The sequence below is a fragment of the Thalassospira sp. CH_XMU1420-2 genome (genome assembly GCF_037029325.1).
GTDB classification, from domain to species: domain Bacteria; phylum Pseudomonadota; class Alphaproteobacteria; order Rhodospirillales; family Thalassospiraceae; genus Thalassospira; species Thalassospira povalilytica.
The window spans coordinates 1-57,671 of record NZ_JAYMEG010000008.1 but is presented as its reverse complement, the minus strand read 5'-3'; the positions used below and the strand labels follow the sequence as shown (position 1 = coordinate 57,671).

Sequence of the window (57,671 nt, the reverse complement as noted above, 5' to 3'; positions counted from 1 at the left end):
CGCTGTATCACGCAGCACGTCCCCTGCATTTGACTGGACCAAACCGGAAAGCTGGGATGACGCCTTGCGCAATGTTGATGCCGTTTACATCACATTCCAGCCTGATCTGGCGGTTCCGGGATCGGCCGAAACCATTGCCCGTTTTGCGCAAGCCGCCCTCAAGCATGGTGCGAAACGTCTTGTGATGCTGTCAGGACGCGGCGAAGAAGCCGCCCACCGTGCTGAACAGGTACTGCTTCAATCCGGTGCAGAGGCCACCATTCTGCGCGCCAACTGGTTCTTTCAGAATTTCAGCGAAGATCTTTTCCTGCCCTATATCCAGGCCGGCACCCTTGCCCTGCCTGCGGGTGATATTCCCGAACCGTTTGTTGATGCCAATGACATTGCCGATTGCGCGGTAACCTGCCTGCTTGATCCGCAACATATCGGCAAGACATATGAACTGTCCGGTCCCGAAGCCCTGACCTTTGAAGACGTCACATCGATCATTGGCAACAGTGCCAACCGCAAGATCGATTTCGTGCCTATCACGATTGACCAGCTTGATGCCGGACTGGCAAGCGACGGTGTTCCGCAGGACTTCCGCAGTCTGATTTCCTATTTGTTTTCCGAAGTTCTTGACGGACGCAACAGCGCACCAACCGGGGATATCGAACATATTCTTGGTCACATGCCGACATCGCTTGCCGATTATGCCCGACAGACCGCGCAGACCGGGATCTGGAAACTTGCCAAACGCGCATAAAAAAATGGTGCGTAGCGGTCTTCTGCTACGCACCAGTTCAGCAACACCCCACCATCGGGGTTCGGAAAACGCGGTATCAGGAAAACAGCGACCTGTTTTCTTCGATGATCAGGGGCAAACGTTCCATCGTGCCAGACAGATGCTGGCGCATTTCGGCAACGGCCGTGGCGGCATCGCCTGACTGGATGGCGTCAATGACGGCTTTGTGGCCTTCAAGGACAGACACCATTTTGCCCGCACGCGGCAGATCAAGGGTGCGCACCCGCGCCAGATGACCGCTGCGCGCCGTGATTTGCAGATGCAGGTTGGACTGGTTCACTCCGTTAAACAAAGCGGCATGGAAGCTGTCATCAAGCTGCTTGAACAGATCAATCTGTTCGATGTCTCCAACCAGGGCTTCCTGCATCTTAAGAATACCCTTGGCCTTGGTGACCGCGGCGGATTCCTTGATATCGGCAAGCTGGCGTACCACTTCGCATTCGGCGGCAACCCGCAGAAAATGTTCTTCGCGGATGCGGGCCTCGTCAATTTTGGTGACCACGGTGCGCGACTGCGGATAGGACACGACCAGCCCGTCCTGCTCAAGACGCATGATCGCTTCGCGCACCGGTGACTGGCTGACCTTGAAACTGTCGGCCAGTTCAGCACGCACCAGTGTCGTTTCGGGCAACAGCGCCAGTGAAATGATCCGGTTGCGGATATCTTCATACACCAGTGCCGAGGCCGGGACATGGGCATTGCCCTTGATCCCGCCATCATGGATCCCAATCAGTCCGTTCGTAGATGTGTTCATTTTCATCTATCTCCCTGGCAATTCTTTGAATGCCTAAATCCTTGAGATCACTGATTACATTAATGCATTGGGCAACAACAACGTCAAACTCGGGATCGCTGCCATCAGGATGAAAAAGATCACCATGGCAATGAAGAACGGGATTGATGCCCGGCTATAAGCCCCGGTTTTGACGTCAAGAATGCCGCAGACCGTAAACATGATGACCCCGACCGGCGGTGTCAGACCGCCGAAATTGATCAGGGTGACAATCAGGATGCCCATGTGAACCGGATCGTACCCGGCATTGACCAGAACCGGCATGACAATCGGTGTCACCAGAAGGATATTGGCCGCCCCTTCAAGGAACATGCCGCTGATCACCAGAACCGCCACAACAAGTACAAGGATCATCGCCCGGTTTTCGGTCAGGGTCGTGACGAATTCGGTAATCTGTTGCGGGGCACGTTCAATGGTCATCGCATAGCCCAGAACCGCCGCCATAATGATCAGCAACATCACCATGCCAAGATCGGAAACCGAACTTGTCACGGCCTCCTTGAACTTGGTGAAATCAAGTTCGCGATAGGCAAATATCCCGACCGCCAGCGCATAGAAAACAAGAAACGCCCCCGCCTCGGTCGCGGTAAACAGGCCAAAGCGGAACCCGACAATCAGGATCACCGGAAAGGCCAGTGCCCAGATGCTTTCCGAGAAACTTTTCAACAATTCGCGACGGCCCGGCATTTCCGGAAGATCCGGCTGATAGCCGTTTTTGCGCGCCACAAACCACGATGTCGCCATCAGAACAAGGGTCAGGCAAATACCCGGCACAATTCCGGCAAGGAACAGGCGCCCGATTGATACTTCATTGACAAAACCAAACAGGATCAACCCGATGCTGGGCGGGATGGTTGCGGTAATGACCGACCCGAATGCCAGAACAGCTGCCGTGGCGGCCTTGGAATAGCCCTGTTTGATCATGCTCGGACCAAGAAGGCGCGCCTCCATCGAGGCATCGGCAACAGCGGACCCGGAAATACCGCCCATCATGAAGCTGAGCACAATTGAAACCTGTGCCAGACCACCGGCCATCCAGCCGGTCAGAAGCCGGGCAAATTTCACCAGGCGATAGGTAATCCCCGTCACATTCATAAGGTTCCCGGCCAGAATAAAGAACGGCACAGCCAGCAACGGGAAACTTTGGGTCGCGGTCACCATTTTCTGAATGACCACGGTTGGCGGCATGGCGCCACTGACGACAAAGACCGGAATGGATGCCAGACCCAGCGCAAACGCCACCGGCATACCGATAATCAGGAAAACCGCAAAAAGAACAGCAATCAATATCAACATCAGATGGTCCCCCGTGTCCGAATGCGCCGAACAAGCTGGAACACCATGGTTCGCATCATAAGAAGGATACCGACCACCATCGACGCATGGATGTAGGAGGCATTAATCTGGGCCGCCCCAACAAGGCGCGGATGCATCAGGATCATATTGCCCCACGCGTAATAGAGCAGAAATCCAAGGAAACCGATGACCACGAGAATGTTGAAAATCTCGATCAGGCCAACTGTGCGCGCCGAAAAGATTTCCTGCAAAACCTGAAGGCCGAAATGGCGGTCTTCCTGCATGGCGATATCGGCTGCCAGCATGCAAAGCCAGGCAAAGATCAATTGCGCCATTTCCACCGACCAGATGATCGGCGATCCCATGGCGCGCGCAACCGACGCAATGGCCACAAGGACAACAACAGCAACAAGAAGCCCCCCGGCACAGGCAAACTCAATTCGCTTGAGCATGTATTCAATTCCATCCTGATGTTTGGTGTGCGTTGCCCCGAAAACCGCAAGGCAACGCACCTAGGCAAGGCAGATTGGTCAGGCCGTGTGACTTAGCGGCCCAGAACCTTTTTGACGGTCGCGGCTTCTGCTTCGAGATCAAGCATCTTGTAAACCGGTGCGACCGCATCCTTGAACGGGGCCAGATCGACGTCGCTGACGGTCACACCGCTTGCAGCAACATCGGCCAGTGCCTTTTCACCCAATTCGATGGTCAACTGGGATGCGTAGCGGCCATCTTCGACGGCAAGATCACGCACGATTTTCTGGTTTTCCGGGGAAATTTCATCCCACGCCTGCGCCCCGACAACAAGGGCGGTAACCAGCTGAATGTGACCGGTCTTGGTGACGTTCTTGATCACTTCATAAAGCTTGGCATTCCAGATGGCGGTCGGCTGGGCTTCGGCAGCATCGATCGAGCCAAGCTGCAAGGCGGTGTAAACTTCGCCCCATGCGATCGGGGTCGGTTCTGCCCCCATGGCACGAATGGTTTCGATCCAGACCGGCGCACCGATGGTCCGCATACGAACACCGGAAAGATCAGCCGGGCTTGAAATCGGTTTCTGGGTCAGTGCATGGCGTGCGCCCTGATACCAGTTCGATGCAATCATCACGAGACCGGATTTTTCGCGCAACTCGTCACCCCAGGCGACGTATTCCGGCGACAGGGCAAATTTGTCGGCCTGTTCATAGGTATCAAACAGGAACGGTGCCGACATGATGGCAAGTGACGGCACGAAGCTTGAAAGACGGGCCACATCCGTCACGGTGCCGACCGCCGCACCCGCGCGGGCCTGATCGATCATTTCGGTGGTATCGCCAAGCTGCGAGTTGTGGAACACCTCGATGATCACATCACCGTTGGTCGCCTTTTCCACATCGGCCTTGAATTTTTCAAGCCCCTGGCCCATCGGATCATTCGGCGACAAAACCGTTCCGATCCGAAGCGTGGTGGCCGCAGTTGCCGGCACCGCCAGCGCCAGCGCACCGGCCAGCACGGCACAGAGTCCGAGTGTTTTCACAGTCACTTTCATTTGGATATCCTCCCGTTGGATTGGCATTTTGCCTAAATTGATATTTTAGTTGTTGTAAAATCCTAATTACGATTCAGCGATCTTGTCAACGGATTTCTCAACTTGTAAAAATCGTTTAACTTCAATTATTTATTTTGATTATGCGTTTTGTGGTCGGCGCGCTTGTAATCAACCAACACGCAAATAGTGGTCAGGATGCACTGCCGTTCGGTCCGAAAACCGGTGTTATTTCGGGATATGTCGCGCGGTAAAAAGGTGCGTGCTGATGGCCAAATTGCCATCCGCTTCATGTGCGTTTCGAGCAGGCTGGATCAGGCGGTGCGAAACAGCCCAACAAACAACTGAACGACCGAACACCCAAGCACCCAGGCACCCAGGCACCCAGACAGGTGGCATTGATCCGGGAACACGGGAACACCCCGCCGGTTGCCGGTCATGCAACACAGTGATTTTGGATCAAATACCGACAGGCAGAAGGGATTTGATACGCAGACCTTGATGCCCGCCGTCAGCGGGCAATATTGCGGTATTTCGCCGGGGTCAGACCGGTAAAGTGGCTGAACCGTGTGGTCAGATGCGCCTGGCTTGAAAACCCGGTGGCCAGTGCAATTTCGGCAACAGATGCCCGGTCATCGCGCAACATTTCCATGGCGCGTTCGATACGCTGGCGCAAAACAAATTTGTGGGGTGCCTCGCCCACGGTTTTGCGGAACATGCGCGCAAAGTGATAGGCCGACAAATCGGCAACGTCTGCCAGATCTTCGATGGTTAGTGGCTGGTCAAGATGGGCTTCGACAAAGTCGAAAACCCGCCGTTTGACAACCGGGGACAATCCGCCGCGCACCGCAAAGCCAAGATCGCGCCGCGTCGAATAACTGCGCAGCATGTGCCCCATCAACAATTGCCCGGCATTGGACATGGCCATCCGGTCGGCCGGCACATTCCAGTCAAGCGGCAGCATGGCCTGACGCACGGTCTGTTCGATCAGAGGATCAAGGAAAAAGGTTTTCTCGGGCACCTCGACCGCATTGGGTTCGATGTCGAAGGCCTCGACCACCGCACGTTCCCAGGCGGCATGGGGGATATAAAGGTGGAACAACTCCACCTCACCCTGAACCAGCCAGTCCGACGTCATGAAAGCCGGCATCAGGCAACAGCGCCCCGGCCCGCCACCGGTTACCGGATCGGGACCAAGTTGGCGCTGGATACCTGTTCCGCCATTGATATACAGGCTGATCGTGTGATGATCCGGGTCGGTATATCTGGTGGTGACATGGGCCTTGCGCCGCCAATGGGCCGCCGAAATGCCGTCACCGAAATCCCCGGCGCGCAGCAGATTGGCATCCCCGATCAACTGATTGAAGACTTCAAACTTCTGATAGCGGCCGTTGGGCTGAAAACCCGATCCGGCACATTCTGTGGCAAGCGGCTCTGACATCAAGGCATCCTGAAATTCCAGAATGCGATCATCGCACCGGCCATGCCGGTTGCAAAGCCCGTTCCACGCATCCCTGCCCTGAATTGCGCAAGAATATATAAAAGCCGCAAAAAAGAATGGCGATGAGCCAAGGCCCATCGCCGCACACTGCATGACGCAGAAGGAAGTTTGTTGTCCGGTAGAAATTTACAAGTTCATTTGATCAGTCGCAGCGCGCCGTCATGCCGCCATCAACAACGATTTCGGTCCCGGTGATAAAGCGGGCCTCGTCCGATGCCAGAAACAGCGCCGCATTGGCGGTGTCGCGACCATCCCCCATGAACCCAAGCGGAATGCGCGCAAGACGTTGCGCCAGCAACGCATCGACATCGCCACCAGCCCGTTGCCCGGCAAGGCGGGCTTCGACCATCGGGGTGTGCAACTGCCCGGGCACAACGGTATTTACCCGAACACCCTTGGCGGCATATTCCACCGCGACCACCTTGGAAAACTGGATGACGGCAGCCTTGGTTGCCGCATAGGCCGACTGTGCCGCCCCGGTCCAGCGCATGCCAGAGGTCGAGGACGTATTCACAATCGCCCCGCTTTGCTGTTTTTCCATGATCGGCAAAACATTGCGGCAGGTCAGATAGACACTTTTCAGATTGAAATCGACCTGCTTGTCCCAGACATCCTCGGTCATGTCAGCCGGTCCGCCCTTGGCCGAGCCGCCGACATTATTGACCAGAATATCGACCCGCCCGAAATGATCGACACAGGCGCGAACCATCGCGGCAACCGCATCACCATCGGTGATGTCACAGATATGACCGACGATTTCACCGCCGACATTCCGGGTCCGTTCGATGGTTTCTTCAAGCGCGTCCGGGTTCAGATCAACAGCAAAGATCTTTGCCCCTTCCTCAGCGAAACGGACTGCGGTTGCCCGCCCGTTGCCCCAGCCCGGCCCGACACATCCGGCACCGGTTACAATTGCAATACGTCCTTCAAGGCGTCTTGTCATACCGGCCCCCTTATTTGTCAAAACGGTAAAAACGATGCGGGTTATCGACCAGAAGTGCCTGTTGCAATTCGGCAGTCGGGGCGATTTCCGGGATCAGATCGACCAGAACGCCATCATCAGGCGCATCGGCCCGGAAATTCGGATGTGGCCAGTCTGTTCCCCACAAAACACGGTCCGGGAACCGTTCGACCAGGGTACGGGCAAACGGAACCGCATCGCCATATGGCGCGTCCTGACGCGATGCACGTTCACAGCCCGACACCTTGACCAGAAGATGATCGTTTTCCATCAGGCGCAATAATGCATTGAACGGTGCCTGATCCAGACCAAGCGACGCATCCACGCGCCCCATATGGTCAATCACCACCGGCACGCTTGATTTGGCAAGACCATCTGCCATGCCTTCGATCAGGCTGCTTTCCATATGGATTTGCAGGTGCCAGTCAAATCTGACCAGACGGTCGGCCAGACGCAAAAGTTCGTCAACCGATGCCCCGGGTACAAGATGGGCCATATAGTTAAACCGGATGCCGCGAACACCCAGATCATCCAGAAGGCGGATTTCGTCGTCTTCGACCGTTACCGGCAACAGCGCAACACCAAGGTAATCACCCTTGCGGGCATTCATGGCATCAAGCATGGCGCGGTTATCAAACCCGTGCACACCCGACTGCACAATCACGCATTTTTCAATGCCGATCATGTCATGCAGGGCAAACAGCGTTTCCTTGGGCGCATCGCCCGGCTGAAGTTTGCTTTGCGGTGAATAGGGAAATACAGCAGCAGGACCGAAAACATGACAATGGGTGTCGCAAGCGCCTTTGGGCATGGTGAATTTCGGCTGCGTTGGCGCAGGTTTATAGGTGATGGGCGCAGTATTCATGGCCATCCTCGTTGGTATTGATGTCAAAAACAGTGTGGTCCCGAAACCCTATTCCAGTTCGGGTACAGCCCCGTCGGGCGGCGGCAGTTCAAACACATTGATCGTCATGGAGATCAGCGTGTAATAGCCAAGGATACCGGTCAGATCGACGACCGCCTCCTGGCCAAGAACCTTGACCGCGCGGGCATAAAGCTCGTCGCCAATATGGCGTTCGGTATGAAGGGTAATCGCATAGTCATAGACCACCGCTTCGTCTTCGTTTTCAAAGAAAGGTTGCCGGTTGGTGCGGATCGCCTCGACAATGTCGGGGCTGATACCGGCTTTAAGGGCGATGACCTTGTGCGCGGCCCATTCGAATTCGGACTTCCAGACACGTGCCGTTGCCAGAATGGCAAGTTCCGACAGACGCGGTTCAAGCAAGGAATCATAGCGGCAATACCGGCCAAGTGCCTGTGCCCGATCAGCAAGATCCGGACGATTGAGCCACACGGCAAGCGGCCCGCGCACCCGGCCACGCGGACCGGATGCAATGGCGTCATACACTTCTTTCTGGCGCGGGGTCAGGTTTTCGGGTTGCAAGGGTGCAATACGGGTCATGCCGGGATCTCCGCGGGGCGTTCGGTTCGTCCAAAGGCCGCCTCGGCAGCCGCAAATTCGTCAAGCCAGTCAACAATCACCGGATAGGTTTGCCGCCATTCAACCGGCTGGCGCCAATCAAGATATCCCAGCGCACAGGCCAGACTGATCGACACCACATCGGTTTTGCGCGGATCGGGCAAAGCGGTTTGCATCGCATCGAGCGCCCGGCTGATTTTACCGCGCTGATGATCAAGCCAGATTTCCGAAATCTGCGACGGATCGCGAAAACGTCCTTCATAGACCATCAACAAGGCAGCATCGGCGATCCCGTCGGCAAGGGTCGCACGGGTCAAGATACGGGCCCGTTCATCCACCGCCTCGGGGATCAGTCTGTTTTGTCCCGACCAGCGATCAAGAAATTCAATGATCACCCGGCTGTCATAAAGAATGCTGCCATCTTCAAGGATCAGACACGGAATTTTGCCAAGCGGGTTCTGCTGACGCAGGGTGTCGCTTTGATCGCGGGTGTCGGCGGGCTGAACGTCAATCCGCCCGGACAATCCCAGAACATCCATTGCAATGCGGACCTTGCGCCCGAACGGGGATGTCAGGGTTGATCGCAACAGTTTCGGTCCGGGCAGTTTGCCGTCAAACGGGAAAAGGTTTTGTGCTGAATTCATCCTGCGATCCTCAATTCATCGATTCTGGCAGGAACAGCGCCATTTGCGGGAACAGGCACAGCAACAGCAACATCACAAAACCGGCCGCGATATAGGGCAACAACCCGCGGAACACATCTTCGAGACGCACACGCCCGTCAGAGGCCGCCTGCACGACAAAGCAGTTGATCCCGACCGGTGGTGTGACAGCACCGATTTCCACCAGCAACACCACAAACACCCCGAACCAGATCGGATCAAATCCAAGATTCATCATCACCGGATGGGTGATCGGAAGCGTGATGGCCAGCAATGCCGGCGCATCCATCATCATGCCAAGCAGCAAATAGATGCCGACAATGATCAGAACGACGATCCAGCGATTGACCTCAAGCCCGATCAGGAAACCGCCAATCGCATTGGCCACACCGCTGAGAGCCAGGAATTTCGAAAAGACCAGCGCGCAGATGATGATCGCGAAAATCATGCCCGACGTCTTGATGGTATCCATCAAGGTTTTGCTCAGTTCCAGTTTGCGGATACTGCGCTGACGCATGATTGCCAGAACAAAGGTCAGTCCCGCACCAATGCCGCCGGCCTCGGTCGGGGTGAAAACCCCAAGGTAAAGCCCGGAAATGATGCAAATGATGACAAACAGCAGCGGCCCGGCCAGACGAAGGGAATAAAGCTTTTCCTTCATCGGGACATTGGTCGCGGTAACCGGCGCCAGATCAGGATTGCGCATCACGGTCAAATAGGTCGCAATACACAGAAGAACCGCAAAGACACCGCCGGGAATGACACCGGCAACCAGCAAACCGCCGATGCTTGAATCCGTCAGGATGCCATAGACCACCACAAGCGCACTGGGCGGGATCATCACTGCGAGCGTCCCGGCAATGGCAATCGATGCCGATGCCAGACGTTTGTCATAGCCACGTGCGAGCATTTCCGGCAGGGCAAGCTTGGTAAAGACCGTGGCAGTCCCGACACTTGATCCGGACGCCGCACCGAACGCCGCCGCCCCCATCGTGGTCGAAATCGCAAGCCCGCCCTTTAAATTGCCAAGCCATTTGGTGGCGGCTTCGAACATGTCTTCGCCAAGACCCGCGCGCATCGCAAAAAAGCCCATCAGCAAAAACAGCGGAATAACACTGAAATGGAAGCTGTGCGTGGTGTCAAAAAACACCGTCGACAGCATGGCGGTCGCCCCCTTGGTCCCGACCAGGGCCGCAAGACCGGCCGCCCCGACAACGCCAAGCGCAACCATCACATTCGCGCCAAACAGGATGGCGGCAAACAGGGCCACAATGCCCAAAGATCCGATTTCAAGCCCCGTCATTGGCCCACGGCCTCCTTGTTTGGCGCAGACCCGATCAGTTCACGCATGAAATCGAGTGCAAACTGAATGGCAAGCATCGTCAGTCCGAAGAAAATCACAAATTTGACCGGATAAAGCGGATAGCGAACCGAACCCCATTGCTGTTCATTGATCGCAAAGGACCGCATCGCAAATTCCCAGCCCGCCTGTGCACACCAGGCAAAGAACACGCAGCCCAGTGCGAGAACAAACAAACGCAACGGTTTCTGCATAAAGACCGGCATGTGCTGAAGAACGACCGTGACCTTGATATGGCCACCTTCATACTGGGTCAGTGCAAGCGACAGGAACACCAGAACCGTCAACATGGTTTCGGTGATTTCAAGGGCGCCCTGCACCGGGGAATTGAATAAGAAGCGCGACACTGCATTGGCCACAACCAGCATCATCATGGCAAAGGTTGTGTAGCCTGCGACAAATCCGCAGCCGCGCAGGAACCGGCCATAGGACTGGCAGATCCGTTCGAACAACGACATTGATGGAAACTCCACTTAATCCGCGTCACCATATTTCATGGTGCCAAACCCGCCCCGGAAAACGGGCATTCCCGGGGCGGTGAATGTCGGCAACTCTTAGAATTCGAGTTCCGAAACAATTTCCTGGGCTGGAAGGCCCGCGGCTTCGGCGCGCGCGATCCATTCCTGACGGACAGCCTGGATGCGTTCGTCCTTGATCACGGAGACCAGTTCTTCTTTCGGGAACTGAATGACTTCAACCCCCTTGGCCGGCCAGCCGGCACGGACGTCCTTGATGGTTTTTTCCAGCTCGTCATTATAGGCATCAGCATATTCCTGACCGAGCTTGTCGACCACCGCACGGGTGGCATCATCCATGGCGTTGTAGGTATCAAGGTTCATCGCGATCAGGTGACCGAACGACGCGCCAAGCGGAATTTCGATATAGTATTTGGCAACCTCGTCATATTTCCAGCCATAGGCCAGCGCCGGACCAATCGGCGTGCAATCAAGGATGCTGGTTTCAAGTGCTTCGTAAGCTTCCGACGTTGCAATCGAAACCGGGGTTGCGCCAAGTGCCTCGACCAGTGCCGGATAGGCAAAGCCATAGGTACGGATACGCTTGCCCTTGAGATCGGCCAGCGAACGGATCGGTGACGTGCACAGCAGGCCATAGCTTTCAAGCGGACGGAACCCGACGGCCTTAAGGTTGTAATTGGCCAGTTCCTGGCTGAATTGCGGATATTTGGCGTGCCATTTTTCCATCAGATGCGCGATTTCGATCGTCGAATTCGGCTGCGGAATGAAGAAACCAACGGCGTTATTAAGCGGGAATTTATCGGCAAAATACGGTGTGACAATATCGCCGAATTCACCAACGCCGGCACTGAGCGCATCGGGAATTTCACGGGTCTTGGCAACCGAACCGCCCCAGAAAACTTCGATTTCATGTTCGCCATTGGTGCGTTTTTTGAATTCATCAACGAACCACTGGGTCGAAATCGCCTGTGCGTCGCCGGCACCCTGCGGCTTGAAGGTCAGCCATTTATAGGTTTCTGCCGATGCATTATTTGCAAAAGAAGTGGTCGCAACCCCAAGCGCAACCATGGCCATTGCAGCGGATGCAATCATCCCGCCTTTACCAAAACGTTTCATCATTCCTCCCTGGGCCGCGTGGGCCTGGTTACCAATCTTCTTGTTTGCGACAGATGCCCATCTGCCGGTCCTCATTGATTAGTCGCGCCACGACCTATAATTCAAATACTATGTAATTATGCTTCCCATACCTTTGCGGCATGGCTATTTCCAGATACCGGCCGCAACCAGATCATCAACGATCTCGTGGATCATCTGTTCGACAACACTCAGGGTGCGTTTGCGTCCCTGATCCATGCGCATGGCCACGCAAAGCCGCCATGTGATTGCCGGATCGACAATCGGCATGGCTTCGAGTACCCCGCTTTGCACATCGGAAATGATCGCCCCATAGGTCAGGATCGTGAACCCGTGGCCATAGCGCACCAGCGACTTGGTATGGCCGATCCCGTCCGATCGGGTTTCGATATTAAGTGACACGTCATGCTTTTCGGCATAACTGTCGACCAGAATGCGCAGGAAATTCGGTCGACTCGGCATGATCAGCGGAAAGCTTGCGGCCTCTTTGAGGCTGTAGGACGGCTTTGAAAGCGTGCCCGACCGCCCGACCAGACAAAGATGTTCGACCAGAAGTTCGGTGATCTGGATATCATCGCGCGGGGTCGGGTCATGCATGACCGCAACCCCGATTTCGTTGTTGGCCATCTTCTGTTCAAGATCGGCACTGAAGCCTTCGACAAAGCGCAATTCGATATCTGGATACAGCGCCTTGCTGCGTTCAAGCAGACGCGGCGCGATGAATTCCCCCGGTGTCGGCGGCATCCCCACCGACACCACCCCGCCCAGATGGGTTGAATGAATGGTGATGTCATGATGGGTTTGCTGCAACTGATTGAACATCAGATAGGCACGGCGCAAAAGGATCTCGCCCGCCTCGGTCAGGTCCGCCCCGCGTACCGTGCGGGTAAACAGCTGCACCTTGAGATCTTCTTCAAGCCGCTTGATCTGTCGGCTCAATGCAGGTTGCGCGATGCGCAGGCGGTTTGCCGCCCGGGTGAAACTTTTTTCTTCGGCGACACTGACAAAGTATCGCAAGGCCCGCAGTTCCGGTTGCCATTCCCCGTTCATCCGGCTCCCCTTCCCGGTAATTCATGATCATGCTTTTTCTTGCTGATGGTCCGGCCCCTATAACCGGACGGCATAATCAAGGCCAAGCCCCCACAAAATTGCAATAGCCGATAACCCTGAGATTTTCGTCAACCGACCCCAAAACACCGCAAGAACGTGAAAGAACAAAATCCCGGCTTATGGCTTAATCGGGCATGACGGTTATGCCCCACATGACCGTTGCACAACCAAGCCCTTCTTGCGTCACCACGCTTCCCCTTATGTGCCGTTACGGCGCCACGCTGTTTGAAAGCCCCGAAATGACTGCCCTTTTATTTGCCATTGTTACATTCTGCTGGGGCTTTACCTGGTATGCGATCAAGCTTCAGATCGGTCCGATCCCGGTTGAAATGTCGATCGTCTATCGCTTTGCCCTTGCCGCGGCCGTGCTGTGCGGCTTTTTGGTGCTGTCACGCAAATGGCGCCCGGTGCCATGGCGCGCCCATCCGTGGATCGTGCTTCTGGGGTGCGGGCTTTTTGGCATCAACTTTATCCTGATGTATTCGGCTACTGCCTATATCGCATCGGGCATTGTGGCGGTGATTTTCACCACTTCGACCATTTTCAATGCGCTGGGCAACTGGGCGTTTTATGGCAATCGTCCGGGTGTGCGCTTTGTCTTTGGCGCGGCATTCGGGCTTGGCGGGATTGCCTGCCTGTTTGCCAATCAGATTTACGCTTTGTCGCATAATCCTCATGCGATTACCGGCATGTTGCTGGCCCTGTGCGGGACGGCTGTGTTCAGCTGCGGCAACATGGTATCGGTCAAGCTGCATTCCATGGGCATTCCCAATCGCGATGCGGTTGCGCGCGGCATGGTTTATGGCACGGTGTTGCTGTTTATCTTTGCCACCTTGCGCGACCAGACACCGGTGATGCCGACCGACCCGATCTATATCGGCGGGTTGCTGTATCTTGCCATTCCGGGATCAGTAGTGGCGTTTATCGCCTATCTCGCGCTGGTCAACCGGGTTGGTGCGGGGCGTGCGGCCTATGTCACTGTCCTGTTCCCGGTTGTCGCCCTTACGGTATCGACCTTCCTTGAAGGCTATGTCTGGCCCCCGATTGGCGCGACCGGCCTTGCCATGGTGTTGCTGGGCAATATCACGATCTTTGCCAAACTGCCGAAATTCATCCGCCTTCCGGGAAATACCGCGCCGGTCAAATAACCCTCAATACCGGTCATCAGGCTTCAGGTCCGAAAATGGCGAGCAGCAAGATTGTTGCTCGCCTATTTTTTTGCGCATCACCGGGTCGTCCCCCGGCAAGCACCAGCCCCGACAAGCACCAGCCCCGACAAGCACCAGCAAAGAACGGACAAAATCATGCTCCCCACCGAAATCACGCCCAAACGCTTTGCGCTTGAAGAAAATCATCAATCAGGCAAACCTGTTTATCCGCAAGATGACAGCAACCGCCTTGCCACCACTGCCACCTCGCCCAAGGCCACGACCACCCGTCAGGGACATTTGCGCAAACAGGAAACCCGCCCCATGCCGACACAGCCACAACGCATGCCCGATCTCAGGATGGATGGAACAAGCTGGGCGATGTTGCTCATTCTTTCGGTTCTTTGGGGCGGATCGTTTTTCTTTACCGAAATCGCGCTTGTCGATCTTCCGCCCTTTACGCTTGTGCTGTGCCGGGTGACGATTGCGTCGCTGATCCTGTGGTGGGTGGTGTTGCTTCGTCACATCCCGATCCCGCGCGATCCGAAATTCTGGGGCGCGATTGTCATTATGGGGGCGTTTAACAATCTTGTGCCCTTTTCGCTGATTGTTTGGGGACAGACCCACATCGCAAGCGGCCTTGCCGCCATCCTCAATGCGACCACCCCGCTTTTCACCATCGTCATCGCCCATATCGCCACCGACAATGAAAAGCTCAATCTGCGCAAGGCGCTGGGTGTGCTGATCGGCTTTACCGGGGTGGTGGTGATCATCGGCCTGCCGGGTGGCGAAACCATTGCTGCCAAGGGCGAAAACGCCTTTAAACCGGCTTCTGCACTGGCACCGCTTGCCCCCTTTGCCATCCTGCTTGCGACATTCTGTTATGGCTGTACCGGGGTGTTTGGCAAACGGTTTGGCGGCATGAACCCGATCCTGACCGCAGCCGGCATGACCAGCGCCTCAAGCATCCTGCTGATCCCGCTTGCCGCGATCATCGACCGCCCCTGGACCCTGCCCGTGCCCTCCCCCGAAACCCTGATGGCAGTCTTTGGCATCGCCGCCCTTTCGACATCGCTTGCCTATATCCTCTATTTCGCGATCCTCAAGCGCGCCGGGGCATCCAACCTTCTGCTCGTCACCTTCCTGATCCCGGTCAGCGCGATATTGTTGGGCGTTGGTTTCCTTGGTGAAACGCTTCTGTCCCAGCACATCATCGGGATGGGCGTAATCGGGGTTGGATTGGCGGTGATTGATGGGCGGTTGGTGCGGCACCTTGGTAATAAAGATAACTAATGCGCATTATGCGCATTAACATTGACTTACTCTCTAGCTATACGCATAATGCGCATAACGAAAAGAAAGGAGGCCATGGATAGCAGGGAAATACTCAAACGGCTGAAAGATGACGGCTGGGAAATCGTTCGCACAAAAGGCAGTCATCACCAGCTTGCGCACCCGACAAAACCGGGCCGCGTGACAGTGCCTCATCCCAAACGGGATATCCCAAGGGGCACCGTCAAAAGCATTGAAAGGCAATCGGGTATTAAACTGCTGTAAAGGCTTCCCGGTTCCTTACGGGAAATGGGAAACAGGATGACAACAGAATGAAACAGACCTATTGGGGTTTGGTCCACACTGACGATGACGGCGGATTCGGGATTTCCTTTCCGGATTTCCCGGGTTGCGTCAGCGCAGCAGACACAATGACGGAATTGGTGGAGTTGGGTACAGAGGCCCTTAACTTCCACATTGAGGGCATGCATGAAGACGGCGAAGATATCCCCGCCCCCTCGCCGGTCGTCGAGCTTGATGATGGTGCGGTCGGCATTGTTGCGATTACCGCGACCATTCCGGGAAAAAAGCGCCGGATCAACTTGACGCTTGATGCCAACCTAATTGATTTAATCGAGGCAAAATACGGAAAGCGGGCAGTTTCAAGTTTCCTTGAGGAAGCTGGGCGGAAGGCGCTTTAGTGGTTGCAACGAAAAAGGGGGCACCCTTTTTCAAACAAGATGGACCTTGCCGACACCGAGCGAAAAAGGGGACTGTCCCCTTTTTCTAAATCAACCTACCGCACACGGAATCGGAGGAGACGATTTAACGATATCCTCCAAATCATCCCCAAGATTTGCGATATTCTCTTCTTTATATACTTTAGCCAAATCACCACAATTAGATAGCAAGTGCATCGCATCATTAAATGCTGAATTGAGGCTTGGGTCACTAGGTTTCGCTACAAGAAAGTAAACCTTAAACCTTTCATCAGCTTCTCTGACAGCAGATAATTGCCCCAGCCAACGATAAGCTTTTGAACTAATGTGCCCTTCATCAGACAGGTCAAATGAAACAGGCTCGAAACAATGCCAAATACCATTCTTGAACGCTTTTTTCACTGACAATTCGGCATATGGAGCTAGAATAGTTTTAGGTTGGAAAAAATTTAATATCTGCCGTGCTTCAAGATCCAAGTTGAACTTTTGCAATAAATCTTTCTCTGTTGTTTTGCTGCTCGCATTCTGATCATCAAACTTACCAACAAAACGATAAAATAACTTTTCCAACTCTCCAGAACTGCTTCTCGTCAAGCCACCGCGATCCTCGGCCCATTGGAAAGCACTAGCATCAGCTGGCAAAACTTTTTTTGCCAGTTGCACAGCAGTCTGCTCGCTTTCATATGGAAAGCCGTCAGCTAATTCGGCTTTTCGCTGAGAAAAACATCTATCAAGTACTTTAAGATATTTTCGAAAGGCGGCCTGATCCATATCTGGAAATATCTTACTGACACGCCCCACCGATTGACGGAATTTTGCCGAAAAAAATCGTTCCCCGGGGCAATGAACAACAACGCCTACATTGACGGCCTCACCGGATACTATGTCTGGAGTATATCTCAAAAGCGTATAAGTGTATCTATGCATACTAGGCTCCTTTAAGAACACGGGAAACCTCATTGATACAGCCGTCAATATTATCTCTAATCTGTTTCATCGCTAAAACTATATCATATGCCGTTTGATTATGCGATTGCCATGCAGGTGGTATAGCCGACAGATATGCATTTAGCCGTCCATCATTCAAGCTTTTCCATCTCTGAATATAATCGGAAAAATCTAAATGATTATTACCTTTGAGATTTCCGAAAAAGAGATGAGCAGATTCCCCATTCGCAAAGGAGGATAAGCCCCCCAATTTCCAAGGGACGATTCTCGTGAATAAGATCAAACCGCAAGCCACCGAGAACGCAAGTTCATGATCAATTATAGTCAATTTATCATTTGAAATTAAGCAATTAGGCTTATCATTTCGGCGATCTGGATTCTCTATTCCACCATCAAAAGCAAAAATGTTTGCGGCTTCCACAAGTTGTTGCTTATTCAACTTTGTAAAAGGCAATAAAACCGAACAATTCTCAATGCGTTTCGACCCAAATGCAATTTGAGAACTTTTCGCGCCAATGGCTCGAGCGGAAGAATCAGTTACTGAAGCAAGGAATTGTGGCGATAAAGAAACCAAAAATGGCTCCGGTACAGGTAGCCCCAAATCAGCAGCTAGAGCAGCAGATAGAGCTTCTACAATCAGAGCCTTAACTCCTGAATCACAAGATCCAGAAACCTTCATTACGACTTCTACTTCGTCACCGCCTTTGACGTTCTGTCCACATACAAGCCATGGCTCCGTCTTACCGTGTTCGGGCCTTATTCTTCCATCAAACCTAACAGCCTCAAGCAGATCCAACATTCAATAAAGGCTCTCTACTTTAGGTAAAAATAAAGTTCAAAAAAGGAGAAAATCACACAAACTTTCAACTGTAAATATCATTTACAATCTTGTGCAACCCATGAAAATCAATTAAGCGCCCAAACAGCAAGTAGGAGGGAATTGTAAAAATCAGCCTTTGAGCTGCTTTTTATCCTTGGGCTTTGCCCGGCGGACCGTTGCGCGGTTTGCGCAACGTCTCTCGAAAGCTGCCTGCGTCGCTTTCTCGTGAACCCACAGGGGTTAAGTCCTCTCCCCGCGTTAACCACATAACAGAAAAGCCCGATCCATCGGATCGGGCTTTTCTGTTATTGGTAGCGGAGGAGGGACTTGAACCCCCGACACGCGGATTATGATTCCGCTGCTCTAACCAGCTGAGCTACTCCGCCACAAGTATTTTGTGGTGTTCCGTATCGTTCGGAACGAGGCGGTTTTTAAGTCAGGGAGCCGTCCCCGTCAAGCGCCTTTTTGACGTTTTTGTCAAAAAAGATTTCACCTCAATCAACAGATGAAGTTTATCTGCCCTAGCCCGCCTTTCCGTATGAAAAGGTGGGCATTGGTAGCGCTGGAACGACTTGAACCCCCGACACGCGGATTATGATTCCGCTGCTCGCCTTGCGACCATGCCGCCTTATGCCGCCGTCGCGGTATTGCCGATCAGCTCCTCGCGGGTGATCCAGCCGCCGCCAAGGACGCGCTCGCCCTGATAGAACACACCGGCCTGCCCCGGGGCGATGCCGAACTGGGCATCATGGAGTTCGATGCGGGCTTCGCCGCGGGCTTCGGGGAAGACGGTTGCCGTGGTCGGCTGCATGGCCGAACGCAGTTTGACTTCGACCTCGACCCCGTTTTCATCGATCTGATCGCCATCAAGCCAGTTGAGCTCTTTGACATAGACCATTTTCTTGGCAAGGGCGGCCTTGGGACCGACCACGACCTGACGTTTTTCAGGGACCAGCTTGACGACATAAAGCGGTTCTGCCGTGCCCCCGATATTAAGACCGCGACGCTGCCCGACCGTGTAATGGATCAGGCCACGGTGATCACCCATGACATTGCCATCAAGGTCAACGATCTGACCCGGCTCGCCCGCTTCGGGACGGAGGCGTTCGACCAGACGGGCATATTTGCCATCCGGGACAAAGCAGATGTCCTGACTGTCGGGTTTGTCGGCAACTTCAAGACCAAACTTGGCGGCAAGGGCACGGGTTTCGGCCTTGCTCATCAGATGGCCAAGCGGGAAGCGCAGGAAATCAAGCTGTTCCTGGGTTGTGGTGAACAGGAAATAGCTTTGATCGCGGTTCGGATCAGCGGCACGGTGCAGCTGTGCCCGCCCATCAGCACCGAGTTTACGCTGCACATAATGGCCCGTCGCCATGCAGTCCGCGCCAAGGTCATAGGACGTTTCAAGCAGATCACGGAATTTGACGGTCTGATTGCATTTCACGCACGGGATCGGGGTTTCGCCGCGCATATAGCTGTCGGCAAAATCATCAATCACTTCTTCGCGGAAGCGTGATTCGTAATCGAGCACGTAATAGGGAATGTCGATATCCTCGGCCACTTTGCGCGCATCGTAAATATCGCGCCCGGCACAGCAGGATTTCGCACGGGTCGGTGCATTGGCACCCATATCATAAAGCTGAAGCGTGATGCCGACCACGTCATAGCCTTCCGATTTCAGAAGGGCCGCAACCGCGGAGCTGTCCACACCACCCGACATGGCCACAACCACGCGCGTGTCTTCAGGGGCCTTATCAAAGCCAAGAGAGTTCATTTTTCCCACCCATCTGCGGGTCAAGGCCGCAGCGACAAGAAGTTAATCCAAAAAGGCAACGGGCGGCATTTCCGCCACCCGCACGCAATATTTCGAGCTTATATAAGCGATGTTCGCCTATTTTGCCAGATCAAGTCCCATCTGCCAGAAATCGGCTTCAAGGCGGCTTGCCATGGCAAAGGTATCGACCAGACCATCGATGCGATCATGACCGCCGCGCTTGGCGACGGTATGTTCCAGCAAATCAATTTCTGCCTTAGCCACGTCCTGGAATTCGGCGGACGCATACATTTCAATCCATGCCCGGTACGGATTGCCATCCAGCCTTGTATCAGAACTTGCCATCAGCCGGTTTGCGATTTCGGCATAGCCAACCATACAGGGCATCAGGGCAACCTGAAGATCAACCACATCGCCCTGAACGCCGCGATCAAGCACATAGCGGGTATAGGTCACGCACGCACGTGCTTCGGGTTCGGCAATGATATCGGCCTCGGACAGGCCCCAGCCTTGGCAAAATTCAAGATGCAGGCTCATTTCCATATCAAGGATTGCATGCACGGTACCCGAAAACTGGCGCATGGCGGTCAAATCTTCGGCCTTGTAGACCGCAAGCGCATAGGCGCGCGAAAACTGGATCAGAAACAGGTAATCCTGGATAAGATAATGCTTGAAGGCCGCTTCGGGCAATGTGCCGGCACCAAGCTGTTTGACGAAGTCATGGCAGACATAGCTTTCCCAGGCGTCGGTTGCGCGCGCACGCAATTTTCCAAACAGGCTGTCGCCCGGAATGATATCGGTAAAGGTGGCGGTCTGGCTCATGGATGTTTCGTCCCGTTTTGCGGTATCGGCCATCATGGCGATGATGGCGGTCATTCAAACAAAAACAGACCAGCCCGCGCAAAGCAGGCTGGTCTAATATTTCGTGGTCAGGGTGCAGGCCGAAAGGCGCACGTCTCAACCCTTTCGAAATCAGTCTTCGCGTTCGTCGATCCAGGCCATCTGGATGGCTTCGAGAATCTTTTCGTTTGATTTCTCGGGATCGTCTTCGAAACCTTCAAGCTCGCAGACCCATTTATGCAGGTCGGTAAAGCGAAGGTTGAGGTTATCCTTGTCAGGATGGGCTTCCTCAAGCTCGATCGCGATGTCCTGAATATCTGTCCAACGCATATCCGTCTCCTTTGGTGCCCGGGGCGCAAAACACACCGGTCAAAAGAAGGTCAAACTTACTTGTCGACCATCATGTTGCGGGTCGCAGCCGGCAGCTTGACGCGCAGGCCGTCGAGTTCGTCGCTCATGATGATCTGGCAGCCGAGACGCGACGTCTCGGTCAGGCCGAAAGCAAGATCAAGCATGTCTTCTTCGTCTTCGGACGGCTCGTCAAGTTTGTCGAACCATTCTTCGTCCAGAACAACGTGGCAGGTCGAGCAAGCCAGCGAACCTTCGCATGCACCTTCAAGGTCAATGCCGTTCTTATGGGCAGCTTCCAGAACGGACAGGCCGTCGGCAACTTCGAATTCCTTTTCGGTGCCATCGGTCTCAACAAAAACGATCTTAGGCATCTGTGCCTTTCTCCTCGGTAATACTTTTCGTTCGATCTCTGTTTGCTGCGCTGCTTGTCACAACGCAATTGTCCGGCCCTGACCTTGGCGGTTGTTCGGGACAATCGCCGTACTTGACCGGTTTGTCAATTCCACCGGTGCCGATTAATTCACTTCATCGACATTTTGACCGGCAAGCGCCTGTCTGATCCGGCTATCCATTCGGGTTTCGGCAAAGGGTCGCGACGCATTTTCAAGGGCCTCGGCGGCCTCGTTAATCGCATCGCGATCGTCGCCGGCCATCGCCGTTTCAAGGGCGGAGATGGCGTTGTTGATACTGGTTTCGTCCTCGGCACTCAGAAGTGCACGGTCGGCTGCCATGGCTGCCCGGACCGCAAGGATATTGCGCCGTGCCTCGACCCGTGCTTCGGTCAGGACGCGCATTTCCATATCTTCGCGGGCATGGACCATACTGTCGCGCAGCATGTTGGCCATATCGGTTTCATTGATGCCATAGGTCGGCTTGACCGCAACTTCCTGTTCGGTGCCGGTGGTTTCTTCCCGTGCCGACACGGTCAAAAGGCCGTCGGCATCAACATTGAACTGCACGCGGATCCGTGCAGCACCGGCCGCCATTGACGGAATTCCGGTCAAAACGAACCGGGCCAGTGACCTGCACTGATCGACCATTTCGCGTTCGCCCTGCACCACATGGATCATCATGGCCGACTGGCCATCCTGATAGGTGGTGAATTCCTGGGCCTTGGCGACCGGGATCGGGGTGTTGCGGTCGATGACCTTTTCAACAATCCCGCCCATGGTTTCAAGACCAAGCGACAGCGGCGTGACATCAAGAAGAAGGTTGTCAGAGCCCCCCGTCAGCGCCTCGGCCTGAAGGGCGGCGCCAAGGGCCACGACCTCGTCCGGGTCAATATCAGACAGCGGTTCCTGTTCAAACAGATCGGCCACCGCCTTGCGCACCGCAGGCACACGGGTTGACCCGCCGACCAGTACCACGCCCTTGACATCTTCGGGCAGGATATCGGCATCATCAAGCACCTGCTCGGTGATCGCGATGGTACGCGATACCAGCTTGGCGATCATTGCTTCGAACGCGGTGCGGGTTACGGTATGGCTGGTCACCGCCCCGTTCAGATCGACAGATACTTCGACCGCATCCTGATCGGTCAGGCCTTCCTTGACCTTGCGTGCGGTTTTCAAAAGCCGTTTGGCGTCCGACGCATCCAGGGAATCGGCTGCACCGCCGTCCTTGCGCTCAGCCAGAAGATGTTCGGCAATGGCATGATCGAAATCATCCCCGCCAAGGGCGGCGTCACCGCCGGTCGCCTTGACCTGGAAAACGCCCTTTTGCATTTTCAGAAGCGAGATATCAAACGTTCCGCCGCCAAGATCGTAAACGGCGTAAAGCCCCTCTGCCCCGTTATCAAGGCCATAGGCAAGGGCGGCTGCGGTCGGTTCATTGACCAGACGCAGAACTTCGATCCCGGCAAGCTTCGCCGCATCCTTGGTCGCGGTACGTGCCCCGTCATCGAAATAGGCCGGAACCGTGATCACCGCCTTCTCGACCGGTTTATCAAGACCTTCTTCGGCGCGTGCGCGCAGGGCACGCAGAATATCGGCCGACACTTCAACCGGGGTCAGAACCCGCCCGCCAACATTGAGGCGCACCATCATCGGTTCACCCGCACCATCGTCGCTGCCTTCGGGAACTTCGACGTCATAGGGCAACGTACCGGCAACGGATTTGACATCCTCAAGCCCGCGCCCCATCAGGCGCTTGACCGAGGACACCACACGATTGGCATCGGTATTGATATGTTCGCGGGCGTCTTCGCCAACCACCGGTGCGTCATCGCCATAATAGACAACAGACGGCACAATCGCATTGCCACCGGATTTGTCGCGCAGGACTTCGGGTTTTTCGCCGCGTGAAATCGCAACGACCGAGTTGGTGGTACCCAGATCGATACCAACAGCGATCTGGCGCTCGTCCTCGTGGGGGAGCGGCGTTTCGCCCGGTTCGTGGATTTTAAGCAGAGCCATGAATTCTATCCGTATCGGTTATTTGAAATGATCAGGCAGCGGCAAGGCGCGATTTCTTCGCGCGCGCTTCCTCGGTCATTTTCATCAGGTATCTCAGGCGGGTGGTCAGTTTTTTGGCAACGTCATATGACTGTTGATCAAGTGCCTGGCCAAGGTCCTTTTCACAGGCGCGCGCCTGTTTGCGGGTATCCTTGATCATCGCATCGATGGTGATCCTGTCATCGGCATCATCAAGTGCCTCGCGCATTTCCATCGCTTCCATCAGAAGTTCCGGATCATTGACAGTATGGCCTTCGCCGCCTTCGGGTTCGATCCCGGCCAGACGCAACATGTAATGGGCGCGCGACACCGGGTTTTTAAGAGTCTCGAAAGCCTCGTTCAGGCTGGCAGCCTGCTGGGAAGACAGAGCCTGCTCGCGACCGGATTTCGATGCAAAACGGTCGGGATGCAATTGCTGCTGCTGTTTGAGGTAGGTTGCCTCCATCGCGTCGATATCAACGTCAAAGGACCGTTCCAGACCGAACCGTTTGAAATGGTCGAGCTGACCCGGGGCCTGAATGGCGTTGCAGGTATCACAAAACAGTGCGCTGACTTCGACCGGCCCCTTGCAGGACCAGCAAGCTTTGTGTGCCGGATGTTCTGTATTGCTCACGCGATGCACTTCCGAGGATTAAAACAATAACAAATCAGTCAAAAGGCAGCCGGGACTATGGATCAGGCCGCCCTTTTCAGCCGATGGCCCCGGCGATGAAACCGGGGCCATGACCAAACAGAAAGCAGGGAAAGCCCGGCCGATCAGACGTGGAAGGATTCCCCGCACCCGCAACGACCTTTTTCGTTGGGGTTACGGAAGACGAAACCTTCTTCCATCTTGTTGACCTCGTAATCCATCTCCGTGCCGAGCACGAACATGATGGCTTTCGGGTCGATCAGGATTTTCACGCCGTCTTCCAGCTCGACAACTTCTTCGAAGCCGCTGGCATCGTCAGCATATTCAAGCGTGTAAGACAGGCCCGAACACCCTTTGCTGCGCACACCAAGCCGAATGCCGTGCGACGGTTTGCCGCGGCTATCAAGCAACGCCTTGATGTGATCAAGGGCAACTGGCGTGACAGAAATCGGTGACGGTAAAGCCATGGTATTCTCCCAAATTCCGGAAAACGTGGCGGTTGGGACGCTGCTTATTCAGCAGCGTCAGCCGCACCGTTTTTGGATTTGTAGTCGCTGATGGCTGCCTTGATGGCATCTTCAGCGAGGATCGAGCAGTGAACCTTGACCGGCGGAAGCGCCAGTTCTTCAGCAATCTGCGAGTTTTTGATCGAACCGGCTTCATCAAGCGACTTGCCCTTGACCCATTCGGTGATCAGCGAGCTCGACGCAATCGCCGAACCGCAACCAAAGGTCTTGAACTTTGCGTCTTCGATGATGCCTTCCGGGGTGACCTTGATCTGCAGCTTCATGACGTCGCCGCAAGCCGGTGCACCAACAAGGCCGGTACCAACAGACAGTTCGTTCTTGTCCATGGAACCAACGTTGCGCGGGTTTTCGTAATGGTCGATCAGCTTTTCACTATAAGCCATGATTTCTCTCCAATCTTCTTGTGGTCTCTCGCGAGACAATGACGTTTATTCAGGCGCTTCTTAGTGCTCAGCCCATTCGATCGACTTGAGGTCGATACCTTCCTGGGCCATTTCCCAAAGCGGGCTCATCTCGCGGAGACGCTCGACCGCAGTGCAGATCGCATCGACAGCGGTATCGAGTTCTTCCTTGGTGGTGTAACGGCCGATGCCGATACGAAGCGAGGTATGTGCAAGTTCTTCGTCAACGCCAAGCGCACGCAGAACATAGGACGGCTCAAGCGATGCAGAGGTACATGCCGAACCCGACGAAACCGCAATGTTCTTGATGTCCATCAGAAGGCTTTCGCCTTCGACATAGGCAAAGGAAACATTAAGGTTGCCACAAACGCGTTCTTTTTCGTCGCCATTCAGATAAATGTCGGCAAGACGATCACGGAAACGCTGCAAGGTGTAATCACGCAGTTCAGCGATACGGGCGTTTTCTTCGGCCATTTCGTTGGACAGAATGTCACATGCCTTGCCAAGACCCACGATCAGCGGGGTCGGAAGCGTACCCGAACGCATGCCGCGTTCCTGACCACCACCGGTGATCTGGGCAATAACGCGAACGCGCGGACGACGGCGGACGAACAGCGCGCCGATGCCTTTCGGACCATAGATCTTGTGACCGGAAATCGACATCAGATCGATATTCATGTCTTCGACATCAAGATCGATCTTGCCAACGGCCTGTGCGCAATCGGTGTGGAAGAACACTTTGCGTTCACGGCAGATGGTACCGATTTCTTTCAGCGGCTGAATAACACCGATTTCGTTGTTCACGCCCATGACGGAAACAAGTGCGGTTTCATCGGTGATCGCAGCCTTGAGTTCTTCAAGGTCGATCAGGCCGTTTTCCTTAACGCCAAGATAGGTCACTTTGTAACCTTCCTGCTCAAGGTGACGGGCACTGTCGAGCACGCATTTATGCTCGGTCACGACCGTGATCAGATGCGGCTTTTTCTTGCCATAGAACTTCATCACACCTTTGAGTGCGAGGTTGTTCGATTCAGTCGCACCAGAGGTAAAGATGATTTCCTTGGCCGATGCGCCAATGATCTTGGCAACCTGGGCACGGGCGACTTCAACGGCATCTTCGGCTTCCCAGCCAAAGCTGTGGTTGCGGGAATGCGGGTTACCGAACTTCTCGGTGAAATACGGCAGCATCGCTTCGACGACACGCGGGTCGGTCGGCGTCGTGGCCTGGTAGTCCAGATAGATCGGCTTTGCTTTAAGCTCGTTCATATTTAAGGCTTCCTCACTCACTCTCTTGTCAGGCAGCGTGACGCGCTTTCTTACGCGCTGCATTGCCCCTCATCCGGCTCCAAACACGGATAAATGTATCAATATCTTCGTCGGTGGTTTCCAGTCCCAGACTGACCCTGATGGCCGATCCGGCATCGGAAACCCCCATTTCCTTAAGCACGTGGCTTTCACGTACCTTGCCTGACGAGCAGGCTGATCCCGAACTGATGGCCACACCTGCCAGATCCAGCGCCATAACCTGGGTTTCCCCCGGCATTCCTGGCAAGATCAGGCAACTTGTATTCACCAGTCGCTCCGTTCCCTTACCAGCGATCAGAAGCTCAGGCGCCTCTGATGCCAATTCCGTTTCAAGGCGGTCGCGCAAGGCCGCGACATTCGCCATGTTCGCCAACTGGGCCCCTGCCCGTTCGGCCGCGGCGCCAAAGCCCGCAATGCCCAGAACGTTTTCGGTGCCGCCACGGCGGTATTTTTCCTGTCCACCGCCCCGGATCTGCGGCACCAGCATTACGCCGGGCGCGATCGCCAAAGCGCCAATTCCTTTGGGTCCGCCGATCTTATGGGCCGAAACCGACACTATATCAACCAGCAAGCGCCCCATATCCACCGGCAGACGGCCCAATGCCTGAATGGCATCACAATGGACCTTTGCCCCGTATTCACGCGCCAGCAGCGCCACTTTGGCCACCGGCTGGATCACGCCGGTTTCATTATTGGCCAGCATGACCGATACCAGAACCTTCTGCCCGGCAGCCGATGCTTCTTTCAGCATCGCCTCCAGCGCATCAAGGTCAACCACACCATTGCCATCAACCGGAATGCGTTTTGCATCCACGCGCCCCTCTATGACAGAGGGATGTTCGATGGCACTGGTAAAGACAGTAACGTCTTCAAGTCCGTTCAGCGCCAGGTTGTTGGCCTCGGTCCCGCCGCTGGTGAAAATGATCCGTTCGGAATCACCGCCCACCAGATCCGCGATGGTGCGCCGGGCATGATCGACGATCTTGCGCGCGGCACGTCCGCTGGCATGAACCGATGACGGATTACCTGCAACATCCATCGCAGCGATCATGGCCTGCCGTGCCTCGGGGCACAGCGGCGCGCTTGCGTTGTAGTCGAGATAAACCTGGTCGGCCATCAGTTTGTAATCATCCTTATTCGCATCTGCTCTCGATATAGAGGAGCATTTACTGTGCCGCAACCTGTGACGGCTCTTCTATTTGAGTTGTTTTGCCCGGGAAGACCCGAAGCGATCCGCTGACATTGCGATCCACAACATCTGCAAGGCTAACCGATGCAAGATACAGATAAATCTGGTTGCCCAGTTCTTCCCACAATTCATGGGTCTGACAGCGGCCCTTGTTGGCCTTGCAGCCCTTGGGCGATCCGGACTTGCAACGGGTTGCGCGGATCGGTTCGTCAACAGCCAGAATGACATCGGCCACGCGGGTTTCATCGGCCGTTCGGGCCAAAAGATAACCACCACCCGGGCCGCGCACGGAACGGACAAGCCCGCCTTTGCGCAATTTGCCAAACAGCTGTTCAAGATAGGACAGCGAAATTTCCTGACGGTCCGCAATATCGGCAAGTGCGACCGGTCGGTCCTTGCTGCTTTCAGCGAGATCGACCATCGCCATAACGGCATAGCGGCCTTTGGTACTCAGCTTCACGGTGCGTCCTCCTGCCTTGTTGCCTGAGTTCGGGTTTACCCGGACCTGGCAGCGGGCTTTTCATTCGACTTTGCGCGATAGGCGCCAATTATTCCGACGATGCGACGATGCGCGGTTTTTCCGGCGTCACATCACCACCCGGTGTTCCCGCTGCGCCGGTTTTTTCGGCTTCGAGTGCCGTTACCTGATTGCGCAGCGACTGTACCTCGCGGCCAAGCTCTTCAAGGGCGCGCGCCACCGGATCGGGCAGATCACCAAGCGGCGTACCATAGGCACAGAAACGATCATCGGCCTCGCGGCGAACGATCTTGGCGGGGATACCCACCACAGTTGCCCCTTCGGGCACTTCGGAAAGCACAACAGCATTGCCGCCGACACGGGCATTCTTGCGCACGGTGAACGGACCAAGGATCTGTGCCCCGGACCCGACAATCACACCATCTTCAAGTGTCGGATGGCGTTTCAGGCCGCGCTGCCCGTCGCTATTCACACTGGGCGACGTCCCGCCAAGGGTTACCCCCTGATACAGGGTTACGTCATCCCCGATCTCGGCGGTTTCGCCAATCACAACACCCATGCCGTGATCAATGAAGAACCGCTTGCCGATGGTCGCACCTGGATGGATTTCAATCCCGGTCAGCCAGCGCATGATCTGCGAAAGAAAACGCGCCGTGATGCGGAAACCGCGCTGCCAAAGCCAGTGTGTGCCACGATATCCCATGATCGCATGAAACGCCGGATAACAGAGCGCGATCTCCCAGCGGGAGCGTGCCGCGGGGTCGCGGGCAATCATCGCGTCAATTTCCTGACGAATTAGCTTGAACATGGGGCGGTCCACTGTGTAATTAGTACCTTCGATTCCCGGCAGCCACGCCTACGCCCGGCCTCGCGACACTCGCAAGATCGGGTTTTGTCGGCACCATCGGGTTAGCCGGAATATAGGATAACCGAGTAACTTGGTCAAGTATTTGCCCAAAGCAATTTATGCGCAAAGACGAAAAAACTTACAAAAAGACTCGGATATTTTTGTTACACACTTCATTCCATTCGTGGACAGGAGCAGTCTGATCCATGCCTGAGGTCATTTTTAACGGCCCCGAAGGTCGCCTTGAAGGTCGCTATCACCATAACGGCGCTGACGATTCGCCCATCGCACTTATCCTGCATCCGAACCCCCAGCAGGGTGGCACAATGAATAACAAATTGTGCTTTAACATGTTCAACATGTTCAAGGATCGCGGATATTCCGTCATGCGGTTCAACTTCCGCGGCGTCGGACGTTCGCAGGGCGTTTACGATCAGGGCATCGGTGAACTCTCGGATGCGGCATCTGCACTTGACTGGATGCAGACCTATAATGCCAATGCGCGCGCAACCTGGGTTGCCGGCTATTCGTTCGGTTCGTGGATCGGCATGCAGCTTTTGATGCGCCGCCCGGAAATTGACGGCTTTATTTCGGTTGCAGCCCCGGCAAGTGAATATGACTTCACCTTCCTGGCCCCCTGCCCGTCATCAGGCATCCTGATCCACGGATCACAGGATACCAACATCCCGGTTGCCTCGGTCAACAAGCTTGCCGACAAGCTCAATGCCCAGAAAGGCATCGAAGTCGACATGTGCACGATTGACGGTGCCGATCACTATTTTGCCAAACAGCAAGATGACGTGATCAAGCATTCGATCGCCTATCTCGACAAGCGCGGCGCATAACTGCCCGCCAGCATGTCTGACGATCTCGAAATCAAGGCCGCCTGATCAGGCGGCCTTTTTCGTTGGATAAAGCTTCCCGCCACAGCACGGCGCAGGCACCCCGGTCGTCCCCGGAAAACTGAGCGGCAAGCCGCGCAAGTGGCGCACGGCAAGATAACCAAAGCATTCCGCCTCGACCGCATCACCATCCCAGTCAAGGTCATCAACCGGACGCACCGGCACGCCAAGACGACTTGCAAGCGTTTCCATCACATATTGATTATGCCGCCCGCCCCCACAGACAAACCAGCTTTTGGGCGCGACTGGCAAATGGTTCACCCCCGCGACGATGGCGGCAACCGTACAATTGGCAAGCGTTGCCGCACCGTCAGAAACATTCAGCCTTGCCTCGGCCACCAGACCGTCAATCCGCGCAGCCATGTCTTCGCGGTCCAGTGATTTTGGCGGCACACGGTCGAAATAGGGGTCTTCAAGGAACTTGATTTCGACCATCGGGTCCGCCGTTCCGGACGCCGCCGTCGCACCATTCAGATCAACCGGATTGCCGGTATGGCGCAACATCCAGTCATCAAGACGTGCATTGCCCGGCCCGCAATCAAAGGCCAAAAGATCCGCCCCATCCGCACCATCGCCAATCCAGGTAACATTGGACACGCCACCGATATTAAGTACCGCCACCGGCGTTTCGACCCCGGCACTTTTCATCAGAGCGGCATGATAGATCGGGGCAAGGGGCGCGCCTTCGCCCCCCGCAGCAACATCGGCCAGACGGAAATCGGCGACCACCGGAATGCCGGTTTTTTCCGCCAGCATATGCGGCGTTCCGATCTGACGGGTCAGCCCCGATGCCGGTTCATGAAACACGGTCTGCCCGTGAAAGCCGATAATCCCGATATCGCCGGGCAACATACCCGCCTTGGCCAACAACATGTTAACGGCATCAACATGAACCTGCGTCAAATCATCCGCCACGACATGTTCGGAATTGGTGGCACTGCGATTGCCGAAACATTCGCGCATCCGTTCGCGCAGTTCCGGCGCATAGGGCACAAAAACAGACTGATCAAGACGACGCACATCAATGCCATCGGTTTCGATCAGAGCCGCATCGACACCATCAAGTGACGTGCCGCTCATCATTCCGATTGCCGTGATCCAGTCTTGTGTCATGTCGTGCCTCGTAATTCGATAAGACCGGCAGCTTATCGTTGAACATCAAAACGCGACAAGGATGAATTCGCAGGTGGATCATTGTGCGTTACGTCAAACTTGACTCCCGCCAACCTACCTGTTAGTAGGTTGGCATGGACACGAAAACAGCACTTCTTGATTCAGCAGAGACAATCGCACGTCAGCGCGGTTTTGATGGTTTCAGCTATGCGGATTTGTCAGCAGCCGTTGGCATCCGCAAAGCCAGTATTCATCATCACTTCCCAACCAAGGCTATCCTTGGTCAGGCGATGATGGAACGCTATCGGATTTCATTTGATGATGCCCTGTCTGAAGTCAAACGCGGTACGAACAGTGCCGCAGACCGACTTCGTGGTTACGTCGGGCTGTATCAAGACGCACTTCAGGGCGGGAAAACAATCTGCCTTTGCGTGGCGCTGAGTTCGGATCGAAACAGTCTTGATGACGCAACATTGAACGAGATTTCACGCTTTCATGCCATGAGCCTCGCCTGGCTTGAAACCCTGTTTGATGATGCGAAGTCAGATGGGTCGATCAAAAATGTGACGGATAGCAAATTGGAAGCTGCACAATGCCTTGCACTTGTCGAAGGCGCACAGCTAATGGCCCACGCCCAACAGGATGTTGATGTTTTCATATCGGCAACTGCACTTTTGCTGGCGCGAGTCAGCGCCTGAGATAATCGACGAACCAAACACTCGAAATGACGACAGCCCAAGAGACCCGTCGTCATTTTTTAACCCCACACAACCTTCCAACTAGTAGGTAGCATCCTATGACCTTTGAAAATAAAACTGCAATCATCACCGGCGCCGGTTCAGGTATCGGCCTTGAAGTTGCCAAACGCCTTCACGATGCAGGTGCAAATATCGTGATGAATGGCCGCAACGCCGAGAAACTTAAGGCGGCGTCAGAAACCATTTCGAATGCATCAGATCGCATTAAACTGGTAGCAGCTGACATTGCCCTGCCAGAAACGGCTAACAAGCTGGTTGAAGTCGCCGAGGATGCCTTTGGCGGGGTGGATATCCTGATCAACAATGCCGGTGTGTTTGAGCCCAAACCGTTCCTCGAACTCAGTGAAGCCGACTATGACCGGTTCGTTGATATCATCCTGAAGGGTAAGTTTTTTGCCGCCCAAGCCGCTGCCAAATCCATGATCAAGCAAGGTGGCGGCAACATCGTGCAAACCGGATCGATCTGGGCGCTGCAGGCGATTGGCGCGACACCGTCGGCGGCCTATTCTGCGGCAAATGCCGGTGTTCATCAGATGGTCAAAAACCTCGCGATCGAACTTGCCCAACACAATATCCGTATCAATGCAGTCGCCCCTGCGGTTGTGGAAACGCCTGTTTACAACACGTTTATGACTGATGAGCAGGTCAAGGAAGTCCTGCCGGGCTTTAACAGCTTCCACCCGCTAGGTCGTAACGGGCAACCCGTCGATATCGCCGAGGCCATTCTGTTTTTGGCCTCCAGTCAGGCATCATGGATTACGGGAACGGTTCTGCCGGTTGATGGCGGCGTGATGGCCGGGCGTAATTAATCCGCATTGGCAGCCCAGGTCTTTAAGATCGAATTTGGGCTGCCGTTTTTGTCCCCGCCCCTGATGCAAAAGGGAGAGACGTTATGTTGTTGAATGCTGATTTCACAAAAAGGGTAGTTATTCGGCCTGATGATTATAAATGGCAAAAATCGCCAGCCAATGGCGTAGAGCGCATGATGCTTGATCGCATTGGTGATGAAGTGGCGCGTGCCACCACCATCGTTCGTTTTGCCCCGAATTCCTACTTTGACGCCCATAGTCATGATGGTGGCGAGGAAATCCTTGTCCTTGATGGCGTATTTTCCGACGAAACCGGTGATTATGAAGTCGGTAGTTACCTTCGAAATCCAATTGGCACCCGCCACAAGCCGTTCACCAAGGATGGCTGTACGATCCTTGTGAAATTGCATCAGTTTGATGCGGGTGACAAAGCGCAAATCAAGATCGACACCAAGAATGCGACCTTCCTGCCCGGCATCGCGCAGGGGCTGTCGGTTTTGCCGCTTCATGAATACGGCACAGAACACGCCGCATTGGTGCGCTGGCAACCGGGCACCCAGTTTTCCGCTCATCGTCATTGGGGCGGCGAGGAAATTTATGTGATCGAAGGCACGTTTGCCGATGAACATGGCGCCTATCCGCAGGGAAGTTGGCTGCGCAGCCCGCATCTCAGTTCCCACGCGCCTTACACCGACGAAGGATGCCTGATTTATGTAAAAACCGGGCACCTGCCTGAAGCGGCCTAATGTGGAAAAAACACATCTGAAAACCGAGATGGGCAACTGATGTTGGTTGCATCGTTGCCCATTTTGCTATGAATGTGCTAGATCATCGCCTCCGCACTTTGGGCGGGTCGAATTTTCTATCACAACCAACATAGCGCAAAAAACCATGACTGAACTGAAGTCTGATTTTCTCCGCGTCATGCATGACCGCGGTTACATCCACCAATGTACTGATCTTGAAGGCCTTGATGCCTATGCATCGGAAAATACGGTGGTGTGCTATGTGGGTTATGACTGCACCGCAGACAGCCTTCATGTCGGATCGCTTGTATCGATCATGATGCTGCGCTGGTTGCAGAAAACCGGCCACAAGCCGATCGTTCTGATGGGGGCCGGCACCACGCGTGTTGGCGATCCGACCGGCCGTGATGATGCGCGCCCGGTTCTGACCGACGAAGTCATCGCCACCAACATGGCGGGCATCAAGAAGGTCTTCCAGCAGTTCCTGACGTTCGGCGATGGCCCGACCGATGCGGTCATGGTCAACAATGCCGACTGGCTCGACAAGCTGAACTATATCGAATTCCTGCGTGATTTCGGTCGCCATTTCTCGGTCAACCGGATGCTGAGCTTTGACTCGGTCAAGCTGCGTCTGGAACGCGAACAGTCGCTGAGCTTCCTTGAATTCAACTATATGATCCTTCAGGCCTATGACTTTGTCGAACTGAACCGCAACTATGGCTGCATGTTGCAGATGGGCGGATCGGATCAGTGGGGCAATATCGTCAATGGTGTTGAACTGGGTCGTCGCGTTGACGAGAAATCGCTGTTTGGTCTGACGACCCCGCTGATGACCACCGCATCCGGTGCAAAGATGGGCAAAACCGCGGCGGGTGCCGTGTGGCTGAACGAAGAACGCCTGTCGTCCTATGACTATTACCAGTTCTGGCGGAACACCGAAGATGCCGACGTCATCAAGTTCATGCGCCTGTTCACCGAGATGTCGCTTGAACAGATCGACGAATACGCAAAACTTGAAGGCTCGGAAATCAACGAAGCCAAGAAAGTTCTGGCATTCGAGGCCGTCAAACTTTGCCGCGGCGAAGAAGCAGCCCTTGCCGCTGCTGAAACCGCACGCAAAACCTTTGAAGAAGGCGTTCTGGCCGACGATCTTCCGACCGTGGAAGTCGCCAAGGCCGATCTTGATGCCGGCATCCCGGCCTTCGATCTGTTCCGTCGTGCCGATCTTGCCAAATCCGGTGGTGATGCACGCCGTCTGATCAAGGGCGGCGGTGCAAAGATCAATGACGAAAAAGTCAGTGACGAAAATGCCAACATCACCGCAGATGCAGTGAATGCCGATGGCGTGATCAAGGTGTCTGCTGGCAAGAAACGCCATGTCCTGATCAAGCCGGTCTGATCACATATATCCGGTCAAAATTTTAAAAAGCCCCGTGCAATTTGCGCGGGGCTTTTTCCGTTTGTTAGCGCTGACATCGTCCCGTTTCCGGACCGATCAACTTGATTGGTCCGGCCTTACCCCGCCTGGACCTTAGCCCGGCTCGGCACCGGTGATCAGGTTGCGAAGCACGCCGGGCACAAATGTCGAAAGCGGATTGACCGTCACATCAGGTTCGCCAAGGTCGCCTTCGATGGTGTAGGTCGGCGCAAAGATGCCCCCGCCTTCTTCCCCCACCAGAAGATCGCCAAGGATCGGGATCACGCCAAGGGCCGAATTGATGGCATAGATCGGCACAATCGACCCGGCCAGACGGATTTCGGATTTTGCCAGATCAATCGATCCGTTCGCGGTAACACCAACCGCGGTGCCGTTGGCAGCGACCTTTGACAAGGTCAGCACATCATTCACATAGGTGAAATCGCCATTCAGTTCGGTAAAGGAAATGCCGTTTCCTTGCAAAACGTCGCTGAGCCCCGAAAGAGACGCCGCCCCCAGGACACGTGCGGCAATCGGTGCGTTGACGACACGGAAATCGCCGATCTTGACCGATCCGGTAAAGGGCTGGGCAAAGTCGCTTTCATCGACCGTGCCTTCGACCGTCATGTTCCCGCCCAGAAGGTTTTCATACATATCAAGCGCTCGCAGGAATTTACCGGCATCTTCGGCCGTCAGACTGACTTTACGGGTGGAAAAATCATCGCGGCTGACCTGTGCAAATATGGTGGCCCGGTCCGCCAGCGAACCATTCAGAACCAGCCGGTCCCATTCCTGTCCGACAACATGGATCGATCCTTTAACATCGCCAAACAGTTCGCCATTGGCCATCACCATCTGTTCGATATCGAGGAAGATCTCGGTCGTTCCGCCTTCGCGGCTGGCGCGTTGTCCGATGCCGCCGCTGTTTGGTGCCTTGGCATCCTTTGGCTTGCCGGTATCTTCGGCGTCATCCGACAGGATCCAGGGAGTTGCGATCAGCTGACGGGCGGTGATTTCGATTTCGCGATTTTCATTATTCTGCCGGAAGGTTACCTTGCCATCATTAAGCAGCGGCTCCGCCCCCTTGAGCAGGAAGCCGCCACCGGTCAGATTGACAATGACATTGCGTTTTTCCGACGGTCTGGTGTCGCTGCCTTCTGCGGGTTCAGGCGATGTTTCATCCTCGACAAACGGTCGTAAGTCAAACTGCGCCCCGCGCAGGTCCACCAGCATCCTGTCATCATTGGCAAGCCTGATCGTTCCCGAAAGACCGGTATTTTCACGAAAACGGGTATTGTCGATTTCAAAGGACCATTGATCGGCAATCGGGTTTTCACCGCGCCATTTGCCCGTGCCGGACGCCACCAGTGCCGGTGCCATCACCGCAAAGGATTTAAGCGTGCCGCCACCTTCATAACGCACAGCCACATCAAAGCTTGCCTTGGCTTCGGCACCGGGTTGTTTGGTGTAGTTGACCCGTTCCATCGGAAGCGTGATGGCAACATCATTCAGCGCCACATCCCCCTTGATCTCGACCCGGTCATCCAGAACCCTGATTTCGAGCTTGCCCTTGCCCATCCCGGCAAGATAGGGCGCAACATCAAGTTCCACATCAGGCATCACCGCCAGATCAAGATCGCCAGACAGGCTATAATGGCTGCGGATTTTGGCCGCGGTATCAAAACTTTCAACCCAGTTGATCGCGGTTTTGCCCTTACCGATCGATGCCGTACCGGTCAGTTCCAGCCCCTTGGTGTTGACCTGAAGTTCGAAACTGCCGTTATTGACATCAAGTTCGCGGAACGCGTTGGTGATGCTGGCCTTTTGAATGCGCGATGCCGCCGCGACCTCGACATCGTCGAATGTCACATCGCGCAGCAACGGGAAATTCAGGCGCACGCGGGTCGCCTGTTCACCAGCAATCTGGGCCGGATCAATGCCAAGGCGGGTGGCAAATCCAAGCGGCTGCGCTTCGATCAGTTCAAGCGCCTTGCGCGCACTGCCATTGGCGACCACTTCGATTTCGGCAAGCGGGACCGGTTCGTCAAGCTTGGTGAACAGGATGCTGGCATCCGTTACAGTCAGCCCGTCTGCCTGTCCGCGATCAACATAGATATTGAAACTGGTTTCATCGAATTCGGCACGGCCACCGGCATCATGCACATCGGGCATATCCCCCAGATAATGCACCGTGACACCGGACATCGTCATCTGTCCGCCCAGCGCATCAAGCACCACGTCGCCGGCGTCATCCTGATGAAGTTCGGTATGCAGGGTGGCCTGATGAACGATGCCGTCCGACAGGTTGGTCACAACCCAGATACGGGCATCTTCGCCAACCGATTCCGGCCAAAGCCGATCCAGATCATCTGTGGCCACATCGGTTGCCTTGGCATCCAGACTGAGCTGCCATTTGCCAAACGGATCAAGCACGACACCGGTAACCGATGCCGTGGCATCCCCGACATTGAGCGTCACGTCATCAACACTGAACCGGCCCGGCACATAGCTTGTGACGATTTTGCCGTCATTGACCCGATAGGTCGCGCGGATTTCGGATGGCAGGGAAATCACCCCGCTTCCGACTTCCAGATCGGTCGCAGCAGAAACCAGCTTTCCACTGACATCATATTTGGCACGGATTACCCCCGAAACCGGGACATAGGCATCGCGCATCGGTTCAAAGATGTCAGAGATGCTGACCAGATCGGAAAGCTCCACCTCGCCGATGCGGGCTTCGAGATCGATTTCACCGCTGCTTGTGCTGTAATCGCCGGTCACATTGACCCGGGTCGACAAGGCACCTGCACTGACCTGCAAGGAGGCTTCGGCCCCGATGCCAAGCGGCTTGCGCGACAACAGAATTTCCGCCTGCGGCGCGGCCCAGACGATGCCAAGCTGTTCATCGCGCACCTGCAGGTCGGCATTTACAATCCCGAAACTTTCGAAATAGGCCGCAGCCGGGAAATCGGTGCGTTCGCCAGACAGGATCGAGACCACATCGCGCAGGATTTCGCTGCCGGATCTTTCAATCGGCGCGGTTGCCACATCGGTTTCATCATCGGGTGTTTGCGGTGCGGACTGTATTTCGGTGTTTTCGGGAAGAACCGGCTGTGCAGCGTCACTTTCGGGCAAATCGATTGTGACCGACGCCCCCCGCCCGCTGTCATAAACCGGGTCTTGCGGTTCGACGGGTGCGCCTTCGTCCGGTCCGGCAAGTGGTGCTGTCCCATCGGGGTTTTCGGCGACATAGCCGATATCGATCTGACCATTGGCGCGGCGTTCCAGGCGAATGCGCGGCCCGATCAGGTTCAATTCACGAAGTGCGAGAACCCCTTCAAACAGGGCCTTGCTGGAAAACACCACGTCTGCTTCGGGAATATGGAGCAGTTCACGATCATCCCCGCCAATGATCACCACATCGCGCAAACCGACATCAAATTTTTCGGCCCATCCGCGCCAGCGCAAAACGACGTCACCAACAGACAGCCGGTTTTCACCCATCGACTTGTTAAGATGATCAACGATATAGGGGGTAATGCGGTGCAGGGACACAGGTTCCTGAGACAGTCGCCAGATGGTGACTGCTGCAAATACGCCAACAAACAGCACGACCGCCGACAAAATCAGCGCCAGCCATCCAGCAAAGCTTTTAACGAGGCGCACCCTTATTTATCCTGTTTTCCTGATATCATATGTCGCAATAGCACCACTGCACACGTTCTGACCGGTGTTTCCGTTCTGCAAGACGAAACAGATATCACCGGAACTGCCAGTATTGATCTAATCCCTTTTTGTCCGATCGCAGAAAAGCTACATAGAGACAGTCACCCGTATGATCGGGGTTGCAATCTCCTTGCCAAGAGCATGCAATCAGGCACAAGTTTGTGCATAGCCCGGTTCGTTACCTTTTCGCAATACAAGGAAAGCAAAAAGTGTCTCTTTCCTGGATTTCACAGGACCTGCCCCAACCCTTTGATGCCGAACGTGTTGCCAATGCGTTTGAACGATGGAACGCCCTTGGCGATCGCCCGGCATTTGAAAGTCTGGCATCCAAAATTGGCGATATTGCGTCCAATCCCCAAAGCAAGGCGGTTTTGGCAGCCCTGTTTGGTAACAGCCCCTATCTGACCAATCTGTGCCTGCGCGATCCCGACATTGTTTGCGAAGTATTCGAAAGCGGCCTTGATCATGCCTTTGCCATCGCACTCGATCCGGTGCAGCAAAGTGCGGATGCCCGTGATCTTGACCAGGCGACAACAATGTCCACGGTGCGCAAGGCAAAACGCCGGGCCGCACTGGTGATTGCGATGGCCGATATCTGCAAGGCCTGGCCGCTGGATAAAGTCACATCAGCGATCAGCGAAACTGCGGAAACCACACTTGATTTCACCATGGCCCATTGCCTGTGTGCGATGGCGCGCCAGCGCAAATATGACCTGCCCAATCCCCAGAACCCGCTTGAAGGATCGGGGATCTTTGCGATCGGCATGGGAAAACTGGGTGCGGGTGAACTGAACTATTCATCCGATATCGACCTGATCTTCCTGTATGATCAGGATATTGTCACCTATCTTGATGAGGATCGCCTGCAACAGGATCTGGTGCGCATGGTGCGTGACATCACACGCGTGATGGAAGAACGCACCGGCGACGGCTATGTGTTTCGAACCGATTTGCGCCTGCGTCCCGATCCGGCATCGACCCCGCCGATCCTGTCGATGATTGCGGCTGAAACCTATTATGAAACGGTGGGGCAGAACTGGGAACGTGCGGCCATGATCAAGGCCCGCATTGTTGGCGGCGACCGGGCGGCCGGCAACGAGTTTCTGGAAATCCTGCGACCGTTCGTATGGCGCAAACATCTCGATTTCCTTGCCATTCAGGACATCCATTCGATCAAGCGCCAGATCAATGCCCATAAGGGCGGCAGCAAGATCAACATTCCCGGCCATAACATCAAGCTTGGCCGCGGCGGCATTCGCGAGATCGAATTTTTCGCCCAGACACAGCAACTGATCTGGGGCGGACGCGAAGTTGCGCTGCGTGGCAAGGCGACATGTGACACATTGCGCGCACTGACCAAATTCGGACAGGTATCCGAGGAAGTCCGCGATGAAATGCTGGCGGCATATGAATTTCTGCGCACGGTCGAACACCGGCTTCAGATGATCAATGATCAGCAGACCCAAACCCTTCCCGATACGGATGACGGGCTGCGCGCCCTTGCGACATTCCTTGGCTATGCGACGCTTGATGCGTTCAAGGACCATCTGCTGCTTCATCTGCGCAATGTTGAAAACAACTATGCCGAACTGTTTGAAGACGACACGCCGCTGACCGGGGACAGCACGACCGGCAATCTGGTCTTTACCGGCACCGAAGACGATCCCGACACGCTTGCCAATCTGCGTGAAATGGGGTTTGAAAATGCCGAAAATGTATCGGTTACGGTGCGCGGCTGGCATCACGGGCGCTATCGCGCTACCCGGTCACGCCGGGCGCGTGAAATTCTGACCGAACTGATGCCGACACTTTTGGGGGCACTGTCGAAAACCACCAACCCGGATATGGCATTCCGGGCCTTTGACGAGTTCCTGAAAGGTCTTCCTGCCGGGGTTCAGCTGTTCTCGCTGTTTACCGCGCACCCGGAATTGCTTGAACTTCTGGCCCAGATCGCCGGAACCGCCCCGCGTATGGCCAAATATATCGGGCGCAACGCGTCGGTTCTCGATTTCGTTCTGATGTCGGGCTTCCATGAAGAATTGCCCGATGCCGACAGTATGCTGGCAGAACTTGATGCGCGCCTGTCACGTGAAGACATGGTCGAAGACTGGCTGGATGTGGCGCGACGCTGGGCCAATGACCAGAAATTCCAGATTGACGTTCAGACCATCCAGAACCGCCAGACCCCGCACGAGGCCGGTCGTGCACTGGCCGATGTCGCAGATGTTGCCATTCGCGCCCTGTTCCCGCGCATTGCCGATGATTTTGCTGCCAAGCATGGCACCTTTGCCGATGGCGGGCTTGCGGTATTTGCGCTTGGCAAACATGGTGGGCAGGAACTGTCCCCGGGGTCGGACCTTGATATGGTGTTCATCTATGATGTGCCCGAAGAAGCCGAAGAGTCTGATGGGGAAAAACCGCTGTCACCGGGGCATTATTTCATCCGGTTAAGCCAGCGTTACATCAACGCGCTTTCCGCCCCCACCGCCGAAGGTGTTCTGTTTGAAACCGACCTTCGCCTGCGGCCCAGCGGATCAAAAGGCCCGCTTGCCACCCATTTCAAAAGCTTCGAAGCCTATCAGAACAATGAAGCCTGGACGTGGGAACACATGGCGCTTACGCGGTTGCGCCCGGTTTATGGGCCGCAATCGCTGTGTGACAAGGTCATCGCCACCACAACGGCCGTTCTGCGCAAGGAACGTGACCCCGATCAGCTGGTGCGTGCGGTCTATGACATGCGCAACCGCATGGAAGCCGGCAAAGGCGACAATCACCCCTGGGCGATCAAGATGCGGCGCGGCGGGCTGGTTGATCTGGAATTCATCGCGCAATATCTGCAACTGCGCCACGCCCATGACCATGCCGACATCCTGTCGCCCACCACACGCGACGTGTTCAAACGGCTTGGCACGGCCGGCATTCTTGAAAATGACGAAGCGGAATTTTTGGCCAATGCCGGATCATTCTGGTTGGCACTTCAGGCAATGCTGCGCCTGACGACCGAAGGACCGTTTGATCCTGCACGGGCCAGCACCGATCTGCAACAGATGCTGGCACGGGCCGGGAAATGTGACGATTTCGCAAGTCTTCAGGACAAAATAGAAACCACGGCAACCCGGATCAAAACGATCTATGACCGGATCATCGCCGATCCGGCCGAAAAGGTCAGCCCGCCCGAAACCACACAATAGCCGGATCGAAATGATCCGGCTGGCCTTGCCATCCTTATAAAGGATTGTATTTTCAGTGCGGAACGGATCGCACAGCGACACAGACAGACAAAGGATGGAACATGACACTTGAAGTAGGTGACAAGGCCCCGGATTTCGAATTGCCAACCGATGGTGGCAACAGCATCAAGCTGTCCGATCTGGCAGGCAAACCGGTGGTGATCTATTTCTATCCCAAGGACATGACACCGGGCTGCACCACGGAATCCTGTGAATTTCGTGATGCCGAGCCGGACTTCAGCGCCGTCGATGCCCAGATCATCGGCATTTCCAAGGACAGTGTCAGCCGCCATGACAAGTTCAAGGCCAAACATGACCTGAACTTCATTCTGGCATCGGATGAAAACGGTACCGTGTGCGAAGATTTCGGCGTCTGGAAAGAAAAAAGCATGTATGGTAAAAAATTTATGGGCATTGAACGGTCCACCTTTGTCATTGATGGCAGCGGCGTCATCCGCAATGCCTGGCGCAAGGTAAAGGTCAAAGGCCACGTGGCAGAGGTTCTAGAAGCCGTTCGCGCCCTTTGATCAAAAAAATGACACTCATAGCAGACCAATTGGTCCCGTTACCCCGCAAGGCCCGGCAACTGATTGCCGGGCCTTTGTTTTTTGGCCTTCGCCGACTTTAAAATTTAACCCGCCAAACTGCCAAAACGGCCATTCCAACACATTGATTTTGTTGCCTTGGGTTACATGTCAGGATAACAATTTACATATGGGAGTTTGGGTGAAGGTGCTTTTCACCTGTTCAGAGAAAACAAACCGGCACGCCGGCAAAGCAGGTATTGCTATGAACAAAAATGTTGTTGATCTCGACGATCAGATGCTTGCGGATTTTCGCGATGAGGCACATGACATCATCAGTGCGATTGATGTCCATCTGCAAAATGCGCGTGGCAAAAGCGATCCCGCACACCTGACCTCTATCCAGCGCGAAGTTTTCAACTTGCGTTACAAGGGCAAATCGGTTGCGGCACCACTGATCAATCTGACCAGTCATCGTCTGGCCGATTATGTCACCACCTGCAAGGAACTGAATGAAGGTTCCATCGAAGATATCCAGGCCTTTGTCGACAAGATCCAAAGCCTGCTTGAAGGTGACATGACCGCCGGCGGCACCGATACCGCGGAATTTGTCCGTGAATTGCCGTCCAAACGTGCCCCTGATATTGATCCGAACTGGCTTAAAAAGGCCAATGTCGAAGCATTGCTGGTGATCCCGCAGCGCTCCATGGCGACCATTCTTGAACGCGAACTCGCCGCATGCGGTTATCGCAGTTCCGTGACGCAGACCTCGTTCGAGGCCATCGAACTTGCCGTTCGCACCCGCCCCGACTTCATCATTGTTGCCAAAACCATTGATGAGCTGAGCGGTGTTGATCTGGCCAATGCGTTGCAGGCCATGCCAAAAACCCGGGCCATCCCGACGGCTGTTCTGACGTCCGATGCACCGAACCACCCGTCCTTGCAGGATCTTCCGTGTCGTACGGCAATCATCCGCAAGGGCAATGCATTTGGTGAAGATCTGGCCGAGGCCCTGGCACGGTTCAACATCACCTAATAACGACACGACATATCCGTAGGCAGCACATTATCTGTCACGATGTATCACAGGGGCGGCGCGCGAATTTGCAGGCCGCCCTTTTGTTTGGCCATTGACCATATCCCCGGCAGATGGCAGACAAAGCCGATCTGAAAATCATTCTGAAAACCGGGCCGTCATGACCAAGCTTACCCTCGCCGAAGCAGCCAAACGTGCGCTTTTGACCGAAGATGCGACCGAAAAAGCCGATGTAACGGCCGAACTCGCCGCGATGTGGCGCAATGGCGAGATTACCGAGGTCGGGGCAACCGACCTGCCCGATCGTCCCGGTCGTCCGGCCAAGCCGGAACTTCTGGCGCCAAACAAAATGCCCAAGCGCAAAAAAGGCAGTGTCCAGGGCCGCATCGGGCTTTTGCATGCGCTGGCCCATATCGAGCTTAATGCCATCGATCTGGCTTGGGATCTTTGCGTGCGCTTTCCCGAAGCCGACATGCCGCGTGATTTCCACGATGCCTGGGTACAGGTCGCCGATGACGAGGCCCGGCATTTCAAAATGATCAACAAGCGCCTTGGCGAAATGGGTGCGACCTATGGTGATTTGCCCGCCCATGACGGCCTGTGGCAAACATCGATGGATACGGCCTATGACATCCTGCCACGTCTTGCCGTAGTGCCGATGGTGTTTGAGGCGCGCGGGCTTGACGCAACGCCGCCCACCATTGAACGTCTTTTGGCACATGGAGATACGGAAAGTGCCCGTATCCTTAAAATCATCGCCCATGATGAAATCGCCCATGTTGCTGCGGGGCGCAAATATTATGAATATGTCTGCGATCAGCGTGGCCTACCCTATTACACCACCTGGCATGACATGCTGCGCAAGCATTTCCGCGGGCCTCTCAAACCGCCATTCAATGACGAAGCGCGTTACGAAGCCGGCATGCCGCCGGATTATTATCAGGACTATGTTCTGGAACTGCCGGGCGAAGCAGACGATCTTTAGGCCCGATGTCGCGAACTGGGATTTTTAAAATTTGACCCAGCGCAAAGCGTGCATAAGCAATCAGGTTTAGCCTTTTTCCGAGAATGAGACAGCCGCACCGGTGCGGCACATATTCCATTCCGTCAGGAGGCACGACCATGCCACGCACTATGAAGGCCGCCGTCGTTCGCGCGTTCGGCAAACCGCTTTCCATCGAAGAAGTGACCGTTCCGAAAGTCACGCCGGGAAAAATCCTTGTGAAAATCGAAGCATCGGGTGTCTGTCACACCGATCTTCATGCCGCAGAGGGTGACTGGCCGGTCAAGCCTAATCCGCCCTTTATCCCCGGCCATGAAGGTGTCGGCATCGTTGCCGAAGTTGGCGAAGGGGTCGCGTCCGTCAAGGAAGGCGATCGGGTTGGCGTGCCGTGGCTGCATTCGGCCTGCGGACATTGCCATCACTGCATTACCGGGTGGGAAACCCTGTGCGGCGAGCAGCTTAATACCGGCTATTCGGTCAATGGCGGCTTTGCGGAATATGTTCTGGCTGATCCGAATTATGTCGGGCATCTGCCCAAACCGCTTGAATTTGGCAATGCTGCCCCGGTTCTGTGCGCCGGTGTGACCGTTTATAAGGGGTTGAAGGAAACCGAATGCAAACCCGGTGAAACGGTTGTGATTTCCGGGATTGGCGGACTTGGTCACATGGCCGTGCAATATGCCAAGGCCATGGGCATGAAAGTCATTGCGGTGGATATTGCCGATGACAAACTGAAACTCGCCCGTGATCTTGGTGCGGACTGGACCCTGAATGCATCCGAAATCGATGTGGTATCGGAAGTCCAAAAACAGATGGGCGGTGCCAACGGTGTTCTGGTGACCGCAGTTTCACGCGCCGCCTTCAAACAGGGTGTCGGCATGCTGGGCCGGGGTGGCACCATGTCGCTGGTTGGTCTTCCGCCGGGAACGTTCGAACTTGATATCTTTGATACGGTTCTGTCGCGCAAAACCATTCGCGGTTCGATCGTCGGCACCCGTGCCGACCTTCAGGAAGCGCTGGAATTTGCAGGCGACGGCAAGGTGCATTCGCACTTTACGACCGAGCCGATGGAAAACATCAATTCGATCTTTGACCGCATGCGCGATGGCAAGATTGATGGCCGTATCGTGATGTCGATCTGATCAATCTTCATATCCCAAGATGCAAAAGGCTGCCATCTGGCAGCCTTTTGTTTTCAATGTCACGCGGCACGCGCCAGCATGGCGGCCTCGTGATCAAGCAGCCATTTCTTGCGATCAAGCCCCCCGGCATAGCCGGTAAGCGTGCCGTTTGATCCGATCACGCGATGACATGGCACAATGATCGACACCGGGTTCAGCGCATTGGCGCGTGCCACCGCGCGCACGGCCTTGGCATTGCCAAGCTGATCGGCCAACCCGCGATAGGATATGCTTTTGCCACTTGGGATCGTGATCAGGGCATCCCAGACCGATTTCTGAAAATCCGTACCGATCATGCTGATGGCATCAACCGGAAGCGGCACCACATCACCATTGAAATAGGCATCAAGCCAGTCGATCACGGATTTTGGGGTGGCAGTGCGATCTTCGACCCAGTCGAGTTTTTTGAACCGCCGGGTCTGGATGGTTTTCAGACGATCATCATTGTTTTCGAAGTCCAGATGCACAAGCTTGCCGTCAACGGTCGCCAGCGACAATTGGCCAATCGGACTGGCATAGCGGGTTACATAGATTTTCGTTGTCATCATCCTTCTCCTTCGAGTGCCGACCACAGATATTGCGCGGCATAGGCCCGCCATGGGCGCCAGCTTTCAGACAGGGTATCAAGTGCCTTGGCCTTGTCCGGTCCGCCGCCCATCGCCGATGCCTTAAGGATACCAAGATCCGCCGCCGGAAAGGCATCCGGATCGCCAAGCCCGCGCAGCCCGAAATAGTTAAGCGTCCAAGGGCCGATCCCCTTTATCCCCGTCAAATCGGCAATCAGGGCTTCGCCCGATTTTTGATCGGATGAGCGATCCGCAAACAGTTCAATGACATCGGCCAGTGTTTGCGCACGACGGGTGGTAAGTCCGATGGATATCAGTTCCTGACCGACAAGCTGTGGCGCATCAGGAAACAGATGCGTCACTCCGGTTCCGGCAACAAGATCGCCCGGCAACTCGGCACCGAACCGTGCGACAAGACGACCCGCCAAGGTGCGCGCCGCGGCAACCGAGACCTGTTGGCCAAGAACGGCCCGCATGGCCAGTTCAAACCGGTCCCAGCATCCCGGAACGCGCAGCCCCGGGCGCTTTTCAATCAGGGGGGCAAGCAGCATGTCTTCGGCAAACTGTGCGGTGATTGATGGCACATCGGCATCCAGATCGAACAGGCGTCTGACCCGTGCGCCGATTTCAAGCACTGCTTCGCGGGCCGCCCCCCGCAGGATCACATCCACCCCGCTTTGATCCGGACTGAAATGACAGATCATAAGTCCGACCTGATCGCTCATGGCAAAGCCGCGCGCATAGATGCGGTCACGAACGGCTTCCAGCCCCGGAATGGCGCGTGCCCGGAAAAATGCCAGAAGATATTCGGCATCAAACGGCTGACGGGCGCGCAATCGCAAAATCAGATCGTCATTGCGCGGCGCAAACGGATCATCATCGCCCCTGTCATCGGAACGGGCCTGCGATGATTTAAGTTTGATCCCCCGGCGAAAGGCCGTCGGGGCCTGTCCGTAGGCCTGCTTCATGGCATCATTGAACCGCCGCAAACTGCCAAATCCGGCAATGTCGGCAATTTCAATCATGGTCAGGTTACTATCAACAATCAGCTGGCGCGCCCGCAAAAGGCGTCTGGCCTTGGCATGTTCCTGGGGCGTTACACCGGTATGTTCCTTGAATATCCGGCGCAAATGCCGGTCCCCGACCCCAAGCCGGTCGGCCAGATCGGCAATCGATCCGGTTTCAAGCACGCCCTGATCAATCAGGCGCACGGCACGGGCCACCGTCGCGTGGACACCGGCACTGGCCGGACTTCCCGGCGCTGCTTCGGGCCGGCATCGCAGGCACGGGCGGAACCCGTGGGCAATTGCGGCCTCTGCACTGGGATAGAATTCCACATTGGCACGCTTTGGCGTGACCGCGGGGCAGATCGGCCGACAAAAAATCCCGGTGGTCAGAACCGCGGTATAAAACCGTCCGTCAAACCGGCGATCACGGGTTTTGAGTGCCTGATAGCATATATCGTTATTGAGCTGTTCCATGCCCGGCAGTGTATCAGAACCGGCGATCAAAACTCGCCAGATTCGGACTCAGACGTCAAATCCCCCGATACCGTCAGTTCAACGGGATGTCATTGTCGGATTTGCCATTCTGATACTGGGCGGACAAGCGGTCATATTCATGGGAAAGCGCCTTGGCCCGGGCGATATAATCCGCCCGCTGATTTTCAGGAAGATCGGCAACCATGCCCATCATCGAATGGCTTTCCCAAAAGGCATTCGATTTGTTGTATTCGCCGTCCTTCAGGGTGAAGACTTCCTGCATGATTTTCAGATCATGGGGAATGGCAAAGGCATCGCGGGAATCTTCGTAAGAAAAGAAATAATAAAAATTGTCAAAGCCCGCCCAGGTGATGGCGGACAAACACATCGAACAGGGTTCGTGGGTCGACAGGAAAATCAGATCCGAAGTCGCCGGGCGCTGATCTGCGGGGATTTCATAGAACCGCTTAAGACAATGCACCTCGCCATGCCATAGCGGGTTTTCGGTTTCATTGTTGGTTTCGGCAATCACCAGTGCCAAATCCGCCTTGCGCAGGATCGCCGCCCCGAAAAGCTTGTTGCCATCAGCAACCCCCATCCGGGTTTTGGGCAGAATATCGTTTTCCAGAACAGAAAACAGCTTGTCGAGAATGTGCTGATCCGGGGTGATGTCTGACATGTTGGCGGTCCCTGATGAACTGGCGTGTTGTTTCAACCATTTCACCGGTTCAGGACCGCCATGCCAACTGTTTTTAAGCACTCCGGGCGCAAAACAGTGATGCGCCCCACATGACAATCAGATGCCGCGCAAGATCCCGTCATTATCGGGGGCCTGGCGACGTTCAGGGGGAACAGGAACATAAAAATCACGGTTCAATAGGGTTGTGACCGCGATCAATGTCGGGGATTTCGTGTCACGTACCTTGGTGATCAGGGCATGATCCACCGGTTTCATTTCACGAATTTTGACAACCTCGAAAACCGGACCGTTGGGAGTAGCAAGTTTGAACTGGTCGCCGACTGCGACCGGACCAAGGGACTGTTGGGCCATTTGGGACTTCACCTGACAATAGATGTTTGCTCTGAGCAAGCCTGCCAGTGACCAGTCGATGTCTGGAATTTTGTTTATAGGCGGCAGGTCTCGCTTGGCCACACCATGGCAAAGCTATTCGGCAATTCTGTGACAGAAATTGGATTTTTGGGGGCAAACCGCCTTTTTCCGCCGCCTGGCACCCTGCCCGATTGCAACGATTTGGGGTCCGAATCAAAACACCCCGCCGGGAAATCGGCGGGGTGTTTTGTAATTTCAACCGGTTAAGGGTAGCCGATCAATCGATATCTTCGATTTCGCCAGCCGAGCCGGTAACCTTGGCGGCAAGGGCGGCTGCCATAAAGGCATCAAGGTCGCCGTTCAGGACACCCTGCGTATCGGATGTTTCGGTGCCTGTGCGCAGGTCCTTGATCATCTGATAGGGCTGAAGGACATAGGAGCGGATCTGATGGCCCCAACCGATATCGGTTTTGCTGTCTTCGACGGCCTGTGCTTCGGCTTCGCGTTTTTGCAGCTCTGCCTCATAAAGACGGGCTTTGAGCATCTTCATCGCGGTGTCGCGGTTTTTGTGCTGTGAACGGTCGTTCTGGCACTGTGCGACAATACCGGTCGGAATGTGGGTAATACGAACCGCAGAATCGGTACGGTTAACGTGCTGACCACCGGCACCCGATGCGCGATAGGTATCAACACGAAGATCCTTATCGAGGATTTCGATATTGATATCGTCATCAATCACCGGATAGACCCAGACCGACGAGAAGCTGGTATGGCGGCGTGCCGAACTGTCATAGGGCGAAATACGCACCAGACGATGCACACCCACTTCGTTCTTGAGCCAGCCATAGGCATTGTGACCGGTGATCTTGTACGTCACCGATTTGATACCGGCTTCCTCGCCCGCGCTTTCTTCGAGCATCTCAAGCTTGTAGCCCTTGGACTCTGCCCAACGGTAATACATGCGCGCCATCATCGATGCCCAATCCTGTGCCTCGGTACCACCGGCACCGGCATGGATTTCAAGATAGGCGTCATTGGCGTCAGCCTCACCCGAAAGCAGGCTTTCGAGTTCACGCTGGGATGCGATTTCACGAATGGCACGCAGGCCTTCCTCGGCCTCGGCAACCGTTTCTGCATCGCCTTCGGCTTCGCCAAGCTCGATCAGTTCGATATTGTCTTCGAGCTCCTGGGCGAGCTGTTTATAGCCATTGATGGCATCATCAAGCTGGGTACGTTCACGCATGACTTTCTGCGCATTGGCGGCGTTGTCCCAAAGGGTCGGGTCTTCGGCCAGTGCGTTCAGTTCGTCGAGGCGTCTAAGAGCGTTATCCCAGTCAAAGATGCCTCCTCAGCAGTGCCATCGACTGCTTGATTTCATCGACCAATGCCTGTGCTTCGGCGCGCATTGATGTCTCCGTTATTCATCAGAAATTTGTTGGGCCCCAGACCGGTTTGGACAAACCGGCTGCGGCAAACTCGGCGCAGCTTATAGCAGTTTTTGCCGCGGTTGAAACCCCTGCAACCATGCAAAAACCCGGCAAGATTTCCCTGCCGGGTTTTGGATGTCTTCATTCAGGTCAGATCAGCCGGTCAGCAAATCCGTCAGTAAATGCCGCCGGGTCCTGAAACCGCGCCATTGCCACTGTCAGAACCGCCGACACCGCTGTAGCCGCCATCAATGACATTGTCATTCGATGCTGGAATGGTCCCGGGTTTGAAAGCTTCCCAGATCACGTCCTGATCGCCCGGACGGGCTGGAATGCCGGTACGGGCTTCAACGCGGACCATGCGAATGCCCGGCGGGGTACGGAACGGAATGGCTTTGGTGCCTTCGAGGGCACCGCGCATGAATTCCTTCCAGATCGGGGCTGCGGCACTGGCACCCTGTTCCTTGTCACCAAGGGAACGGTTGTCATCAAAGCCGACATAAACACCGACCGCAAGGTCCGGCGAGAACCCGACAAACCACGCATCACGTGAATCGTTGGTCGTGCCGGTTTTACCAGCCAGCGGATAACCAAGTTCGGCAATCGTGCGGCCCGTGCCACGCGACACCACGCCTTCCATGATATGGACCATCTGGAACGCGCTTGCCGGGTCGGTCAGCTGTTCACGGGTATCAGGAAGATCGGGCGGCATCTGATTGCGGAAGGCAACGTCCTGGCACTGGGCGCAATCGCGTTCGTCCCGGCGATAGATCACATTGCCCCGACGGTCCTGAATGCGGTCAATCAGGGTCGGTGTGATTTTCTTGCCACCATTGACCAGTTCGGCATAGGCCGCGGTCAGGCGCATCACAGTCGTTTCCGCCGCACCAAGCGACATGGACAGAACTTCGGGCAGATCATCGACAATACCGAACCGTTCGGCATAATCGGCAACAATCGGCATCCCGATGGTCTGGGCAAGACGCACCGTCATCAGGTTACGCGACTTTTCAATCCCCAGACGCATGGTCGAAGGACCATAGAAATTGCCGCTATAGTTGCCCGGCTTCCATTTGCCAAGTCCCGGCCCCTGATCGATCACGAAAGGTGCATCAAGCACGAGTGTCGAAGGGGTAAAGCCCTGATCAAGGGCCGCAAGATAGACAAACGGCTTGAAGGCCGAGCCCGGCTGACGACGGGCCTGGGTTGCGCGGTTGAATTTCGACAAATCGTGCGAAAAGCCGCCCGACATCGCAAGAACGCGACCGGTATGCGGGTCCATCGCCACCAAGCCCCCGTTGGCATTGGGGATCTGGCGCAGGCCATAGGTATTTGGCGGCAGTTTTTCGCCATCAAGTTCGGCGAAATGTTTGACGTAAACCACATCACCGGGCTTGAGAACATCAGACGGACGATTGACCACCGGGCCCAAGGTCTGACCTTTTTGCCAGGGCCGCGCCCATGTCAGGAAGCGCAACGGAATGCGGCCCTGCTCGCCCGATTTAAGGCCAAGGGTCGCCTCATTGGCATCGGTGCCAAGCACGACCGCAACATCCCAGGGAATATCGCCCGGGGTTTCGACTTCGCGCAATTTCTGCTGCCAATTGTCATTCAGGTCGATCTGGGTGATCGGCCCGCGCCAGCCATGACGACGGTCATAGGCAACAAGCCCGTCAAACAGGGCCTTGTCGGCAACACTTTGCAAGCGCGGATCAACGGTCGATCGCACCGAAAGGCCACCGTCATAAAGCATGCCTTCGCCGTAACGATCAACAAGCTGGCGACGGACTTCCTCGGCAAAGAAATCAGCCTGATAGGTATCCACCGATTCACGGGACTTGCCTTCAAGCGGCGCAGACCATGCGGCCTGTGCTTCGGCCTCGGTGATGTATTTTTCTTCAAGCATCCGGCCGATGACCCAGTTACGACGTGCCTTTGCCTCGTCATGGTTGCGGACCGGATGGTAATTCGAAGGCGCCTTTGGCAAGGCAGCAAGATAGGCGGCTTCTTCGATATTAAGTTCATCAAGCGACTTGTCGAAATAGCGCAGCGACGCCGCTGCAACACCATACGCCCCGCTGCCCAGATAAATCTCGTTCAGATACAGCTCAAGGATATGCTCCTTGGAAAATGCCCGTTCGATACGGAAAGACAGGATTGCTTCCTTGATCTTGCGTTCATAGGACACTTCGTTGGTCAGAAGAAAGTTCTTGGCGACCTGCTGGGTGATGGTCGATGCGCCAACCGGGCGACGACCGGTGCCGATATTGACAACGTTGGTAACAGCGGCACGCAAAACAGACGCGAAATCAATCCCGGGATGGGAGAAGAAGTTTTTGTCCTCGGCCGCGACAAAGGCATCAATCACCTTGTGCGGGATGGCGGTGATCGGCACAAAGACACGTTTTTCGCGTGCATATTCTGCAATCAGCGCACCGTCAGATGCATGAACACGTGTCATGACCTCCGGCTCGTAATCTTCAAGCTGGGTGTAATCGGGCAGGTCCTGACCAAAATGCCAGAAAATCGCCAGAACGCCGGCGCCGCCTGCGATCCCCATCAAAAACAGAAAGCCGAAAATACTAAGTAAAATGCGCATATAAGCAGGTCTTTTTTCGTTTTGTTGGCCTGAGGTTGCGCATATTCATGCACAATCATCAGAAATGCAATGTCCCAACGGATAACCGTTTCCCGCAGGGCGATCCCCGCACTAACCATTATTATAGCGGCAAAAAAGTGACGAGGTTGTGACAGCTCTCACTTAAGGGAACTTTTAGTTTAGCAAAACCTGCATATGACTGACCATCTGCCCGCTTAAAAAAATGTCGATGTCGGCAAACGGAACAGACCGGATGCGTTCAGGGAATGCAGTTCCGTGAACACCGCTGCTAGAATTTGTGCTTTTCGAAATAGATATCAATTGCCCGCAAGACGGCCTCGGCAATCTTTTTGCGATGGGCCGGGCTTTGCAGCAGTTTGGCATCGGTCGCATTGGACAGATAGCCCATTTCAAACAGGGCCGACGGAATATCAGGCGCCTTCAAAACGGCAAATCCGGCAAAGCGATGTGTTCTGCGTTGCAGTTCGATGCTTTTGGACAGTTGGCTGACCATGTTGGCGGCAAGCGTTGCCGACAGGTTCATGGTTTCGCGCTGGGCCAGATCGATCAGGATGCTTTGCACCAGCGAATTTTCATCGGAAAGATCAATACCGGCAATCACGTCGGCCTTGTTTTCCTTTGACGCCAGGGCGGCGGCTTCTTTGTCCGATGCGTTTTCAGACAGGGTATAAACCGATCCACCGCGATGTTTGGGATTGGCAATTGAATCCGCATGCAGTGATATGAACAGATCGGCACCGTTTTTACGGGCAATTTCAACGCGCTGGCGCAGTTTCAGGAAGACATCCTTGTCACGTGTCAACAGCACGCGATAGCGCCCCGATGCCGTCAAAGTATCGGCAAGCTGACGGGCCGCCGCCAAGGTCAGGTCTTTTTCATAGACATTGCCAACGCCAATCGCGCCCGGATCAACACCGCCATGGCCTGCATCGATTGCAATCAACGGTTTTTCGTCCCCGCCCCGACCGGATTTGACCGCCACATCCACACTTTGTTCTGTGGCGCTGGTATCATTGCGGCTGCGTGCGGAATAGGCTTCCATGCTTTCGCGTGACGCGGTCAGGAAGGCGTCGCGTTTTGCCGGTTTCAGATCGACAACCAAACGGTTGGGTTTGCCGCCTGATGACGGCAATGCGAAAATTTTGGACACCAGTGACGGTTCGGCAACATCAAGAACGACACGGAACGTACCGGGTTTGAACAGGCCATAGCGCAATCCCGAAATAAGCCCGCCGCCAGATGTCACCTTGCCGGGCGGGGCGCTCCAATCGATTTCGGGCATGTCAATGATGATGCGATAGGGATCAGGCAGCAGGAAATAGGTAAATTCGACATCGCGATCAAGATCGATGACAAAACGGGTATAATCCGGATAAACGCCCAGACGCGCCCCCAGAACCTTTGCCGCCTGTGCATTGGCAGCTGATGCTACAAGCTGGGCTGAAAACAGCAGCAAAAACAATGCGATCGCAAGTCTTGCGAGTTTTTGAAAACCCGAAGACAACGAAGCAGATCGCACATGGGAATATGTGTTTGCATGCGGTGAATTCATCTGTCGTGCTTGTGCCTGGTTACCCTGCCAAAGGTGAGATAGTCGCTTATAGCAATGCGTTGGTTAACGGGCAATTGACCAAAGCAAGAAGTTCCAAAGACGCGTTTTGCGGCCATTGGCCCATCCCGTTAAATCGCCAACCGGGCAAAAACATCGCGTTTTCATGGATTTGCCCGCATTTAATCGCCAAAGGCGAAACTGCGCGGAATTCTTCGCCTTTTGACGGATCACTGTCAGAAAGTCGTCATATGATGCAACAAAACTGTTTGTCGCAGGCGAATAAACCGGATATGTTGCACCCGAGATTCCTATGCTTTGTGGTATGAAACTTAAACGCCACCAGGCTGAGGACGCGACTAGACCAGTTCTTACGGTCGGTGTCTCGGTGACGCGGCAATTCCCGCTCCCGATAGAGCCCTCCTGAAAAAGGCTGCCTTGGCGCGCTCGAAAATACGCAACCTATTTTTGTTTCAACATCAAAACCAGGTCCGAACCGGAAGAGCAGCCGACACGCGATGAACCAGAGACATACAGGACATATCGCGACCCTATTGGACGGCGCCTCCGGTCACGCCGGTTTGTTTGCATATCAGCGCAGCAATGCGCGTAGCATTGAACTGGCGGGACCTCCAGGAACAGGTTCCGAATGGTTAAACGCATGCTTATCGATGCAACGCACGCGGAAGAAAGCCGCGTCGTTGTTATTAATGGAAATCGCCTAGAAGAATACGACGTCGAGACATCGACCAAAAAACAGATCAAGGGTAACATCTATCTCGCCAAAGTGACGCGAGTAGAACCGTCTTTGCAGGCGGCCTTTGTTGACTATGGCGGAAACCGCCACGGTTTTCTTGCCTTCAGTGAAATCCATTCCGACTATTACCAGATCCCGGTTGCCGACCGCGAAGCCCTGAGCCAGGGTGCCGCACAGGTCAAGGACGCCGAAATTGTCGAAGACAATATTGGCGAAACCGACGACAGCCCGAAAAAAGAAAAGAAATCGACCCGTTCGCGTTCGCGCCGCAAACCACGCGCAAAGGACAAGGACGAAACCCAGGACGCATCAGAATCAGATGCGACTGATGGGGAAACCGTGGTTGATGCCGATGCTGCCAATCCGTCGGATGGCGCATCTGATGGCTTGGTTTCTTCTGATGAAGAAGAAACCAAGCCGCGCCGCCGTCGCACGCGCAACCGTCGCAAAAAATCCGACGACGCCGACGCAACGGCAAGCGATGCGTCTTCTGACGAAGCAGCATCGGGTGATGCCAATGCAGACGCCGATGGCGGTTCTGATGATGACAATTCCCCGTCGGGTGGCAATGCTGCCATGTCGGCGGACGTCGCAGAACTGAGCGTTGATGTCGACGCCGACGGTGACGACAGCGAAGAAGACGCACCGTCTGCCGATGCCGGCACCGAAGAAGAAGAGATCGAAGATCTTGGCGGTGACGACACCGACGAATTCGTTGAGTCGCATAGCCGTCAGCTTCAGAAACGCTACAAAATTCAGGAAGTCATCAAACGCCGCCAGATCATTCTGGTTCAGGTCGTCAAGGAAGAGCGCGGCAACAAGGGTGCTGCCCTGTCGACCTTCCTGTCGCTGGCTGGCCGTTATTGCGTTCTGATGCCAAACACCCCGCGTGGTGGCGGCATTTCGCGCAAGATCACCAATGCCAAGGACCGCAAGCGTCTGAAATCGATTCTGGCCGAGCTGGAGATTCCGGACGGCATGGCCGTGATCGTTCGTACCGCCGGTGCCGAACGGACCAAGGCCGAGATCAAGCGTGACTTCGATTATCTGATGCGTCTGTGGGATCGTATTCGCGAAACCACCCTTCAGAGCCAGGCGCCTTGCCTGATTTACGAAGAAGCCGACCTGATCAAACGTTCGATCCGCGACCTTTATGCGCGTGATGTGGATGAAGTTCTGGTCGAAGGCGACGACGGTTACCGGGTCGCCAAAGACTTCATGAAAATGCTGATGCCGTCGCATGCCAAGCGTGTGCAGCCCTATAAGGATCAGGGCGTGCCGCTGTTCCACCGTTTCCAGGTGGAAAGCCAGCTTGATGCGATGCTCAATCCGGTCGTACAGCTTAAATCGGGTGGCTATATCGTCATCAACCCGACCGAGGCACTGGTCGCGATTGACGTGAACTCCGGCCGTTCGACCCGCGAACGCAATATCGAAGAAACCGCTTACAAGACCAACCTTGAAGCGGCCGAAGAACTGGCACGCCAGTTGCGCCTGCGTGACCTTGCCGGTCTGATTGTTGTCGACTTTATCGACATGGAAGACCACCGCAACCAGGCGTCGGTTGAGCGCAAGCTGAAAGAAGCCATGCGCAATGACCGTGCGCGTCTTCAGATCGGCCGTATCAGCCCGTTTGGTCTGCTTGAAATGTCGCGTCAGCGCCTGCGTCCGTCGCTTGTTGAAAGCGCGTTCGAGGTTTGCTCGCACTGTCGTGGTGTCGGCCTTGTCCGTTCGATCGAAAGTGCAGCCCTGCATCTGCTGCGCGTGATCGAAGAAGAAGGCATGCGTCGCCGGTCCGGGGCGCTTACCGTTCATGTCGCAAGCGAAGTCGCGCTTTATATCCTGAACCGCAAACGTGATTCGCTGGCCGAAATCGAACAGCGTTACGGCTTTACCGTCATGATCTTTGGCGATGACAGCCTGATTTCGCCCGATCACCGCATTGAACGCACCCGTGCGAAAAAAGGTGACGAACAGGAAGAAGCTGCACCGGTTCTCAATACCGACAGTGTTTCCCTGACGGCGATTGAAAGCCCGGTTGAAGCCGACGACGAAGAAGAAGAAACCGTCCGCGGTGATGATGACGATCAGGGTGGCAAACGCCGCCGCCGCCGCCGCCGCCGTCGTGGTCGTAACGATGATCGTGATGATCGTACCGAAAACCAGCAGGACGCCGCAGATAGCGACGCCGAAGATGCTGATGGTTCGGATCGCAACGGATCTGATGATGATGACGAAGACAGCAACCGCAAACGCCGCCGTCGCGGCAAGCGTGGGGGTCGTCGCCGGTCGCGTCGTCAGGACTTTGACGGTAACCGTACCCGGTCGCCCAATGATGATCCGGCCCTGACGGCAGCACGCCGCAACCGTGATCACGAAGCACCGGACGGTTCCGAAGAAAACACCGTGATCGACGCCGAAAGCGAAGGTCAGGATGCTGACAGCTTTGATCAGGAAGGTGTCCGCGCCGGTCGTACCCGCAGCACCACTGCCCCGGCCCCGGCCCGTCCGCGCCGCGATCGTAACGACAACCGTCGTAACCGTCGTGACCGCAACAGCCGTCCGGAACGTGGCGAAGGTAGCAACGAGCGCGGCGATGTCAAAAACATCCCGATCCAGTCCGGCCCGGCACCGGAAGCGGTTGCTGAAAGCAAACCGGACGTCGCAGTGGCTCCGGCCAGCGCACCGGCAGAAGTAACCGCACCGGCCCCGAAAGCCGAGGCACCCAAGGTTGAAGCCCCGGCTGAAAAGCCGGCAGCTCCGAAGCCGGTTGAACCGGCCAAAACCGAGGAACCGGCTCCTGCGCCCGCACCGGCCCCGGAAGCTGCCCCGGCGGCTGAACCGGCCAAGGACGAAAAGCCGAAGCCGAAAAAACGCGGCTGGTGGAGCCTTGGTCGCTAAGACCCTAGCTACAGATGTGCCGTCCTAAAATACGTTGACAGTTTTCATGGAGCCAGCGGGATCATACCGCTGGCTTTTTGATGCACGGCTTC

At 55.3% G+C, this 57,671-nt stretch carries 52 protein-coding genes and 1 tRNA gene (1 of these 53 running past the window's edge); 16 read left to right on the top strand and 37 right to left on the bottom strand.

What is annotated here, in order from left to right; all coding sequences use genetic code 11:
* A protein-coding gene (locus WA429_RS19750; protein ID WP_287466367.1) for an SDR family oxidoreductase crosses the window boundary here: on the top strand, positions 1-745 show its 3' portion. The gene continues 95 nt to the left of window position 1, outside the view; 745 of the gene's 840 nt are visible here — the last part of the coding sequence; the start codon falls outside the window, past its left edge; it ends in the stop codon at positions 743-745.
* Positions 746-821: 76 nt separating this feature from the next.
* On the opposite strand, the gene WA429_RS19745 is transcribed toward WA429_RS19750, so the two are convergent.
* The 13 genes from WA429_RS19745 to WA429_RS19685 form a co-directional block, all read right to left on the bottom strand.
* Positions 822-1,538, bottom strand: a complete 717-nt coding sequence (locus WA429_RS19745; RefSeq protein WP_068518721.1) for a GntR family transcriptional regulator — start codon at positions 1,536-1,538, stop codon at positions 822-824.
* Positions 1,539-1,592: 54 nt separating this feature from the next.
* Positions 1,593-2,873 carry a TRAP transporter large permease gene (locus tag WA429_RS19740; RefSeq protein ID WP_082817781.1) on the bottom strand — a complete coding sequence of 427 codons (1,281 nt, stop codon included), beginning with the start codon at positions 2,871-2,873 and terminating at the stop codon, positions 1,593-1,595.
* Positions 2,873-3,325 (bottom strand): TRAP transporter small permease, encoded by a 453-nt coding sequence (locus WA429_RS19735; RefSeq protein ID WP_101247782.1) that lies wholly within the window; start codon positions 3,323-3,325, stop codon positions 2,873-2,875. Before WA429_RS19735 ends, WA429_RS19740 begins: the two co-directional genes overlap by 1 nt.
* Positions 3,326-3,417: 92 nt before the next feature.
* Positions 3,418-4,398 (bottom strand): C4-dicarboxylate TRAP transporter substrate-binding protein, encoded by a 981-nt coding sequence (locus WA429_RS19730; RefSeq protein WP_287466366.1) that lies wholly within the window; start codon positions 4,396-4,398, stop codon positions 3,418-3,420.
* 508 nt (positions 4,399-4,906) lie between these two features.
* Entirely contained in the window at positions 4,907-5,836 is a 930-nt protein-coding gene (locus WA429_RS19725; protein WP_082817790.1) for a helix-turn-helix domain-containing protein, read from the bottom strand.
* Positions 5,837-6,038: 202 nt separating this feature from the next.
* The gene (locus WA429_RS19720; protein ID WP_068518511.1) at positions 6,039-6,839 is read right to left on the bottom strand and encodes an SDR family NAD(P)-dependent oxidoreductase; all 801 of its coding nucleotides are present in this window, start codon (positions 6,837-6,839) and stop codon (positions 6,039-6,041) included.
* A gap of 10 nt (positions 6,840-6,849) precedes the next feature.
* The gene (locus WA429_RS19715) at positions 6,850-7,722 is read right to left on the bottom strand and encodes an amidohydrolase family protein (protein ID WP_287466365.1); all 873 of its coding nucleotides are present in this window, start codon (positions 7,720-7,722) and stop codon (positions 6,850-6,852) included.
* A 48-nt stretch (positions 7,723-7,770) separates the two neighbouring features.
* Entirely contained in the window at positions 7,771-8,319 is a 549-nt protein-coding gene (locus WA429_RS19710; RefSeq protein WP_287466364.1) for a carboxymuconolactone decarboxylase family protein, read from the bottom strand.
* Positions 8,316-8,981: a glutathione S-transferase N-terminal domain-containing protein gene (locus WA429_RS19705; protein ID WP_068518513.1), complete on the bottom strand. Its 666-nt coding sequence runs from the start codon at positions 8,979-8,981 to the stop codon at positions 8,316-8,318. Before WA429_RS19705 ends, WA429_RS19710 begins: the two co-directional genes overlap by 4 nt.
* Positions 8,982-8,991: 10 nt before the next feature.
* Complete coding sequence (locus tag WA429_RS19700; protein ID WP_068518514.1) at positions 8,992-10,302, bottom strand: TRAP transporter large permease; 1,311 nt, start codon at positions 10,300-10,302, stop codon at positions 8,992-8,994.
* On the bottom strand, positions 10,299-10,817 hold the full coding sequence (locus WA429_RS19695; protein WP_068518515.1) for a TRAP transporter small permease subunit: 519 nt from the start codon (positions 10,815-10,817) through the stop codon (positions 10,299-10,301). Before WA429_RS19695 ends, WA429_RS19700 begins: the two co-directional genes overlap by 4 nt.
* Before the next feature lie 96 nt (positions 10,818-10,913).
* Complete coding sequence (locus WA429_RS19690) at positions 10,914-11,951, bottom strand: C4-dicarboxylate TRAP transporter substrate-binding protein (RefSeq protein WP_068518516.1); 1,038 nt, start codon at positions 11,949-11,951, stop codon at positions 10,914-10,916.
* Positions 11,952-12,095: 144 nt separating this feature from the next.
* On the bottom strand, positions 12,096-13,019 hold the full coding sequence (locus WA429_RS19685; protein ID WP_287466363.1) for a LysR family transcriptional regulator: 924 nt from the start codon (positions 13,017-13,019) through the stop codon (positions 12,096-12,098).
* 212 nt (positions 13,020-13,231) lie between these two features.
* Between WA429_RS19685 and WA429_RS19680 the strand changes: the two genes are divergently transcribed.
* The 4 genes from WA429_RS19680 to WA429_RS19665 all read left to right on the top strand — a co-directional run bounded on the left by WA429_RS19680 (position 13,232) and on the right by WA429_RS19665 (position 16,200).
* Positions 13,232-14,227 (top strand): DMT family transporter, encoded by a 996-nt coding sequence (locus WA429_RS19680; protein ID WP_336107787.1) that lies wholly within the window; start codon positions 13,232-13,234, stop codon positions 14,225-14,227.
* A gap of 156 nt (positions 14,228-14,383) precedes the next feature.
* A complete protein-coding gene (locus WA429_RS19675) occupies positions 14,384-15,520 on the top strand; it encodes a DMT family transporter (RefSeq protein ID WP_287466361.1) in 1,137 nt (378 codons plus the stop codon).
* 75 nt (positions 15,521-15,595) lie between these two features.
* On the top strand, positions 15,596-15,784 hold the full coding sequence (locus WA429_RS19670; RefSeq protein ID WP_287466360.1) for a type II toxin-antitoxin system HicA family toxin: 189 nt from the start codon (positions 15,596-15,598) through the stop codon (positions 15,782-15,784).
* A 47-nt stretch (positions 15,785-15,831) separates the two neighbouring features.
* Positions 15,832-16,200, top strand: a complete 369-nt coding sequence (locus WA429_RS19665) for a type II toxin-antitoxin system HicB family antitoxin (RefSeq protein ID WP_287466359.1) — start codon at positions 15,832-15,834, stop codon at positions 16,198-16,200.
* Positions 16,201-16,290: 90 nt separating this feature from the next.
* Here the strand turns inward: WA429_RS19665 and WA429_RS19660 are convergent, their stop codons facing one another.
* The 15 genes from WA429_RS19660 to cysE all read right to left on the bottom strand — a co-directional run bounded on the left by WA429_RS19660 (position 16,291) and on the right by cysE (position 28,743).
* Positions 16,291-17,145 (bottom strand): DUF3037 domain-containing protein, encoded by an 855-nt coding sequence (locus WA429_RS19660; protein WP_287466358.1) that lies wholly within the window; start codon positions 17,143-17,145, stop codon positions 16,291-16,293.
* A gap of 1 nt (position 17,146) precedes the next feature.
* Positions 17,147-17,965, bottom strand: a complete 819-nt coding sequence (locus tag WA429_RS19655) for a HipA family kinase (RefSeq protein WP_287466357.1) — start codon at positions 17,963-17,965, stop codon at positions 17,147-17,149.
* Positions 17,966-18,295: 330 nt separating this feature from the next.
* A tRNA-Met gene (locus WA429_RS19650) sits at positions 18,296-18,372 on the bottom strand.
* Between the two features lie 242 nt (positions 18,373-18,614).
* Positions 18,615-19,760, bottom strand: a complete 1,146-nt coding sequence (mnmA, locus tag WA429_RS19645; RefSeq protein WP_068518521.1) for a tRNA 2-thiouridine(34) synthase MnmA — start codon at positions 19,758-19,760, stop codon at positions 18,615-18,617.
* A gap of 117 nt (positions 19,761-19,877) precedes the next feature.
* Positions 19,878-20,582: a thiaminase II gene (tenA, locus tag WA429_RS19640; protein WP_287466400.1), complete on the bottom strand. Its 705-nt coding sequence runs from the start codon at positions 20,580-20,582 to the stop codon at positions 19,878-19,880.
* 150 nt (positions 20,583-20,732) lie between these two features.
* On the bottom strand, positions 20,733-20,930 hold the full coding sequence (gene iscX, locus WA429_RS19635) for a Fe-S cluster assembly protein IscX (RefSeq protein ID WP_068518522.1): 198 nt from the start codon (positions 20,928-20,930) through the stop codon (positions 20,733-20,735).
* Between the two features lie 56 nt (positions 20,931-20,986).
* Complete coding sequence (locus WA429_RS19630) at positions 20,987-21,322, bottom strand: ferredoxin family 2Fe-2S iron-sulfur cluster binding protein (protein ID WP_101247649.1); 336 nt, start codon at positions 21,320-21,322, stop codon at positions 20,987-20,989.
* A 144-nt stretch (positions 21,323-21,466) separates the two neighbouring features.
* Positions 21,467-23,365 carry a Fe-S protein assembly chaperone HscA gene (gene hscA, locus WA429_RS19625; RefSeq protein WP_287466356.1) on the bottom strand — a complete coding sequence of 633 codons (1,899 nt, stop codon included), beginning with the start codon at positions 23,363-23,365 and terminating at the stop codon, positions 21,467-21,469.
* A 31-nt stretch (positions 23,366-23,396) separates the two neighbouring features.
* On the bottom strand, positions 23,397-24,017 hold the full coding sequence (hscB, locus tag WA429_RS19620; RefSeq protein WP_101247651.1) for a Fe-S protein assembly co-chaperone HscB: 621 nt from the start codon (positions 24,015-24,017) through the stop codon (positions 23,397-23,399).
* A 143-nt stretch (positions 24,018-24,160) separates the two neighbouring features.
* The gene (locus WA429_RS19615) at positions 24,161-24,502 is read right to left on the bottom strand and encodes a HesB/IscA family protein (protein WP_068518526.1); all 342 of its coding nucleotides are present in this window, start codon (positions 24,500-24,502) and stop codon (positions 24,161-24,163) included.
* Positions 24,503-24,546: 44 nt separating this feature from the next.
* Positions 24,547-24,945 carry a Fe-S cluster assembly scaffold IscU gene (iscU, locus tag WA429_RS19610; protein WP_068518527.1) on the bottom strand — a complete coding sequence of 133 codons (399 nt, stop codon included), beginning with the start codon at positions 24,943-24,945 and terminating at the stop codon, positions 24,547-24,549.
* 60 nt (positions 24,946-25,005) lie between these two features.
* Entirely contained in the window at positions 25,006-26,229 is a 1,224-nt protein-coding gene (locus tag WA429_RS19605; protein ID WP_068518528.1) for an IscS subfamily cysteine desulfurase, read from the bottom strand.
* Between the two features lie 28 nt (positions 26,230-26,257).
* Entirely contained in the window at positions 26,258-27,385 is a 1,128-nt protein-coding gene (locus WA429_RS19600; protein WP_287466355.1) for a cysteine desulfurase family protein, read from the bottom strand.
* A 49-nt stretch (positions 27,386-27,434) separates the two neighbouring features.
* Positions 27,435-27,917 (bottom strand): Rrf2 family transcriptional regulator, encoded by a 483-nt coding sequence (locus WA429_RS19595; RefSeq protein ID WP_068518530.1) that lies wholly within the window; start codon positions 27,915-27,917, stop codon positions 27,435-27,437.
* Between the two features lie 88 nt (positions 27,918-28,005).
* Positions 28,006-28,743, bottom strand: coding sequence for a serine O-acetyltransferase (gene cysE / locus WA429_RS19590; RefSeq protein WP_206928464.1), 738 nt, complete (start codon positions 28,741-28,743; stop codon positions 28,006-28,008).
* Positions 28,744-28,988: 245 nt separating this feature from the next.
* On the opposite strand from cysE, the gene WA429_RS19585 reads away from it, so the two are divergent.
* Positions 28,989-29,627, top strand: a complete 639-nt coding sequence (locus WA429_RS19585) for an alpha/beta hydrolase (protein WP_068518531.1) — start codon at positions 28,989-28,991, stop codon at positions 29,625-29,627.
* Between the two features lie 45 nt (positions 29,628-29,672).
* On the opposite strand, the gene WA429_RS19580 is transcribed toward WA429_RS19585, so the two are convergent.
* The gene (locus WA429_RS19580) at positions 29,673-30,797 is read right to left on the bottom strand and encodes an anhydro-N-acetylmuramic acid kinase (RefSeq protein ID WP_114113629.1); all 1,125 of its coding nucleotides are present in this window, start codon (positions 30,795-30,797) and stop codon (positions 29,673-29,675) included.
* Between the two features lie 134 nt (positions 30,798-30,931).
* Here WA429_RS19580 and WA429_RS19575 point away from each other — a divergent pair, with 134 nt between their 5' ends.
* The 4 genes from WA429_RS19575 to tyrS all read left to right on the top strand — a co-directional run bounded on the left by WA429_RS19575 (position 30,932) and on the right by tyrS (position 34,509).
* Entirely contained in the window at positions 30,932-31,495 is a 564-nt protein-coding gene (locus tag WA429_RS19575; protein WP_114113628.1) for a TetR/AcrR family transcriptional regulator, read from the top strand.
* 98 nt (positions 31,496-31,593) lie between these two features.
* Entirely contained in the window at positions 31,594-32,364 is a 771-nt protein-coding gene (locus WA429_RS19570) for an SDR family NAD(P)-dependent oxidoreductase (protein WP_114113627.1), read from the top strand.
* Between the two features lie 83 nt (positions 32,365-32,447).
* On the top strand, positions 32,448-33,110 hold the full coding sequence (locus tag WA429_RS19565; RefSeq protein WP_114113626.1) for a cupin domain-containing protein: 663 nt from the start codon (positions 32,448-32,450) through the stop codon (positions 33,108-33,110).
* Between the two features lie 145 nt (positions 33,111-33,255).
* Positions 33,256-34,509, top strand: a complete 1,254-nt coding sequence (gene tyrS / locus WA429_RS19560) for a tyrosine--tRNA ligase (protein WP_068518533.1) — start codon at positions 33,256-33,258, stop codon at positions 34,507-34,509.
* 132 nt (positions 34,510-34,641) lie between these two features.
* On the opposite strand, the gene WA429_RS19555 is transcribed toward tyrS, so the two are convergent.
* Complete coding sequence (locus tag WA429_RS19555; RefSeq protein WP_287466354.1) at positions 34,642-38,193, bottom strand: YhdP family protein; 3,552 nt, start codon at positions 38,191-38,193, stop codon at positions 34,642-34,644.
* Between the two features lie 269 nt (positions 38,194-38,462).
* Here WA429_RS19555 and WA429_RS19550 point away from each other — a divergent pair, with 269 nt between their 5' ends.
* From WA429_RS19550 to adhP, 5 genes are all read left to right on the top strand, one after another.
* Positions 38,463-41,444 (top strand): bifunctional [glutamine synthetase] adenylyltransferase/[glutamine synthetase]-adenylyl-L-tyrosine phosphorylase, encoded by a 2,982-nt coding sequence (locus WA429_RS19550; protein WP_287466353.1) that lies wholly within the window; start codon positions 38,463-38,465, stop codon positions 41,442-41,444.
* A gap of 101 nt (positions 41,445-41,545) precedes the next feature.
* The gene (bcp, locus tag WA429_RS19545; protein WP_068518536.1) at positions 41,546-42,010 is read left to right on the top strand and encodes a thioredoxin-dependent thiol peroxidase; all 465 of its coding nucleotides are present in this window, start codon (positions 41,546-41,548) and stop codon (positions 42,008-42,010) included.
* A gap of 262 nt (positions 42,011-42,272) precedes the next feature.
* Positions 42,273-43,043 (top strand): response regulator, encoded by a 771-nt coding sequence (locus WA429_RS19540; protein WP_068518537.1) that lies wholly within the window; start codon positions 42,273-42,275, stop codon positions 43,041-43,043.
* Between the two features lie 160 nt (positions 43,044-43,203).
* Entirely contained in the window at positions 43,204-44,028 is an 825-nt protein-coding gene (locus tag WA429_RS19535) for a ferritin-like domain-containing protein (RefSeq protein WP_068518538.1), read from the top strand.
* A gap of 137 nt (positions 44,029-44,165) precedes the next feature.
* On the top strand, positions 44,166-45,188 hold the full coding sequence (gene adhP, locus WA429_RS19530) for an alcohol dehydrogenase AdhP (RefSeq protein ID WP_287466352.1): 1,023 nt from the start codon (positions 44,166-44,168) through the stop codon (positions 45,186-45,188).
* Between the two features lie 59 nt (positions 45,189-45,247).
* Here adhP and WA429_RS19525 read toward each other — a convergent pair whose 3' ends face one another.
* The 7 genes from WA429_RS19525 to WA429_RS19495 all read right to left on the bottom strand — a co-directional run bounded on the left by WA429_RS19525 (position 45,248) and on the right by WA429_RS19495 (position 53,834).
* A complete protein-coding gene (locus WA429_RS19525) occupies positions 45,248-45,772 on the bottom strand; it encodes a methylated-DNA--[protein]-cysteine S-methyltransferase (RefSeq protein WP_287466351.1) in 525 nt (174 codons plus the stop codon).
* Complete coding sequence (locus WA429_RS19520; RefSeq protein ID WP_287466350.1) at positions 45,772-47,274, bottom strand: DNA-3-methyladenine glycosylase 2 family protein; 1,503 nt, start codon at positions 47,272-47,274, stop codon at positions 45,772-45,774. The genes WA429_RS19525 and WA429_RS19520 overlap by 1 nt, the downstream gene beginning before the upstream one ends.
* 73 nt (positions 47,275-47,347) lie before the next feature.
* The gene (locus tag WA429_RS19515) at positions 47,348-47,953 is read right to left on the bottom strand and encodes a nucleoside deaminase (protein WP_101247660.1); all 606 of its coding nucleotides are present in this window, start codon (positions 47,951-47,953) and stop codon (positions 47,348-47,350) included.
* Between the two features lie 117 nt (positions 47,954-48,070).
* Positions 48,071-48,325 carry a hypothetical protein gene (locus WA429_RS19510; protein WP_101247661.1) on the bottom strand — a complete coding sequence of 85 codons (255 nt, stop codon included), beginning with the start codon at positions 48,323-48,325 and terminating at the stop codon, positions 48,071-48,073.
* 277 nt (positions 48,326-48,602) lie between these two features.
* Positions 48,603-49,731, bottom strand: a protein-coding gene (gene prfB, locus WA429_RS19505) for a peptide chain release factor 2 (protein ID WP_101247662.1) whose coding sequence is annotated in 2 segments (ribosomal slippage) — positions 48,603-49,661 and positions 49,663-49,731 — 1,128 coding nt in all. Because the reading frame shifts where the segments join, the coding sequence is not laid out codon by codon here.
* 196 nt (positions 49,732-49,927) lie between these two features.
* Positions 49,928-52,351 carry a penicillin-binding protein 1A gene (locus WA429_RS19500; RefSeq protein WP_068518544.1) on the bottom strand — a complete coding sequence of 808 codons (2,424 nt, stop codon included), beginning with the start codon at positions 52,349-52,351 and terminating at the stop codon, positions 49,928-49,930.
* A gap of 289 nt (positions 52,352-52,640) precedes the next feature.
* Complete coding sequence (locus WA429_RS19495) at positions 52,641-53,834, bottom strand: N-acetylmuramoyl-L-alanine amidase (RefSeq protein WP_287466349.1); 1,194 nt, start codon at positions 53,832-53,834, stop codon at positions 52,641-52,643.
* A 736-nt stretch (positions 53,835-54,570) separates the two neighbouring features.
* Between WA429_RS19495 and WA429_RS19490 the strand changes: the two genes are divergently transcribed.
* Positions 54,571-57,579, top strand: a complete 3,009-nt coding sequence (locus tag WA429_RS19490) for an Rne/Rng family ribonuclease (RefSeq protein ID WP_287466348.1) — start codon at positions 54,571-54,573, stop codon at positions 57,577-57,579.
* Positions 57,580-57,671: the final 92 nt, after the last annotated feature.

Excerpts from the sequence above, each read along its gene's own strand:
- WA429_RS19745 (WP_068518721.1), bottom strand. The coding sequence starts at position 1,538 with ATGAACACATCTACGAACGGACTGATTGGGATCCATGATGGCGGGATC.
- WA429_RS19740 (WP_082817781.1), bottom strand. The coding sequence starts at position 2,873 with ATGTTGATATTGATTGCTGTTCTTTTTGCGGTTTTCCTGATTATCGGT.
- WA429_RS19735 (WP_101247782.1), bottom strand. The coding sequence starts at position 3,325 with ATGCTCAAGCGAATTGAGTTTGCCTGTGCCGGGGGGCTTCTTGTTGCT.
- WA429_RS19730 (WP_287466366.1), bottom strand. The coding sequence starts at position 4,398 with ATGAAAGTGACTGTGAAAACACTCGGACTCTGTGCCGTGCTGGCCGGT.
- WA429_RS19725 (WP_082817790.1), bottom strand. The coding sequence starts at position 5,836 with ATGTCAGAGCCGCTTGCCACAGAATGTGCCGGATCGGGTTTTCAGCCC.
- WA429_RS19720 (WP_068518511.1), bottom strand. The coding sequence starts at position 6,839 with ATGACAAGACGCCTTGAAGGACGTATTGCAATTGTAACCGGTGCCGGA.
- WA429_RS19715 (WP_287466365.1), bottom strand. The coding sequence starts at position 7,722 with ATGAATACTGCGCCCATCACCTATAAACCTGCGCCAACGCAGCCGAAA.
- WA429_RS19710 (WP_287466364.1), bottom strand. The coding sequence starts at position 8,319 with ATGACCCGTATTGCACCCTTGCAACCCGAAAACCTGACCCCGCGCCAG.
- WA429_RS19705 (WP_068518513.1), bottom strand. The coding sequence starts at position 8,981 with ATGAATTCAGCACAAAACCTTTTCCCGTTTGACGGCAAACTGCCCGGA.
- WA429_RS19700 (WP_068518514.1), bottom strand. The coding sequence starts at position 10,302 with ATGACGGGGCTTGAAATCGGATCTTTGGGCATTGTGGCCCTGTTTGCC.
- WA429_RS19695 (WP_068518515.1), bottom strand. The coding sequence starts at position 10,817 with ATGTCGTTGTTCGAACGGATCTGCCAGTCCTATGGCCGGTTCCTGCGC.
- WA429_RS19690 (WP_068518516.1), bottom strand. The coding sequence starts at position 11,951 with ATGAAACGTTTTGGTAAAGGCGGGATGATTGCATCCGCTGCAATGGCC.
- WA429_RS19685 (WP_287466363.1), bottom strand. The coding sequence starts at position 13,019 with ATGAACGGGGAATGGCAACCGGAACTGCGGGCCTTGCGATACTTTGTC.
- WA429_RS19680 (WP_336107787.1), top strand. The coding sequence starts at position 13,232 with ATGACCGTTGCACAACCAAGCCCTTCTTGCGTCACCACGCTTCCCCTT.
- WA429_RS19675 (WP_287466361.1), top strand. The coding sequence starts at position 14,384 with ATGCTCCCCACCGAAATCACGCCCAAACGCTTTGCGCTTGAAGAAAAT.
- WA429_RS19670 (WP_287466360.1), top strand. The coding sequence starts at position 15,596 with ATGGATAGCAGGGAAATACTCAAACGGCTGAAAGATGACGGCTGGGAA.
- WA429_RS19665 (WP_287466359.1), top strand. The coding sequence starts at position 15,832 with ATGAAACAGACCTATTGGGGTTTGGTCCACACTGACGATGACGGCGGA.
- WA429_RS19660 (WP_287466358.1), bottom strand. The coding sequence starts at position 17,145 with ATGCATAGATACACTTATACGCTTTTGAGATATACTCCAGACATAGTA.
- WA429_RS19655 (WP_287466357.1), bottom strand. The coding sequence starts at position 17,965 with ATGTTGGATCTGCTTGAGGCTGTTAGGTTTGATGGAAGAATAAGGCCC.
- mnmA (WP_068518521.1), bottom strand. The coding sequence starts at position 19,760 with ATGAACTCTCTTGGCTTTGATAAGGCCCCTGAAGACACGCGCGTGGTT.
- tenA (WP_287466400.1), bottom strand. The coding sequence starts at position 20,582 with ATGAGCCAGACCGCCACCTTTACCGATATCATTCCGGGCGACAGCCTG.
- iscX (WP_068518522.1), bottom strand. The coding sequence starts at position 20,930 with ATGCGTTGGACAGATATTCAGGACATCGCGATCGAGCTTGAGGAAGCC.
- WA429_RS19630 (WP_101247649.1), bottom strand. The coding sequence starts at position 21,322 with ATGCCTAAGATCGTTTTTGTTGAGACCGATGGCACCGAAAAGGAATTC.
- hscA (WP_287466356.1), bottom strand. The coding sequence starts at position 23,365 with ATGGCTCTGCTTAAAATCCACGAACCGGGCGAAACGCCGCTCCCCCAC.
- WA429_RS19615 (WP_068518526.1), bottom strand. The coding sequence starts at position 24,502 with ATGGCTTTACCGTCACCGATTTCTGTCACGCCAGTTGCCCTTGATCAC.
- iscU (WP_068518527.1), bottom strand. The coding sequence starts at position 24,945 with ATGGCTTATAGTGAAAAGCTGATCGACCATTACGAAAACCCGCGCAAC.
- WA429_RS19605 (WP_068518528.1), bottom strand. The coding sequence starts at position 26,229 with ATGAACGAGCTTAAAGCAAAGCCGATCTATCTGGACTACCAGGCCACG.
- WA429_RS19600 (WP_287466355.1), bottom strand. The coding sequence starts at position 27,385 with ATGGCCGACCAGGTTTATCTCGACTACAACGCAAGCGCGCCGCTGTGC.
- cysE (WP_206928464.1), bottom strand. The coding sequence starts at position 28,743 with ATGTTCAAGCTAATTCGTCAGGAAATTGACGCGATGATTGCCCGCGAC.
- WA429_RS19585 (WP_068518531.1), top strand. The coding sequence starts at position 28,989 with ATGCCTGAGGTCATTTTTAACGGCCCCGAAGGTCGCCTTGAAGGTCGC.
- WA429_RS19580 (WP_114113629.1), bottom strand. The coding sequence starts at position 30,797 with ATGACACAAGACTGGATCACGGCAATCGGAATGATGAGCGGCACGTCA.
- WA429_RS19575 (WP_114113628.1), top strand. The coding sequence starts at position 30,932 with ATGGACACGAAAACAGCACTTCTTGATTCAGCAGAGACAATCGCACGT.
- WA429_RS19570 (WP_114113627.1), top strand. The coding sequence starts at position 31,594 with ATGACCTTTGAAAATAAAACTGCAATCATCACCGGCGCCGGTTCAGGT.
- WA429_RS19565 (WP_114113626.1), top strand. The coding sequence starts at position 32,448 with ATGTTGTTGAATGCTGATTTCACAAAAAGGGTAGTTATTCGGCCTGAT.
- tyrS (WP_068518533.1), top strand. The coding sequence starts at position 33,256 with ATGACTGAACTGAAGTCTGATTTTCTCCGCGTCATGCATGACCGCGGT.
- bcp (WP_068518536.1), top strand. The coding sequence starts at position 41,546 with ATGACACTTGAAGTAGGTGACAAGGCCCCGGATTTCGAATTGCCAACC.
- WA429_RS19540 (WP_068518537.1), top strand. The coding sequence starts at position 42,273 with ATGAACAAAAATGTTGTTGATCTCGACGATCAGATGCTTGCGGATTTT.
- WA429_RS19535 (WP_068518538.1), top strand. The coding sequence starts at position 43,204 with ATGACCAAGCTTACCCTCGCCGAAGCAGCCAAACGTGCGCTTTTGACC.
- adhP (WP_287466352.1), top strand. The coding sequence starts at position 44,166 with ATGCCACGCACTATGAAGGCCGCCGTCGTTCGCGCGTTCGGCAAACCG.
- WA429_RS19525 (WP_287466351.1), bottom strand. The coding sequence starts at position 45,772 with ATGACAACGAAAATCTATGTAACCCGCTATGCCAGTCCGATTGGCCAA.
- WA429_RS19520 (WP_287466350.1), bottom strand. The coding sequence starts at position 47,274 with ATGGAACAGCTCAATAACGATATATGCTATCAGGCACTCAAAACCCGT.
- WA429_RS19515 (WP_101247660.1), bottom strand. The coding sequence starts at position 47,953 with ATGTCAGACATCACCCCGGATCAGCACATTCTCGACAAGCTGTTTTCT.
- WA429_RS19510 (WP_101247661.1), bottom strand. The coding sequence starts at position 48,325 with ATGGCCCAACAGTCCCTTGGTCCGGTCGCAGTCGGCGACCAGTTCAAA.
- WA429_RS19500 (WP_068518544.1), bottom strand. The coding sequence starts at position 52,351 with ATGCGCATTTTACTTAGTATTTTCGGCTTTCTGTTTTTGATGGGGATC.
- WA429_RS19490 (WP_287466348.1), top strand. The coding sequence starts at position 54,571 with ATGGTTAAACGCATGCTTATCGATGCAACGCACGCGGAAGAAAGCCGC.